53 protein-coding genes and 1 tRNA gene (2 of these 54 running past the window's edge) are annotated in these 57118 nt (G+C 62.0%); 25 read left to right on the plus strand and 29 right to left on the minus strand.

Features of this window, described 5'->3' with window-relative positions; all coding sequences use genetic code 11:
- The 4 genes in view from AAGS40_RS23685 to AAGS40_RS23700 are tightly spaced (at most 45 nt apart) and all read left to right on the plus strand, a layout consistent with a single transcriptional unit that may run on beyond the window.
- On the plus strand, positions 1 to 1234 hold the 3' portion of the coding sequence (locus tag AAGS40_RS23685; protein WP_345815387.1) for an FUSC family protein. It extends 869 nt beyond the left edge of the window; only the last 1234 of its 2103 coding nucleotides appear in the window; the start codon falls outside the window, past its left edge; its stop codon occupies positions 1232 to 1234.
- 45 nt (positions 1235 to 1279) lie between these two features.
- Positions 1280 to 1489, plus strand: coding sequence for a DUF1656 domain-containing protein (locus AAGS40_RS23690; RefSeq protein WP_007176114.1), 210 nt, complete (start codon positions 1280 to 1282; stop codon positions 1487 to 1489).
- Positions 1486 to 2532: an HlyD family secretion protein gene (locus AAGS40_RS23695; protein ID WP_345815392.1), complete on the plus strand. Its 1047-nt coding sequence runs from the start codon at positions 1486 to 1488 to the stop codon at positions 2530 to 2532. The genes AAGS40_RS23690 and AAGS40_RS23695 overlap by 4 nt, the downstream gene beginning before the upstream one ends.
- Complete coding sequence (locus AAGS40_RS23700) at positions 2529 to 4034, plus strand: efflux transporter outer membrane subunit (protein ID WP_345815394.1); 1506 nt, start codon at positions 2529 to 2531, stop codon at positions 4032 to 4034. Before AAGS40_RS23695 ends, AAGS40_RS23700 begins: the two co-directional genes overlap by 4 nt.
- A 99-nt stretch (positions 4035 to 4133) precedes the next feature.
- Here AAGS40_RS23700 and AAGS40_RS23705 read toward each other — a convergent pair whose 3' ends face one another.
- The 4 genes from AAGS40_RS23705 to xylA all read right to left on the minus strand — a co-directional run bounded on the left by AAGS40_RS23705 (position 4134) and on the right by xylA (position 9497).
- On the minus strand, positions 4134 to 5333 hold the full coding sequence (locus tag AAGS40_RS23705; protein WP_345815395.1) for a sugar ABC transporter permease: 1200 nt from the start codon (positions 5331 to 5333) through the stop codon (positions 4134 to 4136).
- Positions 5330 to 6889 carry a D-xylose ABC transporter ATP-binding protein gene (xylG, locus tag AAGS40_RS23710; protein WP_345815397.1) on the minus strand — a complete coding sequence of 520 codons (1560 nt, stop codon included), beginning with the start codon at positions 6887 to 6889 and terminating at the stop codon, positions 5330 to 5332. Before xylG ends, AAGS40_RS23705 begins: the two co-directional genes overlap by 4 nt.
- Positions 6890 to 6967: 78 nt before the next feature.
- Positions 6968 to 7996, minus strand: coding sequence for a D-xylose ABC transporter substrate-binding protein (gene xylF / locus AAGS40_RS23715; protein WP_345815399.1), 1029 nt, complete (start codon positions 7994 to 7996; stop codon positions 6968 to 6970).
- A 178-nt stretch (positions 7997 to 8174) separates the two neighbouring features.
- Complete coding sequence (gene xylA / locus AAGS40_RS23720) at positions 8175 to 9497, minus strand: xylose isomerase (RefSeq protein WP_345815400.1); 1323 nt, start codon at positions 9495 to 9497, stop codon at positions 8175 to 8177.
- Positions 9498 to 9733: 236 nt separating this feature from the next.
- Between xylA and AAGS40_RS23725 the strand changes: the two genes are divergently transcribed.
- The 3 genes from AAGS40_RS23725 (at position 9734) to AAGS40_RS23735 (ending at position 13185) form a co-directional block, all read left to right on the plus strand.
- Positions 9734 to 10951 carry a DNA-binding transcriptional regulator gene (locus tag AAGS40_RS23725; protein ID WP_345815401.1) on the plus strand — a complete coding sequence of 406 codons (1218 nt, stop codon included), beginning with the start codon at positions 9734 to 9736 and terminating at the stop codon, positions 10949 to 10951.
- A 31-nt stretch (positions 10952 to 10982) separates the two neighbouring features.
- Positions 10983 to 12053 (plus strand): aldose epimerase family protein, encoded by a 1071-nt coding sequence (locus tag AAGS40_RS23730; protein WP_345815402.1) that lies wholly within the window; start codon positions 10983 to 10985, stop codon positions 12051 to 12053.
- A 229-nt stretch (positions 12054 to 12282) separates the two neighbouring features.
- Positions 12283 to 13185, plus strand: coding sequence for an aspartyl/asparaginyl beta-hydroxylase domain-containing protein (locus AAGS40_RS23735; RefSeq protein ID WP_345815403.1), 903 nt, complete (start codon positions 12283 to 12285; stop codon positions 13183 to 13185).
- Positions 13186 to 13216: 31 nt separating this feature from the next.
- Here the strand turns inward: AAGS40_RS23735 and AAGS40_RS23740 are convergent, their stop codons facing one another.
- Complete coding sequence (locus tag AAGS40_RS23740) at positions 13217 to 14491, minus strand: oligosaccharide flippase family protein (protein ID WP_345815404.1); 1275 nt, start codon at positions 14489 to 14491, stop codon at positions 13217 to 13219.
- Between the two features lie 536 nt (positions 14492 to 15027).
- On the opposite strand from AAGS40_RS23740, the gene AAGS40_RS23745 reads away from it, so the two are divergent.
- The gene (locus AAGS40_RS23745; protein ID WP_345815405.1) at positions 15028 to 15657 is read left to right on the plus strand and encodes an XRE family transcriptional regulator; all 630 of its coding nucleotides are present in this window, start codon (positions 15028 to 15030) and stop codon (positions 15655 to 15657) included.
- A gap of 43 nt (positions 15658 to 15700) precedes the next feature.
- On the opposite strand, the gene AAGS40_RS23750 is transcribed toward AAGS40_RS23745, so the two are convergent.
- The gene (locus AAGS40_RS23750) at positions 15701 to 16834 is read right to left on the minus strand and encodes a VOC family protein (protein WP_345815406.1); all 1134 of its coding nucleotides are present in this window, start codon (positions 16832 to 16834) and stop codon (positions 15701 to 15703) included.
- Positions 16835 to 17008: 174 nt separating this feature from the next.
- Positions 17009 to 18034, minus strand: coding sequence for a pca operon transcription factor PcaQ (gene pcaQ, locus AAGS40_RS23755; protein ID WP_345815407.1), 1026 nt, complete (start codon positions 18032 to 18034; stop codon positions 17009 to 17011).
- 108 nt (positions 18035 to 18142) lie between these two features.
- On the opposite strand from pcaQ, the gene pcaH reads away from it, so the two are divergent.
- From pcaH to AAGS40_RS23775, 4 genes are all read left to right on the plus strand, one after another.
- Complete coding sequence (gene pcaH, locus AAGS40_RS23760) at positions 18143 to 18847, plus strand: protocatechuate 3,4-dioxygenase subunit beta (RefSeq protein WP_345815408.1); 705 nt, start codon at positions 18143 to 18145, stop codon at positions 18845 to 18847.
- A gap of 3 nt (positions 18848 to 18850) precedes the next feature.
- Complete coding sequence (gene pcaG, locus AAGS40_RS23765) at positions 18851 to 19438, plus strand: protocatechuate 3,4-dioxygenase subunit alpha (RefSeq protein ID WP_345815409.1); 588 nt, start codon at positions 18851 to 18853, stop codon at positions 19436 to 19438.
- A gap of 320 nt (positions 19439 to 19758) precedes the next feature.
- Positions 19759 to 19962, plus strand: coding sequence for a cold-shock protein (locus AAGS40_RS23770; RefSeq protein WP_007178877.1), 204 nt, complete (start codon positions 19759 to 19761; stop codon positions 19960 to 19962).
- Positions 19963 to 20264: 302 nt separating this feature from the next.
- On the plus strand, positions 20265 to 20492 hold the full coding sequence (locus tag AAGS40_RS23775) for a hypothetical protein (protein WP_345815422.1): 228 nt from the start codon (positions 20265 to 20267) through the stop codon (positions 20490 to 20492).
- 34 nt (positions 20493 to 20526) lie between these two features.
- Here the strand turns inward: AAGS40_RS23775 and AAGS40_RS23780 are convergent, their stop codons facing one another.
- From AAGS40_RS23780 to AAGS40_RS23830, 11 genes are all read right to left on the minus strand, one after another.
- On the minus strand, positions 20527 to 22158 hold the full coding sequence (locus tag AAGS40_RS23780; protein ID WP_345815423.1) for an acyl-CoA synthetase: 1632 nt from the start codon (positions 22156 to 22158) through the stop codon (positions 20527 to 20529).
- Between the two features lie 294 nt (positions 22159 to 22452).
- Positions 22453 to 23598 carry a porin gene (locus AAGS40_RS23785; protein WP_345815424.1) on the minus strand — a complete coding sequence of 382 codons (1146 nt, stop codon included), beginning with the start codon at positions 23596 to 23598 and terminating at the stop codon, positions 22453 to 22455.
- A gap of 278 nt (positions 23599 to 23876) precedes the next feature.
- A complete protein-coding gene (locus tag AAGS40_RS23790; RefSeq protein ID WP_345815425.1) occupies positions 23877 to 24359 on the minus strand; it encodes a hypothetical protein in 483 nt (160 codons plus the stop codon).
- Positions 24360 to 24462: 103 nt separating this feature from the next.
- Positions 24463 to 24636 (minus strand): hypothetical protein, encoded by a 174-nt coding sequence (locus tag AAGS40_RS23795; protein ID WP_345815426.1) that lies wholly within the window; start codon positions 24634 to 24636, stop codon positions 24463 to 24465.
- 246 nt (positions 24637 to 24882) lie between these two features.
- Positions 24883 to 25089 carry a hypothetical protein gene (locus AAGS40_RS23800; RefSeq protein WP_345815427.1) on the minus strand — a complete coding sequence of 69 codons (207 nt, stop codon included), beginning with the start codon at positions 25087 to 25089 and terminating at the stop codon, positions 24883 to 24885.
- A gap of 425 nt (positions 25090 to 25514) precedes the next feature.
- Positions 25515 to 25602, minus strand: a tRNA-Ile gene (locus AAGS40_RS23805).
- 158 nt (positions 25603 to 25760) lie between these two features.
- Positions 25761 to 28166 (minus strand): RNA polymerase sigma factor RpoD, encoded by a 2406-nt coding sequence (rpoD, locus tag AAGS40_RS23810; RefSeq protein ID WP_345815428.1) that lies wholly within the window; start codon positions 28164 to 28166, stop codon positions 25761 to 25763.
- A 92-nt stretch (positions 28167 to 28258) separates the two neighbouring features.
- Positions 28259 to 30130, minus strand: coding sequence for a DNA primase (gene dnaG / locus AAGS40_RS23815; protein ID WP_345815430.1), 1872 nt, complete (start codon positions 30128 to 30130; stop codon positions 28259 to 28261).
- 92 nt (positions 30131 to 30222) lie between these two features.
- On the minus strand, positions 30223 to 30669 hold the full coding sequence (locus AAGS40_RS23820; protein WP_345815431.1) for a GatB/YqeY domain-containing protein: 447 nt from the start codon (positions 30667 to 30669) through the stop codon (positions 30223 to 30225).
- Positions 30670 to 30902: 233 nt separating this feature from the next.
- Positions 30903 to 31115, minus strand: a complete 213-nt coding sequence (gene rpsU / locus AAGS40_RS23825; RefSeq protein ID WP_345815432.1) for a 30S ribosomal protein S21 — start codon at positions 31113 to 31115, stop codon at positions 30903 to 30905.
- A gap of 68 nt (positions 31116 to 31183) precedes the next feature.
- On the minus strand, positions 31184 to 32401 hold the full coding sequence (locus AAGS40_RS23830) for an NAD(P)/FAD-dependent oxidoreductase (RefSeq protein WP_345815433.1): 1218 nt from the start codon (positions 32399 to 32401) through the stop codon (positions 31184 to 31186).
- Positions 32402 to 32513: 112 nt separating this feature from the next.
- On the opposite strand from AAGS40_RS23830, the gene tsaD reads away from it, so the two are divergent.
- The gene (gene tsaD / locus AAGS40_RS23835) at positions 32514 to 33542 is read left to right on the plus strand and encodes a tRNA (adenosine(37)-N6)-threonylcarbamoyltransferase complex transferase subunit TsaD (protein WP_345815434.1); all 1029 of its coding nucleotides are present in this window, start codon (positions 32514 to 32516) and stop codon (positions 33540 to 33542) included.
- 105 nt (positions 33543 to 33647) lie between these two features.
- Here the strand turns inward: tsaD and folE2 are convergent, their stop codons facing one another.
- From folE2 to AAGS40_RS23855, 4 genes are all read right to left on the minus strand, one after another.
- Entirely contained in the window at positions 33648 to 34454 is an 807-nt protein-coding gene (gene folE2, locus AAGS40_RS23840; protein WP_345815435.1) for a GTP cyclohydrolase FolE2, read from the minus strand.
- Between the two features lie 279 nt (positions 34455 to 34733).
- A complete protein-coding gene (dxs, locus tag AAGS40_RS23845) occupies positions 34734 to 36638 on the minus strand; it encodes a 1-deoxy-D-xylulose-5-phosphate synthase (RefSeq protein ID WP_345815436.1) in 1905 nt (634 codons plus the stop codon).
- Between the two features lie 85 nt (positions 36639 to 36723).
- Complete coding sequence (locus AAGS40_RS23850) at positions 36724 to 37605, minus strand: polyprenyl synthetase family protein (RefSeq protein WP_345815437.1); 882 nt, start codon at positions 37603 to 37605, stop codon at positions 36724 to 36726.
- Positions 37602 to 37910 (minus strand): exodeoxyribonuclease VII small subunit, encoded by a 309-nt coding sequence (locus AAGS40_RS23855; RefSeq protein ID WP_345815438.1) that lies wholly within the window; start codon positions 37908 to 37910, stop codon positions 37602 to 37604. The genes AAGS40_RS23850 and AAGS40_RS23855 overlap by 4 nt, the downstream gene beginning before the upstream one ends.
- Before the next feature lie 284 nt (positions 37911 to 38194).
- Here AAGS40_RS23855 and AAGS40_RS23860 point away from each other — a divergent pair, with 284 nt between their 5' ends.
- Together AAGS40_RS23860 and AAGS40_RS23865 are read left to right on the plus strand one after the other, a co-directional pair.
- Positions 38195 to 39301: an aromatic ring-hydroxylating dioxygenase subunit alpha gene (locus AAGS40_RS23860; protein ID WP_345815440.1), complete on the plus strand. Its 1107-nt coding sequence runs from the start codon at positions 38195 to 38197 to the stop codon at positions 39299 to 39301.
- Positions 39302 to 39460: 159 nt separating this feature from the next.
- Positions 39461 to 40330: a sulfurtransferase gene (locus AAGS40_RS23865; protein WP_345815441.1), complete on the plus strand. Its 870-nt coding sequence runs from the start codon at positions 39461 to 39463 to the stop codon at positions 40328 to 40330.
- Between the two features lie 95 nt (positions 40331 to 40425).
- Here AAGS40_RS23865 and AAGS40_RS23870 read toward each other — a convergent pair whose 3' ends face one another.
- The 3 genes from AAGS40_RS23870 to polA form a co-directional block, all read right to left on the minus strand.
- The gene (locus AAGS40_RS23870; protein WP_345815442.1) at positions 40426 to 41298 is read right to left on the minus strand and encodes a dienelactone hydrolase family protein; all 873 of its coding nucleotides are present in this window, start codon (positions 41296 to 41298) and stop codon (positions 40426 to 40428) included.
- Between the two features lie 120 nt (positions 41299 to 41418).
- Complete coding sequence (locus AAGS40_RS23875) at positions 41419 to 42765, minus strand: NAD(P)/FAD-dependent oxidoreductase (RefSeq protein WP_345815444.1); 1347 nt, start codon at positions 42763 to 42765, stop codon at positions 41419 to 41421.
- A gap of 192 nt (positions 42766 to 42957) precedes the next feature.
- Positions 42958 to 45699 carry a DNA polymerase I gene (polA, locus tag AAGS40_RS23880; RefSeq protein WP_345815446.1) on the minus strand — a complete coding sequence of 914 codons (2742 nt, stop codon included), beginning with the start codon at positions 45697 to 45699 and terminating at the stop codon, positions 42958 to 42960.
- 1 nt (position 45700) lies between these two features.
- On the opposite strand from polA, the gene AAGS40_RS23885 reads away from it, so the two are divergent.
- Entirely contained in the window at positions 45701 to 46444 is a 744-nt protein-coding gene (locus AAGS40_RS23885) for a TIGR00730 family Rossman fold protein (protein ID WP_345815447.1), read from the plus strand.
- A gap of 11 nt (positions 46445 to 46455) precedes the next feature.
- On the opposite strand, the gene AAGS40_RS23890 is transcribed toward AAGS40_RS23885, so the two are convergent.
- Positions 46456 to 47388 (minus strand): transcriptional regulator GcvA, encoded by a 933-nt coding sequence (locus AAGS40_RS23890; protein ID WP_345815449.1) that lies wholly within the window; start codon positions 47386 to 47388, stop codon positions 46456 to 46458.
- Positions 47389 to 47484: 96 nt separating this feature from the next.
- Between AAGS40_RS23890 and AAGS40_RS23895 the strand changes: the two genes are divergently transcribed.
- On the plus strand, positions 47485 to 48054 hold the full coding sequence (locus AAGS40_RS23895) for a chromate transporter (RefSeq protein WP_345815451.1): 570 nt from the start codon (positions 47485 to 47487) through the stop codon (positions 48052 to 48054).
- Complete coding sequence (locus AAGS40_RS23900) at positions 48051 to 48581, plus strand: chromate transporter (RefSeq protein WP_345815452.1); 531 nt, start codon at positions 48051 to 48053, stop codon at positions 48579 to 48581. Before AAGS40_RS23895 ends, AAGS40_RS23900 begins: the two co-directional genes overlap by 4 nt.
- Positions 48582 to 48622: 41 nt before the next feature.
- On the opposite strand, the gene AAGS40_RS23905 is transcribed toward AAGS40_RS23900, so the two are convergent.
- Positions 48623 to 50149, minus strand: a complete 1527-nt coding sequence (locus AAGS40_RS23905) for an AMP nucleosidase (protein WP_345815453.1) — start codon at positions 50147 to 50149, stop codon at positions 48623 to 48625.
- Between the two features lie 210 nt (positions 50150 to 50359).
- Here AAGS40_RS23905 and AAGS40_RS23910 point away from each other — a divergent pair, with 210 nt between their 5' ends.
- The 7 genes from AAGS40_RS23910 to AAGS40_RS23940 all read left to right on the plus strand — a co-directional run bounded on the left by AAGS40_RS23910 (position 50360) and on the right by AAGS40_RS23940 (position 56206).
- Complete coding sequence (locus AAGS40_RS23910; RefSeq protein WP_345815455.1) at positions 50360 to 50755, plus strand: hypothetical protein; 396 nt, start codon at positions 50360 to 50362, stop codon at positions 50753 to 50755.
- Between the two features lie 189 nt (positions 50756 to 50944).
- Positions 50945 to 51940, plus strand: a complete 996-nt coding sequence (locus AAGS40_RS23915) for a homoserine kinase (RefSeq protein WP_345815457.1) — start codon at positions 50945 to 50947, stop codon at positions 51938 to 51940.
- A complete protein-coding gene (locus AAGS40_RS23920; protein ID WP_345815458.1) occupies positions 51931 to 52737 on the plus strand; it encodes a BPSS1780 family membrane protein in 807 nt (268 codons plus the stop codon). The genes AAGS40_RS23915 and AAGS40_RS23920 overlap by 10 nt, the downstream gene beginning before the upstream one ends.
- Positions 52738 to 52876: 139 nt before the next feature.
- Positions 52877 to 53329 carry a MarR family transcriptional regulator gene (locus AAGS40_RS23925; RefSeq protein ID WP_345815460.1) on the plus strand — a complete coding sequence of 151 codons (453 nt, stop codon included), beginning with the start codon at positions 52877 to 52879 and terminating at the stop codon, positions 53327 to 53329.
- A 170-nt stretch (positions 53330 to 53499) separates the two neighbouring features.
- Positions 53500 to 53919: an organic hydroperoxide resistance protein gene (locus tag AAGS40_RS23930; protein ID WP_345815462.1), complete on the plus strand. Its 420-nt coding sequence runs from the start codon at positions 53500 to 53502 to the stop codon at positions 53917 to 53919.
- Positions 53920 to 54199: 280 nt separating this feature from the next.
- Positions 54200 to 55699: a deoxyribodipyrimidine photo-lyase gene (locus AAGS40_RS23935; protein WP_345815463.1), complete on the plus strand. Its 1500-nt coding sequence runs from the start codon at positions 54200 to 54202 to the stop codon at positions 55697 to 55699.
- A 48-nt stretch (positions 55700 to 55747) separates the two neighbouring features.
- A complete protein-coding gene (locus AAGS40_RS23940) occupies positions 55748 to 56206 on the plus strand; it encodes a TspO/MBR family protein (protein WP_345815465.1) in 459 nt (152 codons plus the stop codon).
- A 137-nt stretch (positions 56207 to 56343) separates the two neighbouring features.
- Here AAGS40_RS23940 and AAGS40_RS23945 read toward each other — a convergent pair whose 3' ends face one another.
- Together AAGS40_RS23945 and AAGS40_RS23950 are read right to left on the minus strand one after the other, a co-directional pair.
- Entirely contained in the window at positions 56344 to 56520 is a 177-nt protein-coding gene (locus AAGS40_RS23945) for a DUF3563 family protein (RefSeq protein WP_345815467.1), read from the minus strand.
- A 107-nt stretch (positions 56521 to 56627) separates the two neighbouring features.
- Positions 56628 to 57118, minus strand: partial view of a PHB depolymerase family esterase gene (locus AAGS40_RS23950; RefSeq protein WP_345815469.1) — the end only. 703 nt of this gene lie beyond the right edge of the window; only the last 491 of its 1194 coding nucleotides appear in the window; its start codon lies beyond the right edge, outside the window; its stop codon occupies positions 56628 to 56630.

Genomic DNA, 57118 nt, shown 5'->3' on the forward strand with positions numbered 1-57118 from the left:
CGCCGACGCGCTGCGCGCACGCATCGCGGCGATGCAACCCGAGCCCGTCGCGCTGGCGAACTGGGATCACGCATTGCTTTCCAATGCGCTGTGGCGGCTGAAACAGGTCATCGACGTGTGGCAGGACTGCCGGTCGCTGCGCATCATCATCACGCGCGAACAAGGTTCGTGGCGGCCGCGCTTCCGGCATTGGCGGCTGGGCGGCACGGAGCGCTTTTTCGACCGGGGCATCATGCTGTTTTCGACGGTCTCGGCGGGCGCAGCCGTGGTTTTCGCGTGCTTTCTGTGGATCAGTTCCGGCTGGAACGATGGCGCGAGCGCGGTGACGCTGGCCGCCGTTGCGTGCTGTTTCTTCGCCGCGCTCGACGAGCCCGCGCCGTTTGTCTTCAAGTTCTTCCTTGCCACGGCGATCAGCGTCGTGGCCGCGGGCGTCTATCTGTTCGCCGTGCTGCCGCACGTGCACGACTTCCCCATGCTGGTCATCATGTTCGCTGCACCGTTCATTCTGGTCGGCACGCTGATTCCACGCCCGCAGTTCAACATGGTGACGGTGCTGGTCGCCGTGAACACCGCAACGTTCATCAGTATTCAGGACGCCTACGACGCCAACTTCCTGATCTTCATGAACAGCAATCTGGCGGGACTTGCCGGTCTGCTGTTCGCTTATCTGTGGACTCGTGTAACGCGGCCATTCGGCGCTGAACTCGCAGCGTCGCGGCTGTTGCGCTCGAGTTGGGCCGATGTCGCGCTCACGGCCTCCAGACGCCCAATCGAAGACCCGCGCAATCTCGCCGCACGCATGCTCGACCGGCTGATGCAACTGATACCGCGCCTGGCAGCGACGGACGACAAGCGCCATCCGTCGATCGAAAGTTTTCGCGACTTGCGCATTGCCTTCAACGCGCTCGACTTGCGCCGTCTCACGCGCAAGCTCGGCGGCGAGTCGCCCGCTGCAATCGACGTCGTGCTCGACGGCGTGCGCGAGTATTACGAAAGCTGTATTGCGGGGCGAAAGCGTGAGCCGGTGCCGCAAGCACTGATGACCTCGATCGATTCGGCCGTGGCGCGCGTCACCGCGCAAGGCCTCGCGAACGCGGCGCCCGGCGGCCAGGCTTCGCCGACTTCCGCGCGTCAGCTGCGCGAGGCGCTGCACGCGTTGGTCGGCTTGCGTCTTTCTCTATTTCCGGCCACGCTAAAGAGTCCCGCGCCGCCCGATGCGGAGGCCGCCGCCTGATGCGCCCGTTCCACTGCCCTTCACTTCCTTTTTCCACTTCCCGCGATGATCGGTGAAATCGATATTTTCGGCGTGTTCGTGCCGGCCGTGCTCGTGCTGATGTTGATCGCCTATCTGATCAACCTCGCCATTCGCACGGTGCTCGCGCGCGTCGGCTTCTACCGCTTCGTCTGGCATCGCTCCATCTTCGATCTCGGCATCTATGTGCTGGTGCTGGGCCTTGTCGTCGTCGTTTCGCACAGACTAATAACGTGAAAAAAACCTGGTTTTCCGTCGGTCAGATTCTGCTGACCCTGATCGTCGTCGTCGTTGCAGCTTTCGTGCTGTGGAAACTGGTCGGCTACTACATGTTCGCGCCGTGGACCCGCGACGGACACGTGCGCGCCGATGTCATTCAGGTCGCGCCGGATATCTCGGGCTTGATCTCATCAGTCGAGGTGATGGACAACCAGCAGGTCAGGCAAGGACAGGTGCTGTTCCAGATCGACCAGGCACGTTATACGCTTGCGCTGCGCCAGGCGCAGGCCACCGCACAACAGCGCCGCGCGACGCTCGACCAGGCACGTCGCGAAGATGTGCGTAACCGCAAGCTCGGCGACCTCGTCGCGGCGGAAGTCGCCGAAGAAAGCCGCTCGCGCGTCGAACAGGCGGAAGCCGCGCTCGCCGATGCGAACGTCGCCATCGACACAGCGAAACTGAATCTGCAACGCTCGACGATCAGAAGTCCCGTCGACGGTTATCTGAACGACCGCGCGCCGCGCGCGGGCGAGTACGTCGCGGCGGGCCGCGCGGTGCTCGCGGTGGTGGACATGCATTCGTTCCGCGTGGACGGCTACTTCGAGGAGACCAAGCTGCGTGGCATCGACATCGGCCAGCCGGTGGACATCAAGGTCATGGGTGAGCCGAACGTGCTGCGCGGTCACGTGCAAAGCATCGTCGCCGCTATCGAAGACCGTGACCGCACGCAAGGCATGAATCTGCTGCCGAACGTGAACCCGGCGTTTAGCTGGGTGCGGCTCGCGCAGCGCATTCCGGTGCGTGTGGCGCTCGACGAGATTCCCGCCGACTTCCGCATGATCGCCGGACGCACAGCCACGGTGTCGGTGCGCGATCTGTCGCCCACGGCGACGAAGCACCCGGCGGCGGCCGCGGTGGGTTCCGTGGACGATTCGGCGTCAGGCGCCGCGACGGCCTCGGCGGTGACGGGTGTGCCGCCGGCGTCGGCCGCTTCCGCCGGCCCGGCTGCGCAGACCGCCCCCGCCACGTCGGCTGTGGCTGCTTCGGGTGCGTCGCAATGAAGCTGTCGCGCACTTTGCCCCTGCTGCCGCTCGCGGTCGCGCTCAACGGCTGCATCAACGTCGGGCCCGATTACTCCGTGCCGAAGCAGGCGCTCGTCAACGCGCCGCTCGCCAATTCCACGCTCGAAGGCACGGACGCCACGCTCACGTCGAGCGCGAATGTGCCGCCGCTCTGGTGGAAACTGTACGACGATCCGGTGCTGAACAACCTTGTCGGCGAGGCCCTGCAATCCAATACCGACCTGCGCGTTGCCGCAGCGAATCTCGCGCGCTCGCGCGAGGCGCTCGGCGTCGCGCAGGCGCAAGGCGGCTTTTCCGGCAAGACCTCGGCGTTGATCGAGCGTGCGCAGGAATCCGGCGAGCAATACCTGCTGACGGAGAAACTGCCGGTCGCCAACGAAGGCGATATCGGCATCAGCATTTCGTATGAAATCGATCTGTTCGGCAAGCTGCGGCGCGGGGTGGAAGCGGCTCAGGCGGACACCGAGGCCGTTCTGGCAGCGGGCGATCTTGCGCGCGTCACCGTCGTGGCCGACGTGGTCCGCTCGTATGTCGAACAATGTTCCGCCGCTGAGGAGTTGAAGATTGCGCAGCAATCGCTCAGCCTGCAGAAACAGCGCGTGGACGTGTCGCGCCGACTGCGCGACGCGGGCCGCGGCAATCAGCCCGACGTGACGCGCGGCCAGACTCAGGTCGACACGCTGTCGGCGGATATTCCGCGCTACACGGCGCGCCGCAAGATCGCGCAGTACCGGCTCGCAGCGCTGCTCGCGCGCGCGCCGTCCGATCTGCCGCCTGCCGTGCTGGCTTGCGATACATTGCCGCAGATTCGCCAGCCGATCCCGGTCGGCGACGGCGCGGGGCTGCTCAGGCGTCGGCCGGACGTGCGCGAAGCCGAACGGCAACTGGCGGCGTCCACCGCACGAATCGGTGTGGCAACCGGCGCGTTGTATCCGACGGTGAGTATTGGTGCGTCAACCGGCTTTACCGGCATTCTCGAAGACATCGGCACGCAGCCCACGGCGCGCTGGGCCTTCGGTCCGCTGATCAGCTGGACGTTCCCGACCAACGGCGCGCGCGGACGTGTGCGTGAAGCGGAGGCGTCGAGCCAGGTTGCGCTCGCCAGATTCGACGGCGTGGTGCTCACCGCGCTGCGTGAAACCGAAACGAATCTCGCCACTTACCAGTCGGACTATGCCCGCGCCGACGCATTGCGTGGCGCGCTGAAGTCAGCGGCGCAGTCGGCCGACGAAACGCATCGGCTATACCTGGCCGGGCGCGAGTCGTTCATTTCGGATCTGGATGCCACGCGCACGCTGACGTCGACGAAATCGCAAGTGGCGGCTGCCGAGGGTCAGGTGGCGGTCGATCAGGTCAATCTCTTCATGTCGCTAGGCGGCGGATGGGAGATGAGCGCGGGTGCCGGGCCTGCGGGTTCCGTGCCCGCCACCGGCACGGCGAGTGTCAAAACCACGCCGACCGCGGCAGAGAAAGCGCCCTGAGCGCTCTGGGCAGCTTGAGCGCCCTCAGCGGCCGCCATCACACAGCCGCCGCGCATTGCTTGCAAACCGGGCGCGCCAAGGGTCGCGCCCGTTGCCTCGTCAGCGCCGGTTCGACCCTGACACGACATCGATCCACACGGCCAGCACCAGAATGCTGCCTTTGACGATCATCTGCCAGTATGCGTCGACGTCGAGCATCGACATGCCGTTATCGAGGCTCGCCATCACCAGTGCGCCGATCAGCGCGCCGTAGACAGTCCCGGAGCCGCCGCGCATCGACGTGCCGCCGATAAAGCACGCGGCGATCGCGTCCAGCTCGCCCATCGATCCCGCCGACGGCGATCCGGCCGCGAGTCGCGCCGTGTTGACGATGCCGCCAAATGCGCACATCAACCCCATCAACGCGAAGATCGCCAGCTTCACGCGATTGGTGTTCACGCCAGAGAGCCGCGTTGCTTCGAGATTCGATCCCACTGCGTAAATGCGTCGGCCGAAAACCGTCTGCGTGGCAATCCACGTGAAAATGCCGAGCAGCGCGAGCAGCAACAGGACAGGCACGGGTATCCCGCCGTACCGGTCGAGCGTCGCGACAAACGCCGCGAGAATCACGCCCGCGCCGACGACCTTCGTCACGTCCTGCCAGACCGGCACCACGGGCAACTGGTAGCGCTCGCGGTTGCGCCGCTGACGCAACGTCAGAAACGCGAGCACGACGAACAGCACCACTGCGAGAGAATCGCCCGCGAGTCGCGGCAAATAGCCCTGACCGACGAAGACGAAGCTGTCGGAAACCGGCGCGATGGTCGAGCCGCCCGTGACGCCGAGCAGGATCCCGCGATAGGCGAGCATGCCGCCGAGACCGACGATGAACGACGGCACGCGCCGGTAAGTCGACCACCAGCCGTTGAACATGCCGACCAGCACGCCGAGCACCATGACCACCGGCACCGTGACGCCGATCGGCCAATGCCGGTTCACGTCGAGTATGGCTGCCACGCCGCCGAGCAACCCGAGCAGCGATCCGACCGACAGGTCGATCTCGCCCGCGATGATCACGAACACCATGCCGCACGCGAGCATGCCGGTAATCGACATCTGCCGTAGCAGGTTGGACAGATTGCGCGGCGTGACGAACGCGCCGTGCGTGAGCAACGAAAAGAAGATCCAGATTGCCGCCACGGCAATCAGCAACGCAAGAATCTTGTAGCGCGCAAACAGTTGCTGGATGCGCTGCGGGCCGCCGAATGCGCGTCGCCGCATGGCGTTGTCGGCCGGTTGGGAAGTCACGTCGGGAGTCATGCGGCACTCGCTGCGGTTGGGTTTGAGGTTCGCTGCACAGGGCGGATCGCGGCGCTGAGAATGTCCTCTTGCGTGAGACCGTCGTTGATGAAGTCGCCACGCAATTCGCCTTCGCCGATCACCAGCACGCGGTCGCTGATACCGAGCACTTCGGGCAATTCGGACGACACCATCACGATCGACATGCCGCGCTGTGCAAGCTGAAAGATCAGTTTATAAATCTCGAATTTGGCGCCGACGTCGACACCGCGAGTGGGCTCGTCGAGTATCAGCACCTTGGGATCGGTGAGCAGCATGCGCGTGAGAACGGCCTTTTGCTGATTGCCGCCCGACAGGCTTGCGATCGACAGCATAGGATGCGCGGCGCGCACTGACAGGCGTTTCATTTCGGTGTGAATCGTGTCGAGTTCGGCGGCGGAGTCGATACGGCCGCCAGACGCGAATCGATGTAACACGGCGAGCGTGATGTTATGCCCGACGCTCAGGCCCGGCACGATGCCATGACGTTTGCGGTCTTCCGGGACCATGCCAATGCCCGCGCGAATGGCGTCGTTCGGCGCGCCGATCTTTAGCGGCTTGCCTTCCATCACGATCGTGGCTTCGCTCACGCCGGGATAAGCGCCGAACACCGCCTGCATCAATTCCGTGCGCCCGGCGCCGACGAGACCGGCCACACCGAGAATCTCGCCGCGCCGCAGCGCGAACGACACGTCGTTGACGCGCTTGCGGCGCGGATTCGTCACGTCGAAACAGGTTACGTTGCGCGCTTCGAAAATCACGTCGCCGATCGGATGCGGCTCGCGCGGAAACAGATTCCTGATTTCGCGACCCACCATCAACGAAATGATGCGGTCGGTGGTCAGTGCGTGCATGGGTTCGGTCGCTACGTGGCGGCCATCGCGAATCACACTGATCGTGTCGCATACGGCTTCCACTTCGTCGAGCTTGTGCGAGATATACACGCAAGCTACGCCACGCCGCTTCAGATCACGCACGATGTCGAGCAGAATACGTATCTCGGACGAAGTGAGCGACGACGAAGGCTCGTCGAGAATCAGCAGCTTGGCGCGCTTGTTCAGCGCCTTGGCGATCTCGATCAGCTGCTGGTGGCCGCCGCCGTAATTCATCACCGGCTGCGCGGCGTTGATGCCGTTAATGCCGAGTTCGCGCAGCAATTCATCGGCGCGCTGGTACATGGCGGCGTAATTCATGCGGCCGCCAGGAAGCGTGATCTCGTTGCCGAGAAAGATGTTTTCCGCCACCGACAATTCCGGCACCAGCATCAACTCCTGGTGGATGATGATAATGCCCGCGCGTTCAGTGTCGCGCACGCTGGCGGCTCTCAACGGCTCGCCTTCCCACGTGATTTCGCCTTCGTAGCTGCCGTACGGATAGACGCCGGACAACACCTTCATCAGCGTCGATTTGCCCGCGCCGTTCTCGCCGCACAAGCCGACGCACTCGCCTCGCGCGACCGTCAGGTCGATGCCGTCGAGCGCCTTCACGCCGGAAAACGCCTTGACGATGCCGCGCATCGTCAGCAATGGTTGCGTCATTCGCTATGCCTCGCTGCAAGGCGCGCGGCAACGCCGGTGCGCGTCATTCGCGCAGGCGTTGCCGCACACTTGTTACGCTCATTGGCTCGCGAGCTGGGACTGGGTGTAGAAGCCATCTTTCACGACGACGTCGACATTGTCTTTGGTCAGCAAGGTTGGCTGCAGGAGCACCGTGTCGACCTTCTTCTTGCCGTTGTCGTATTGCGCGTTATAGGCCGGCTTCTGGCCCTTCGCAAGCGCCACGGAAAGCTTCGCGGCTTCTCCGGCGATCAGCTTCAAGGGCTTGTAGACCGTCATGGTCTGCGTGCCGGCAATCAGGCGTTTGACCGCGGCGAGATCCGCGTCCTGGCCGGACACCGGCACCTTGCCCGCCATGTGCTGCGCAGCGAGCGCCTGAATGGCGCCGCCTGCCGTGCCGTCGTTCGATGCGACGATCGCGTCGATCTTGTTGTTGTTCGCCGTCAGCGCATCTTCGACGATACGCAGTGCCGTGGACGCGCTCCATTCCGGCACCCACTGCTGGCCGACCACCTTGATATCGCCCTTATCGATCGCGGGCTTCAACACTTTCATCTGGCCTTCGCGCAGCATCTTTGCGTTGTTGTCGGTCGGCGCGCCGCCCAAGAGGAAGTAATTGCCCTTCGGTTGCGCGTTGTAAACACCCTGCGCCTGCAATTCGCCGACTTTTTCGTTGTCGAACGAGATGTAGCCATCCACGTCCGCATCAAGGATCAGGCGGTCATACGAGACGACCTTGATACCCGCTTTCTTCGCTTCCGCCACCACGTTGCCGAGTGTCTTCGAATTGAATGGCACGATCACGATCACATCGACGCCGCGCGAGATCAGGTTCTCGATCTGCGAAATCTGCCGCTCTTCGCTCGCGTCGGCGGATTGCACCGACACTTTCGCGCCAAGCTTCTCCGCAGCGGCGACGAAATAGTCACGATCGCGCGACCAGCGCTCCACTCGCAAGTCGTCGATACAGAATCCGATTTCCGGATGGTCCTTGCTTGCGTGCGCGAGCGGCGCAACAAGCGACAGGCTGGCGAGCACCGCTCCACACACGAGCGAGCTTAGAACGGTACGACGTGCTGCGAATTTCATTTCTGTCTCCTTCTGATAGCCGGCATCCCGGATTGGACGGACTGCGCTGCGAGACGCAAGCCCGGACAAGCGACAAACCAACGCTTCTGTTTTTTCGCGCGGTCAACGTAGCCGCGCGATTGTTGATGTAATCATGCTCCGCACGATCGCGGTCTTTGCTGCAAAGCGTGCGTGTGGATCAACGCGGGCCGTGAATGGCCCGATTCACCACGTTTTCCAGATGTTCCTGGCGTCCGCTTGCGTGCTCCGGATTCAGCCCACGCGTGAGTGCATCGGAAGCCAGCGTCGACAGCGAAAAGTCGCCCGACAGAATCTTGCGGCCGAATTCCGATTCCCAACCCGCGTAGCGTTGACGTTTGAACTGTTCGAGCAGATCGTTTTCGAGCAGCGCAGCCGCACGTTCCACGGCGATCGCCAGATTGTCGATCGCGCCGATGTGGCCGTGAAACAGATCTTCCGGATCGACGCTCTGACGGCGCACCTTCGAATCGAAGTTCATGCCGCCCGTGGTGAAGCCGCCATGCTTGAGTATTTCGTAGAAGGCCAGTGTCAGTTCTTCGACGCTATTCGGAAACTGGTCGGTGTCCCAACCGTTTTGCGGATCGCCGCGATTTGCGTCGACGCTGCCGAAGATTCCGAGCGCATAGGCGGTGGCAATCTCATGATGAAACGAATGACCGGCGAGCGTCGCATGATTCGCTTCGATATTCACGCGAATCTCTTTTTCGAGCCCATGCTGCAGCAGAAAGCCGTGGACTGTCGCAACGTCGTAATCGTACTGATGCTTGGTCGGCTCCTGCGGTTTGGGTTCGATCAGCAGCGCACCCTTGAAACCGATCTTGTGCTTGTGCTCGACCACCATGTGCATGAAACGCGCGAGTTGGCTACGCTCACGGACGAGGTCTGTATTGAGCAACGTGTCGTAACCTTCGCGGCCGCCCCACAGCACATAGTTTTCTCCACCCAGTGTCTGCGTGGCGTCGAGTGCATGGCGCACCTGGGTCGCGGCAAACGCGAAGATCTCCGGATCGGGACTGGTCGCCGCACCGGCTGCATAGCGTGGATGCGAGAACAGATTGGCTGTTCCCCACAGGAGCCTGATACCGGTGTCCTGCTGCTTGCGTGCGAGATAGTCGGCGACTCTCGCGAAGTTCTCGCTGTACTCTTTCAGATTCGTGCCTTCCGGCGCAACGTCGGTATCGTGAAACGTGTAGTACGGCGTACCCAGTTTCGAGAAGAACTCGAACGCGGCGTCGGCCTTTTGCTGCGCGCGCTCCATTGCGTCGCCCGCCTGCTGCCAGGGACGCCGAAATGTTGCCTGCCCGAAAATATCCACGCCCGGCCAGACGAACGTGTGCCAGTAGCACACCGCTAGCCGAAGATGCTCTTCGAGCGACTTGCCGAGCACGCGTTTGTTTTTATCGTAGTAGCGGTACGCAAGGGGGTTGTCCGACTGCGGACCTTCATAGCGGATCTCGGGAATGTGTTCGAAGTAGGACATCGGCGTCTCCTGTTATGTTGCACTGCAACCCGTCTGACGTCTTCAAACGGGTCGACAAGGTGACGCCATGCTGCCGCTTGCCGGATTCAACGGCAATTGCGAAATTGCGCAGCGTGATTGATGTTTCTTACCGCCGACACGTTTGTTTCGCGTCGGCAGGACATTCGGGGCATAGAATAACTGGACGCTTAAAAACAAAGCTGGTTGTCAAAGCACCAGGAGACGCGCCTACCATCATGACCCGTCCGCCCACTCCGCAACCCACCCATCGAATCGCGCTGCTGTTCAACGCGAACAAGGTGTATGACCGCGAGATCATTACCGGCATCGGCAATTACCTGCTGTCCACGCGCGTGGCGTGGGACCTGTTTCTGGAAGAAGACTTTCGCTGCCGCCTGACGGGTATCGAACGTTTCGACGGCCACGGCATCATTGCCGATTTCGACGATCCCGCCGTGGGCGAAGCATTGCGCGATTGCCCGCTGCCGGTGGTCGCGGTGGGATCGTCGTTCGAAGATCCGGCGCACTATCCTCCGGACTTACCCTATATCGCGACCGACAACAACAAGCTCGTGTCGCTCGCCTACACACATCTGATCGGCGCGGGCCTCGAGAACTTCGCGTTGTACAGCCTGCCACAAGCGCAGGAGAACCGCTGGGCGCAACAACGCGAACTGGCGTTCGCTCACCTGCGCCGCGCCGACGGCCGTCAAGCCGGCGAGATTGGCAGCGAGATCTATCGCGGCCTCTCGACGAGCGCGCCGTCATGGAATCAGGCCACCGAACAGCTCACCGCCTGGCTGCGGGAATTGCCCAAGCCCGTGGGCATTATCGCCGTGACCGACGCGCGTGCGCGGCACCTGTTGCAGGCCTGCCTGATCGCCGGCATCGCGGTGCCGGAAGAAGTGGCGATTATCGGCATCGACAACGATCCGCTCACGCGCACGCTTACCCGCATTCCGCTTTCCTCGGTCATTCAGGGAACAGAGGAAATGGGCCGCACGGCTGCTCACCTGCTGCATCAGATGCTGCACGGCGCGCGCTTTCCCGGCCGGCGCATTCTCGTGCCGCCAGTGGGGATCAACGTGCTGGAATCGACGCGCCATCAGCCGGTTGCAAGTCCCTACGTGATGCGAGCGCGGCACTTCATCCGGCAGTACGCGTGCCAGGGCATCCGCACGGAACAGGTGGCCGATTATGTTGGCGTGTCGCGCTCGTCGCTCGAAGAGTACTTCCGGCGCGAACGGCAATGTACCGTGCATCAGGAAATTCTTCGTCATAAGCTCGACGTTGCAAAAGCCATGCTGGCGAAGCGCGACGCGTCGAGCGCGGAAGTCGCAATCCGTTGCGGCTTCACGTCGTTGCAATACATGTACGCCGTATTCCGGCGCGAGCTGGGTTGCACGCCGCGCGAATACCAGGAGCGTGTGAACTCGACGACCACCTCCGGCTGAGCATGCCTTCCACTCATTATTTATCAACGACATGATCAGCGTTGCACAACTTTCTTGCGAACCTTGGGGCGCGGTGCCCGGTGGAGATCCGGTACGGCTCTTCACGTTGCGCAATACGCATGGCATGAAAGTCGCCATTAGCGATCTGGGCGCGACGCTGGTGTCCTGGCATGCGCCCGACCGCGCCGGGCGTCTCGGCGACGTGCTGCTCGGCCACGACACGCCTGCTGAGTACCTGACGGCCACCACGTATATGGGCGGCTTGATCGGACGCTGGGCGAACCGTATCGCCAACGCGCGATTTACGCTCGACGGGATCGACTACACGCTCGATCGCAACGAAGGGGCGAATCTGCTGCACGGCGGCGCACAAGGTTTTCATCGCGCTGTGTGGGAGGCGAGCGAGGACAACGGTGCGCTCCTGATGCGGCTGGAGTCGCCCGAAGGCGACGCGGGTTTTCCGGGCAACGTCACGACGCAAGTACGCTACACACTCGACGACGACGGCAGGCTCACGATCGAATACGAAGCCATTACCGACGCGCCCACGCCGCTGAATCTGACGAGTCATCCGTATTTCAACCTGACCGGCAAAGCGGATGCCGACATTCGCGGCCACGTGCTCTCGATCGCCGCGGACCAGTTCTTCGAAGTGGATACCGCCATGATTCCCTGCCGTCTTGCGGACGTGGCCGGCAACGCATTCGACTTCCGGCAAAGCGCGCCCATCGGCGCGCGACTCGACTGGCCGCATACGCAGCTCGCGAGAGCGCGCGGCTTCGATCATTGCTACGTGCTGCGCGATGCCGAGCAAGGCGAGCAATCGATGCGCGACGTAGCCTGCGCGTATGACCCCGGAAGCGGACGTGAACTGACCGTGTCCACGGATCAGCGTGGCTTGCAGTTCTATACCGGCAACTGGCTCGACGGCGATATCGGGCGCGGCGGAATGGCATACGAGGCGCACGCTGGTCTATGCCTTGAAGCGGGCGGCTTTCCGAATCAGGTCAACATGCCTGGCGAAAGCAGTGCAGTCGTGCGCCCTGGCCGCCCGTATCGACAGGTCACGGCCTATCGGATTGGCGTGCGCAGCGGCATCTGATCACTACCTCCGGAAAGGGGACGCTCCGGGGGTTGCGAAATTGCTGTTCCAGCCAGACTGATTGAACTCCCGGCATGTTTGGGCGGTTTGATAGGCGTTCGCGCAACAAGCACGGCCCGGGAATCCGTTCGGCGAAATTCTTAGCGTCTGAGCGTGTCACGTGACAACCACGCGCATTTTTTAATCTTCGTATAATCGAAAGCATGTGAGATGACGAAAAATCGGTTCGATGCGCTGGGCGATCCTGATCCTTTTTTTTGTTTGCGCGATCTTCATGCATCGCCGGGGCAATGCGCGCCACGGCAGTTTCTTCAGACAAATTTCCGATCATTCCACTTTCACCGCACCGCTTAACTGCTTCGCGTATTTCTTCTCCGGCGTGCCTAATACGCCGTACATCTCGCCGTCGTACATCCCCGAACTGGCGCATCTGAAAGCGCAGTGGCAGACGTTCCGCGAAGAAGCATTGGCGCTCGCGGAAGCCAGCAGAATCCAGGCATCGGAAAAGTACAACGACATTGGCTTCAATTCATTTTTCCGCACCGGCTGGAAACGCTTTTATCTGAAGTGGTACGACACTCCGCATCCGTCCGCCGCTGCGCTATGCCCACGCACCATCGAGATCTTGCAGGGCATTCCCGCCGTCAAGGCCGCCATGTTCGCGATGCTGCCTGCAGGCGGCCAACTCAATCCGCACCGCGATCCGTTCGCGGGCTCGTTGCGCTATCACCTTGGACTGGTCACGCCGAATGACGACCGCTGCGCAATCGTCGTGGACGGCATCCCCTACTCGTGGCGCGACGGCGAAGACGTGGTTTTCGACGAGACGTATCTCCACCACGCGGCCAATGCCACCACGCAGGATCGCATCATTCTGTTCTGCGATATCGAGCGGCCCATGAAATACCGTTGGGCGCAAAAGCTGATGAACGCGGTCGGCGGATTCCTGATGCGTGCCGCCGCGTCGCCCAATGAAATCGGCGACCGCACTGGCGGACTGAATCGCGCATTCCGCTATATCTATGCCATCCGGCGGGCCGGCAAAGCACTCAAGGCGTGGAACCGTTCTGCCTATTACGTCGTCAAGTGGTGCCTGTTCGGCGCCATCGCGCTGGCGATCTTCTGGCATTGAGTACTTTGCGGCCAGCGGCGTGCCCGCGTTGTCACGGAGTCAGCGCGACGGGCGGCGCGTCGCGGCGCGTGAGGGTTCGATAGAGCATCCACGACGCGGCCGATCCCATTCCTACCGTCATCGACCATGCGACACCTGTCACGCCATAGTAGTGCGTCAGCGGCGGCACGATCACGATAAGAATCACCATCTGGATCAGCGACGCGTGCGTCGTCGCCTTCGCATCGCCCACTGCCCGAAGGTAAGCAACGAGCACCGCGATCAATGCGCCGATTGCCATATTGATCACGAAGATTCTGAACAGAGGCACTGCCGACATCCAGGCCGGACCGAGCACCGTCGCGAAAAGTGAATCGGCCGTCATCCTCAGTAGTACGACGAAGATGGCCAGACCACCGGCGACAACGAACAGATACAGCTTGACCATGCGCGCAGCCACACGCGCATCACGCCTGTGCTGGTCCGCGAACGTGGGGAACAGGTACTGTCCCATCGCAAAGGCCGCGTCGGTCAACAGCATCTGCGCAAGCTTCGACGACATCTGATACGCGCCCAGTTGCGCGGGCCCGAGCAGTTTGCCGACAATGATCTTGTCGAACTGGTTGAGCATCAGATTGATGACGCTCCCCGCCCAGATCCAGCGACTGAACCCAAGGTAATGGCCAATCCCGGACCAGACGAGACGAACCGGCGGCCGTGGCGTCATCGTCGCCCATGTGAGCGTGGTCTTTAACGTATCGCCGACAATCATCCCGAGCAGCAGCGAGTAAGCGCCGCCACCACCGAATGCAAATGCGAGTCCGACGAAGCAATCGGCAAACGCGGACATCATTTCGATCGTCGCGATCTGCTGGAAGCCGCGATTGCGTTGGACCACGAAGTAAGCCGGCGACGCCACGCCGCGAATCAGCGGCAGCACGGCTGCAAGTTGCAGCAGAACGAGCGCATGGCCAAGATGGAACTGACTGTTCATGACCGGCGCAAGCGCGACCAGCAGCAACGCAACCAGGAGACCACGTGTTGCGAGCGTCGTCCAGACTGCGGACAGTTCGCGACGGGAGGGTGATTCGTGGCCTTGCACGACAGCTTGCGGCAACCCGGTATCGGAAAGCGATTCAGCTATGGCCACGGCAAGCAGTGCAATGCTGACACTTCCAATTGCCGACGGGCCGAGAATGCGCCCGAGCGCGAGAAACTTCACCGCCACGAGGCCGCGCACGACAACCTGTTGCAACAGCACCCATGTGGGCGAACTCGGCCCCAGGCCGACCCGCATGGAGAGTGCCGCTCCCCTTAGTGATCTCACTTTTATCTTCCTCCAGGTCGCCTGCTTCCCTGGATGGCTGGTTCATTCGCGATCAGGGGCCGAAGCGGAATGGACCGAATGTGAATCTTTAACGAAAGGAGAACTGTGCGGAACTGAACGTCGCGTCGCGGATTTATTCGTCGGCTAGCCGGGAAGGGTTATTCTCACGCGCAACTATCGAGGGTCACCAGGGAAAAACAGGAGAGCCTTAAAGTATGACGGCGCGCGCTTTCATCATTGCCGGGCAATGATTGCCGGTATCGTCGTGCAAACACACCATCTGCGGCTGCGGGTGTCAAACCGAATTCACCGGCCTGTCCAGCCCAGCGACGGGCAGAGTCTGCACGGCTACCCTGTCCAGCGGCGCGACGATACAGTGCGCAACGCCGCGACACACCGTGGATTTCCGATGGGAAATAGTCAAGCGCACCGGTCGCGGTTCGTGGCATGGGCGCGCTGTCCGGCTGTCGTGACCGAATGTTATTATCGGAAACACATATCGCCGTTTGTCGCGCGGCCTCACGCTGTCGATTCCCATGGACCTTCACCTCACCAAACCCACCGATCCGTCCACCTCCGACCTTGGCCGCCGCGTGCGCGCCGCACGTCAGGCGCAGGATCTGACGCTGGAAACCGCGAGCCGCTTGTGCGGCGTGTCTCGCTCGACGCTATCGAAAGTGGAAAACGGCCTGATGTCCCCCACTTTCGACGTGCTACAGAAAATTGTTCTTGGGTTGAAGATCGAAATCGGCGAGTTGTTCGGCTCCACGCCGAAGGTCAGCGCGAGCGGCCGTCGCGCGCTGACACGCAAGAATGAAGGCCAGCGGCACGCCTACCGCGGCTACCAGATGGAGCTGCTCGCCACCGACCTCGCGCACAAGGCCATGCTGCCGTTCCGCATCCGCATCTCGGCGCACACGCTCGATGCTTTTGACGACTGGGGCCGCCACGAAGGCGAAGAGTTTCTGTATGTGATCAGCGGCAGCGTATGTCTGTATTCGGAGCTCTACGCGCCCACGCATCTGAATGCCGGCGACAGCCTGTACTTCGACAGCCGGACCGGCCATGCAGCGGTCTCCACGAGCGACGAAGACGCCGAAGTGCTGTGGATGGCCACGAGCGCCGACATCCCCCACCCGCCCGCGAGCGAACCGGCGAAGCGCTGAACGTGCGCCGCATTCCAACACAGAGACGAACAGGCTTGCTTCGTTAGGTAGCCGCCTGCTGGCGCGCGCGAGCCAGCGCGCTCAGGTTGCCTTCGCCGAAGCCATGATGCCCTTTACGCTGGACGATCTCGAAGAAAATCTCACCGGTATTGCGGCGCACGAATGTCTGGAAGAACAGCAGCGGCACACCGTCGTCGCCCACTTCACCGTCCACCAGAACGTGGGTGCGCTTCAGACGCTCGACGTCGAGCCCGTGGTTCGGCAAGCGTTCGTCCAGCTGCCCGTAATAGCCCGGCGGCGGCTCGACGAATTCCACTCCGTTTGCCAGCAGTTGCTCGACGCACGCGAAGATATCGTCCGTAGCGAGCGCAATGTGCTGAACGCCTTCGCCCGGGTGATCTGGCAGGTACTCGTGCATCAGGTTAGTCCGGCGCGTGCCTTCTTCGTACAGCGGAATGCGGATCGCGCCGCATGGCGACACCATCACGCGCGATTCCGCGGACACATGCCAGTTCGCGTGCAACTCGTGAATCTCGCGGAAGTTGAGCAGGTCGCGATAGAAATCGATCCATTCCTGCATGCGGCCCTCGCCGACCGTCTGCGTCAGATGGTCCACGGCAACGAGGCCGCTGCCCGTATGACTCAGGTCGGCTTGCGCAGTGTCCATCTCGATCGGGCGAAAGTCGATGTCGAAAATGGAGATATCGCCCAGTCCGCCGCGCTGGCCGCCCCGGCCGCGCCAGCGGTCGACGAAGTAGATATGCGAGTCGCCGATGCCCTGAATCGCCGGAATCAGCAGTTCTCCCGCGCCCAGGCGCTCGCCTTCGAACGCCCACGCACCGAGCTCGATCGCGCGGTCGAATGCGCGCTGCGCGTCCGCCACGCGAATGCCGATCGCGCAAATGCCGGCGCCGTACTCCTGCGCATAGCGCGCGGCAAACGAGTCGGGCTCGGCGTTCAGCAGAAAATGCATTTCGCCTTGCCGGTATAGCGTGACGTCCTTGCTGATATGGCGCGCAATCGCCTTGAAGCCGAGGCGCGTAAATGTGTCGTCCAGCCGCTTCGGCTCACGCGCGGCAAACTCGACGAATTCAAGACCCGCGGTGCCGAGCGGATTGTGCTCAGGCGCCGACACGGCGCGCAGCGCGGCGTCTGCAGTGGGCAAGTCGCGAGGCATGGCACTCTCCTTAATCAAAACTTTCGATGCTGACGCGCGTCATCCGACCATTCGCCGCAGCTTGCTGCGTCGCAGCGCGTCATGGTGGGCGTCGCGGCGCTCCCACGCTACAGCGTGCCCGGCGGCGCGTTGTCGCACCGTGTTTGTACACCCCCGGGCAGGCCGTTCGCAACTTCATTTTGTACCGGCTGGTTCATTTTTTGGCTTGCGGGCAGCGCGCTGGCCACGCTTGGCTGGCACGCTGCCTGCCGCTAATCCTGCGCGGGCGCCGGTCATACGGTGCCGCGCGACTTCACGTATTGCGTCGATCAGCGCCCGTCCGACCGCCGAAGGCTGCGAATCCGAGCGCCGGATCAGGCCGACCGGCTCATCGGTGCCGGCGAACGGCAAGGGCAACCGCACCAGCATGCCGTGCGCGAGTTCAAATTCGACCGCGCTCAGCGGCACGAACCAGACGCCGTCGTTTTCGAGCGCCAGCGCACGACCCGTGGACACCGACAACACTTCGACATAGCCCGACAGCGGCGGCACGCCCCATGCACTTAACAAACTTTCCGCCGACTGCCGGATCAACGTGCCGAATGGCGGGAGCACAACCAGAAAATCGTCCAGCGACGTGGCCGGCAAGCCAGAACCCAGCGCGAGCGGATGCCCGGCACGCACGACGGCGATCAGCGGTTCGCTGAACAGTTGCTCGAAGCTCAATCCCACCATTCGCTCCGGATCGGCGAGACGGCCAATCGCAAATTCGATCGCACCGGCTTTTAATCGTTCGAGCAGTTCCGGATTCGCGCCCGTGGCGAGGCGCACGATCACGTGCGGCCAGCGCGCCGCAAACCGCTTCATGGCCGGCGGAATCAGCGCGGCGGCGACGGTGGGCAACACGCCGACTTCCAGCGTGGCGGAAGCCGCGCCTTCCGCGCGTGCCAGCAGATCGACCCCTTGCCGTAGCGCGCTCACGCAGGCGCTTGCGTGCGGCATGAAAAGCTGCCCTTCGCGGGTCGGCACCGCGCCGTGGCGGCCACGCTCGAACAGCCGGACGCCCAGAATCGCCTCCAGTTCGGCGACCGTTTTGGATACCGCCGGCTGGGTAATCGACAGGCTGTCAGCCGCTCGCTGCACGCTGCCGAACTGCGCGACCGCCAGAAAACATTGGAGATGACGAAATTTGACGCGGCTGTCCGCGAGACTGCGTTGCATAACGAGTGGTTATACGTTCCGGCCTAAAACGTCATTTTGCATAACTTCTCAGGTTAGATAAAGTCGCTCCACAAGCTCGCATCTCACAATTCCCCGAAGGAGACACTGATGGACGATTCTTTTCTCACGACGCGCGACTTCGCGTCCCATCCCGCGTATATCTATCCCGGCTACGGGTCGTCGGTCAAACGCGGTCCGACGCGCCCGTTGATTCCGTTGAAGGAACGCCTGCGCGACCAGCGCGTGCCGGTGTACGGCGCGGAAGACCTCGGCGCGTTGGACAACGATCTGACGCGCAACGCCGTGCGTAACGGCGAACCGCTCGGCGAGCGCATCATCGTGACGGGCCGCGTGCTGGACGAAGGCGGTCGTCCGGTGCGCAATACGCTGGTCGAAATCTGGCAAGCCAACGCGGCGGGCCGTTATGTGCACAAGGCGGACCAGCACGATGCGCCGCTCGATCCCAACTTTCTCGGCGCGGGACGCTGCATCACCGACAGCGAAGGCCGCTACCGCTTCCTGACGATCAAGCCGGGCGCCTATCCGTGGGGCAACCACCCGAATGCGTGGCGTCCGAACCATATCCATTTTTCGCTATTTGGAGACCATTTTGGCTCGCGTCTCGTCACGCAGATGTATTTCCCCGGCGACCCGCTGCTGGCCTTCGACCCGATTTTCCAGGGCACGCCCGAGCATGCACGCGAACGGCTGATCGCCGAGTTTTCGCTCGACACCACGCAAGAGGCCTACGCGCTCGGTTTTAACTTCGACATCGTGCTGCGCGGCCGCCACGAAACTCCGATGGAGCGCTAAGCCATGACGACTTTGAAGCAAACCCCTTCGCAAACTGTCGGACCCTATTTCGCGTACGGCCTGTGTCCGCAGCAATACGATTTCGACTTTCGCAGCCTGTTCACGCCGGTGCTGGCCGACCGCGAAGCGGCGGGCGAACACATCACGATTGTCGGCCAGGTGTTCGACGGGGACGGTAACGTAGTCGGCGACGCGATGCTGGAAGTGTCGCAAGTCGACGCGAACGGCCGCTATCCGGACTCGCGCGAGGAGATCCTGAAGACCGGTTTTCGCGGATTTGCGCGCGTCGGCACGGGAACGGATCCGCACAAGCGTTTTGTCATCGAAACGGTGAAACCCGGTCGCGCCAACCCGGACGAGGCGCCGCATCTGAACATGATCGTGACGATGCGCGGCATGCTGCTGCACACCTTCACCCGCATCTATTTCGAAGACGAAGCCGACGCGAACGCGCAGGATGCCGTGCTGGCGGCTGTGCCCGAAGACCGGCGCAGTACGCTGATTGCACGCCGTGAACCGGACACCGCGAACGTTTACCGCTTCGACATCCACATGCAGGGCGAGAAGGAAACGGTCTTTTTCGACCTGTAAAACGGCACTCTCAAGTCTGGCGGCGGGATGGCGAAACGCCGAGTTGTCCATAGCCCACCTTGTGTGGGCTTTTTTTCGCTCGGCAGTGGAAGGCGGCCGCGCTCTGGCGAGCCTTGCCAGGCTTACCGCGCCGGACAGTTACAAGTTAAGTGTTGACGCTGATAGAGGCCAGCGGTTACTGTGGCAATCGAAGTTCAAGAAGTTCGATTGCTGTTCATCAATGTCTCGCTCCCTCAGCGGTATTCGTTGTCCTCTCCCTCCTTGACGCTTCAAGCGCTCTTCGTCAGAGCAATTCATTCATTTTTACTCAAGGATTCCTTATGGATACCGGTACCGTTAAGTGGTTCAACGACAGCAAAGGCTTTGGCTTCATCACGCCGGACAAGGGCGGCGACGACCTGTTCGCGCACTTCTCCGAAATCAGCGGCGACGGCTTCAAGACGCTGGCTGAAAATCAGAAAGTGAGCTTCGAAACGAAGCAAGGCCCGAAGGGTCTGCAAGCGGCTAACATCAAGCCGATGTAAGTTTGACGGGCTCGGTGTCCGGCAACGGACATCGGACTGCAGCGACATCCTCGCGGAGAGTTGTTCTCCCACAGTTGGCGCGACCGCTTTCTTGGCCGTGGTTCATTTCAGCGGCCCGCCTAAGCGCCAAACGCCTCGTTGCACCTCATTCTCCCTCCGGCCTCAACGCCCTTTCTACGCTTTCCGACTGCGTCTGTATCCGGCTCTTCAAAGCCACGGATCGACTCGTCCGCGTGACTGCTCAAGCGACTCGCCACTGCGACTCGCACGGCCGGCGCGCACTCGAACATCATTAAAATAAAATGCAAATCAAACAGAATACTCATCACTACAACGGCTACGCCGTCCAACCCTCGGCGCACCGTTTGCCCGACGGGAGCTTCTCCTCGAACCTGCTGCTCGAACGCGCCGATAGCGCGCGTGCCGAAGGGCGCTACCAGTTCTATTCGCTCGACTATTTCACGAGCGAAGAACAGGCATTGCAGCACTCGGCACGCTGGGCCCGTCACTGGGTCGATACGCGCGGTTAAGCGCGCCGCGCACGCACGCCATCCTGGCCGCGCGTCATTCGCCGGTCTCTGCCTTGACGCGTGCGCGTAGTTCGAACTTCTGAATTTTTCCCGTCGACGTCTTCGGCAATTCGCCAAACCGGACGGCCTTCGGCACCTTGTATCCTGCAAGATAAAGCCGGCAGTGCCCAATGATCTCTTCGGCGCTCACCTGAGCGCCCTCCCTGAGCTCGACGAACGCACACGGCACCTCACCCCATTTCGGGTCGGCCATCGCCACCACGGCCGCAACCGACACCGCCGGGTGACGGTACAGCGTGTCCTCCACCTCGATACTCGAGATGTTCTCGCCGCCTGAAATGATGATGTCCTTGCTGCGGTCGCGGATGCGAATGTAGCCGTCGGGCATCCGCACGCCCAGGTCGCCGGTATGGAACCAGCCGCCTCGGAAGGTCGCTTGCGTAGCGCGTTCGTTCTTCAGATAGCCCTTCATGCAGATGTTGCCGCGGAACATGATCTCACCGAGCGTTTCGCCGTCGCCCGGCACAGGCTCGAGCGTGTCGGGATCGAGCACCGTCACGGCGGCCTGAAGGTGATAGCGCACGCCCTGCCGCGCATTCAGTTCGGCGCGCGCGCCGTCGTCGAGCAGGTCCCATTCTTCCTGCTTCGCGCAGACCGCAGCCGGGCCGTAGGTTTCGGTCAGGCCATACACGTGCGTCAGGTCGAAGCCGATCTCCTTCATCTTGGCGATCACGGCGGGCGCGGGCGCAGCACCGGCCACCATCGTCGATACGCGATGCGTAATGCCGTCGCGCCATTGCGCCGGCGCGTTCGCCAGCGCGCTCTGCACGATCGGCGCTCCGCAGTAGTGCGTGACACGTTCCCGGCGGATCAGGTCGAGCACAGCTTGGGCGTCGAATTTCCGCAGGCAGACGTTGACGCCAGCACGCGCAGCGACCGTCCACGGAAAGCACCAGCCGTTGCAGTGGAACATCGGCAGCGTCCACAGATATACCGCGTGCTTCGGCATATCCCATTCGAGGATGTTGCTCAGCGCGTTCAGGTAGGCGCCGCGATGGTGGTAGACCACGCCTTTCGGGTCGCCCGTCGTGCCGGACGTGTAGTTCAGCGCGATGGCGTCCCATTCGTCGGCCGGCATGGTCCACGCGAAGTCGGGGTCGCCGCTTTCCAGAAACGCCTCATAGTCGGTCGCGCGGATGAACCTGTCGGCGTCCGCGGGCATGACGTCGGCCACGCTGATCACGCGCAGGTCGGGAAACTCCAGCGCCGCACGATGCGCAAACTCGCTGTAGTCGGTATCGACGATCAGCGCCTTTGCCTCGCCGTGACGCAGCATGAAAAGCAGCGACGAGACATCGAGCCGCGTGTTCAGTGTGTTGAGCACGGCACCGGCCATTGGCACGCCGAAGTGCGCCTCTATCATCGTAGGAATATTCGGAAGCAACGCGGCAACCGTATCGCCGCGTTCTACACCGGCCTGCCGCAACGCACTGGCTAGCCGCCGTGCGCGCTGATAGGTGTCGCGCCAGGTCCGGCGAATGTCACCGTGGACCACCGCGAGCCGCTCTCCATAGACTTCCGCTGCGCGTACGATGAAATCGAGCGGCGTCAGCGGAACATAATTGGCTTCGCGGCGCTCAAGACCCTCTTCGAACATGTGCTTCATCGCATCGTCTCCATCGGCGCGTGCCGCGCCGTCGATTATTCTGATTGACGAACAAGGCTATCAGCAACATGTTGAACTGTCTGTCATTCAAATGACAGCGCGACATGCTCCGGTGTCGCACCGGTTGACGCGCATAAGTTTGAACTCGACACCCCCGCCCGCACCACGCACCGTCTCATGGACGCGGTCGCCGCCCACCTTCGGGGTGGCGGCCGGGCGTCTGTTTTGCGCGCCCATAAAAAAAGGTGCCGCAAGCGGCACCTTTTCTCACATCGACAGGCTTCTTGTGAAAGCTTAGAAGCGGTGACGCAGACCGATCGTAGCAGCCGTCTGGTTCTTCGACGACGACGGCAGTTGCGAATTATCGCCGCTGTAGATCGAAGCGACACCGCCGTCGCCCATTGCGTGCTGATACACGGCTTCAGCGTACACATCCGTGCGACGCGACAGCGAGTAGTCAGCCTGGAGGCCGATCTGGTGGTAACGGGTCTTCATGTCGTTGCCATCAGCATTCACGCCGTAGCCACGTGCGTCCGTGAACGTGTAAGCCACGCCGAGGCCAAGAGCCGGCGTCAGGTTGTACTTGCCATTGACTTCGTAGTTGTTCGAACGGCCTTGGCGTTGGCCAGGGGTCGTCGCGCCAACCAGGTTGTCCACGCGCGATTGCGTGAATGCAGCACCGACGGTAGCCGGGCCGAACGAGTACGAAGCCGCTGCGCCGAATTCGCGCTGACGGAAGTTGCCGGTCATGATGCCCGACGTGTTAGCCAGCACGCCGTCGGACGAGCCCGTAGCGTTGGCAGCCGGGTTGTTCTGCTGTGCGTAAGCAGCGCCCAGGTGCAGGCCTTGCCATTGGTACGCAGCGCCCACGCTGTATTCGCGGTTGTTCGCGAATGCGCCAGCCTGGTTCGAGAAGCCGTACGTGCCGCCGAACGTGAAGCCAGCGTAGTTAGCGCTCGAGTACTTGATCGAGTTGTTCGCTGCGTAGCCGCCGTTCGTGTTCAGGTTGTCGTTGTTGAACGGGTGCGCGAAGTACGTACCGCCCCAGCTGCCCGTTGCGGTCAGCGGTGCCAGGTAGTCTTGAGCGGCGTCGTATTGACGGCCCAGCGTAACCGTACCGAATTGCGCGCTCGACAGGCCGACGAATGCCTGACGGTTGAACATGCCGTTGTTGTTAGCGAACCGGCCGTTGTTGATGTTGAAGCCGCTTTCCAACGTGAAGACTGCCTTCAGACCGCCGCCCAGATCTTCCGAACCGCGCAGACCGAACATGCTCTGGTTGATGCCGCCGCTGCCGGCTGCCCACTTCGAGTTGTGCGCAACGTTGCTGGTGTACGTGACACCAGCGTCCAGCAGACCGTACAGCGTGACGCTGCTTTGTGCGTGAGCGACGGAAGCGAACGATGCGGCAACCGCAACGACGATGAGACTCTTTTTCATGCTCGGAACTCCTGTTCGATAAATTTACGCGGGGAGCGGGTCTTGCCTCGACAGCACATGCATCGCAACCGCTGCCGCCCTGTTCGCTGAATCGGCTTTTCGACCAGCCGGGCACCCTTGAAACGAAGCGTGAGTGTATGGGGCGCCCCTGGTACAAACCCTAGCGATTTACACAACAGGATTTTTCGAAATCCGCAACAATGTCAACGAAGAAGCGATTAAGTTATTGTTTTAACGGGATTTATCGGTCAATTTCGCACGAATGGCGAGTGCTCATTTCATAAGAATTTTGCAAGTCGACAATATTCGAAGTTGTGCGAATGCAACAGCGTTTTAATAATGCCGAAGTAATCGCGTGACGTAGCGCGGCGGGAGACAGAAAGCAGCGTGCTTGAAAATAAGGCACTCAAACGGCTCGTCGCCTCGTTATGAATTTTATTTTTAGTCGCCGGGAACTTATTTTCAAAATTGATATGCGTGAACTGTTTGACGCAAAATGCGTCTATCTGACCTACGCGCGTCAGGTATTCCTTATTGCGTAAGGCGAGCCAAAATCCCTCTTGGTAACGTTCCTTCAAATACCGCTGCTGAGGCGCGTTCCCGAGCTTCTGGTGGCGCACGCTGCAATAACGCGCAAAAATAAAAAGCCGCCTGACGGCGGCCATTGAGTAGTGAAAGCTTTCAGCACGGGGACTGTCCGGAGGTGAACTGCGGCGCCGCCCGCCGCGTGACAGAGGCCCGGTGCTGAAAGCGGACGGCATACATTGAACAGCCTTCCGTCTCCATTAACGGCCATGCCGCTCCATTTTTTTACACGGAGTTTCCCTACTTTACGAGCCGCTCGCATGCACGATGTCTTCGAGATCAGGACCAGTGGGCCGCTTTCCGATCCTCCGGCGTGGCGCCTGGCGCTAGCGGATCTGTATCGGGCGGGGTGCCGGGCAATGGCCGCGGCTGATCGCCCGGGTCGTCGAGCGGCTGGTTGGCAGGATCTGCAACGGGGTCGGCAATCGGATCAACGGTGGGAACGGTTTGCACTCTGAATCTCCTGTAGACGGGACAATTGCCCCTCTACAGCGCGCGCAACCGGTATTCCCGGATCCCATTCTGCAAATGCGGCAGGCAAGCTTACGGGTTGCGAAAAACGGCCGGTGCTGAGCAAAAACTCACTCCGGCATTCTTTCCGTACAGCTTGTAGAAAATTCTCGGGCAGGAAACGGTGTCTTTCAGACAACTCTTGAGACGCCATCTCGTCATCGCGCCCCGCAATCCTCTGACGACCATTCAATGCCGGTCGAGGCGCGGAATTGGCGAATCTTCGGCGCCATTGGACAGGAACGGCTCCAGCCCGAAAAGCCACGCAAAACAGAAGGTCACACGTGTCAGCGCACCGGCGCGTGGGCGCGGGACGGTACCAACGACGCCGTCTAGAGGCGTGACGAGCAGAGGTTGAGCTTGCGCAAACTCGGTAGCGGTGTGGTCTGGTTGCATAATCATGCTCATTATTGATACAGGCTGGAACCGACCATGCGCAAGCGACGTGCCATCGGCAACGTTGCAAAGCAGTAGAAGGTGCAAGGGGGATGGCAGACCAAATGAAACTATTGCTGAACGGGGCGTGGGTAGCGGTCAGTGACTACCGTGAGCTGAATGGAGGCGGATTGATAATGCGGAAATCGACGCTATTGAAGTTATGCCACAATTTCTCGTCCAACATTGCTTTCACCGAAGTGAAAAGCCGATAAGAAACGACGCCGTCTCTATTCAAATGTGCACACACCGCAAACTCGGGAGAAACGGGAAGACGATTAATTCGCCGGCACAAGTGACATGCGGTCGCACCCATACCGACAGTTGAGTTTGCGTTTCGCGCAATTAAAAAAGGGTTCCGAAATTCGGAACCCTTCATAGATCCTTGGTGGGCCGGGTCGGAGTCGAACCGACGATGGGATTTCTCCGGCGGATTATGAGTCCGCTGCCTGCAACCAGCACGGCGTCCGGCCCAAGAAAAAAGACCCGGACTATGAGACAGGCCGGGCCTATTCGCTAACTGGCCGACATACTACACGAAAAAGAGGCCTTCGCAACCGCCTCGCCTGAGCGAAACAACCGGAAGGCCCCTCTGAGTACGCCATTGAGCACAATGAATCTTCCGCTATCGATCAGTTTCCTTCGAGAAACGACTTCAGCTTGTCCGACCGGCTCGGGTGACGCAGCTTGCGCAGCGCCTTCGCCTCGATCTGACGGATCCGCTCACGCGTGACGTCGAACTGCTTGCCCACTTCTTCGAGCGTGTGATCCGTGCTCATCTCGATACCGAAACGCATACGCAACACCTTCGCTTCGCGCGGCGTCAGCGAATCGAGCACGTCTTTCACGACATCGCGCATGCTGGCATGCAGCGCAGCGTCGGCCGGCGCGACCGTATTCGTGTCTTCGATGAAATCGCCCAGATGCGAATCGTCGTCGTCACCGATCGGCGTTTCCATGGAGATCGGCTCTTTCGCGATCTTCATGATCTTGCGGATCTTGTCTTCCGGCATTTCCATCTTCTCGGCCAGCGTTGCCGGATCCGGTTCGAGACCGGTTTCCTGCAGAATCTGACGCGAAATACGGTTCATCTTGTTGATCGTTTCGATCATGTGAACCGGAATCCGGATCGTGCGCGCCTGGTCGGCGATCGAACGCGTAATGGCCTGACGGATCCACCACGTTGCATACGTGGAGAACTTGTAGCCACGACGGTATTCGAACTTGTCCACCGCCTTCATCAGGCCGATATTGCCTTCCTGAATCAGATCGAGGAACTGCAGACCTCGGTTCGTGTACTTCTTCGCGATCGAAATCACAAGACGCAGGTTCGCCTCGGTCATCTCGCGCTTGGCCTGACGCGCCTTCAGTTCACCAGCCGCCATTTGACGGTTGGTTTCCTTCAGGTCCTTCAGCGGCAGCACGACACGCGCCTGCAAATCCAGCAGACGCTGCTGCTGCTCGCGAATCGCCGGAATGTTACGCGTGAGGATCGCGCTATAAGCATGACCTTCGTTGACGATCTTGTCCGCCCACGTCAGGTCCGTCTCGCTGCCCGGGAAACGCGCGATGAACTCGGCACGCGGCATGCCGCACTTGTCGACCACCGTATGCAGAATCTGACGCTCGACCTGGCGCACTTCGTCCACTTGCGCGCGCAACGTGTCGCACAGACGCTCGACAGTGCGCGCGGTAAAGCGGATCGTCATGAGTTCATTCTGGATCGTTTCCTGCGCCTTCAGGTACGACTTGGACTTGTAGCCTTCCTTCTCGAACGCGCGACGCATCTTGTCGAACCATTCGCTGATCATCGCAAACTTTTCCAGCGACGCGCGCTTGAGCGCTTCCATCTGCGCCGCGTTCGCGGTGGCCTGCGCGGTACCGTCGTCTTCTTCCTCGTCCTCTTCGTCCTCGGCCTCTTCTTCCTCGTCTTCGCTCTCGATTGCCTCGGCTTCCTGCACGGAGAAACCGTCGGCGTCTTCCGCGTCGGCGTCGATCAGACCGTCGACGAGTTCGTCGATGCGGATCTCTTCGTTCGCGACGCGCTCGGCCATCGCGAGAATGTCGGCGATCGTAGTCGGGCACGCGGAAATAGCCATGACCATGTGCTTCAGGCCATCTTCGATCCGCTTCGCAATTTCGATCTCGCCTTCGCGCGTGAGCAGTTCGACCGTGCCCATTTCGCGCATGTACATGCGAACGGGATCGGTCGTGCGGCCGAATTCGGAATCGACGGTGGACAGCGCAACTTCCGCTTCCTCTTCCACTTCGTCATCCGACGAAGCGGCGGGCGCGTTGTCGTTCAGCAGCAGCGTTTCGGCATCGGGCGCCTGTTCGTACACCGCCACGCCCATGTCGTTAAACGTACTGATGATGCCTTCGATCGCCTCGGTCTCGGTGAAGTTGTCCGGGAGGTGGTCGTTGATTTCCGCGTAGGTGAGGAAGCCGCGTTCCTTGCCGAGCTTGATCAGCGCGCGCAGTTTCGAACGGCGCTCCTCGATTTCCTCGACGGTGCCCGGCTGTGACGACGCGAAAGCGTCTTTCAGCAGCGCTTTTTCCTTCGCGCGACGGTCGCGGGCCCTGGCCTTTTCCACTTTACCTGGAACGGCCGCAGGAGTTTCTTCGCTCTGGGTTGCCTCGTCATCGACGGGTACTTCGTTCAGCTTTTTCGTCATGGAGTTCGCCGTACCGGCTGTAGTCTCGACTCGCGGCTGGTGGACAACAGCCGGTTGAACCGTGGATACTGGAGTCTCGCGCACTACCGCATCGTCCAGCGCGGCAGCCGCTTCCCTTGCGCTTCTGACATCCGGCCCCTTCGTGGCCGCCGGCGGCACAGCTTTCGCTGCCCTGACCGGCTCCGTTCGCGCTGCCGAAGTGGTCGAGGATTTCTTCCCTGCAGCCGGTGGCGCAACGCTCACGGCAGACGCCTTTCTGGCTGAAGAAACTAGCTTGGCCTCGGTGACCTTTCTGGTCCGCTCCGTTGAGCGTGCGCCTGCTGAATTATTTCCGCCTGTAGTTCCGTCTGAAGTCTTTGCCATCGCATCGCCTTTTCGCCTTTGCTAGGAAAACCCTTTGAAAAACAAACCGCTGGAAACCTTTAATTATAGCACCGAGGCCTTTTCCAACCCGCTTACAAGCCAAGCTGGCGCTTCATGTCAGCCCGCTTGCGATTAAGCTCCGAAAGCTCGGCGAACTCCTCCGGCGTGTGCCGGGATTGCCGCGAGAGTTGCTCCAGGCGATCGCAATAAGCGTCGTACCGCATCTTCAAAATCGCCGCTTTCAACTCCTCGCCGACGATCCGCTCCTGCTCGCGGCGCTCCTCGGCGACGGTCGCATCTTCCGGATCCTTCAGCAGCAAATCCCGGACGTTTTCATCATAGTCCAGAATTTTGCGAAAGATTTCCTCGAAAGTTGGGGCATTGGCGCCATTTCGCAATAGGTCCGACAGCAACTGAAACTCCGCCGAATCGCCTAGCGCACGTGCATGCGTCGTCACTTCCTCGAACAATTCACCGTGTCGCGTGACCGTGAGGAGAGCCTGTTCGGCCTCCTCGTCGAGCACGCCGACCGTGCGCGGATACATCACCAGATTGCGCAGCGTTTTTTCCTCGATCCCGGTCACGCTGCGCCGGTCCTTGCGTGCGGGCGCGGAGCGCGCCGCCGCCGCAATCCGGGCGTCGACCTCGCACAGCGCCGCCACTTCCTCGAACGGCACGTCCAGCCGGTCGGCCAGCATGTGCATGATCTGCGCGCGCAGGGCGTTCGCCGGCAGCGCCTGGAGCAGCGGCTTGGCGTCGAACAGCGCGCGCGCACGGCCTTCCGGCTGGTCGAGCTCCTTGCCGGTCAACACCTCGTTCAGCATGAACTGCGATAGAGGCATGGCGCGCTTGACCTGCTCCGCGAACGCCTCGGTGCCGAATTCCCGCACGTAGCTGTCCGGATCGTGCTCGGACGGCAGAAACAGGAAACGGATGGTCCGATTGTCCGCGGCGTGCGGCAAACAGGCGTCGAGTGCGCGGCGCGCAGCGCGCCGCCCCGCCGAATCGCCATCGAAACTGAAGATCACCGTGTCGGTCTGACGCATCAGTTTGTGCACATGAACCGGCGTGCAGGCCGTGCCGAGCGTGGCCACCGCGTTCTGAAAGCCCAGTTGCGCCAACGCAACCACGTCCATGTAGCCTTCGACCACCAGCACGTACTGCTGTTCACGAATGGCCAGCCGCGCCTCGAATAACCCATAAAGCTCGCTGCCCTTGTTAAATAGCGGCGTTTCCGGGGAATTCAAATATTTCGGCTCACCGCCGTCCAGTACACGGCCACCGAAGCCGATCACCTGCCCTTTCACATTGCGGATGGGGAACATGATCCGCTCGCGAAAGCGGTCATAGCGACGGCTTTGCCCCTGCGCGTCCGCCTTCTCGCTGACAATGACCAGACCCGACTCGACCAGCGAGTCGTTTCGATAATCAGGGAACGCGGCTTCGAGGTTTTGCCAGCCGTCCGGTGCGTACCCGAGCCCGAAACGAGCGGCAATCTCGCCCGTCAGACCGCGCTTTTTCAGATACTGGATCGCCGTCGGCGCGCCACGCAGTTGCTTGCGATAGAAATCGCAAGCGGTTTGCATGACGTCGGACAGCGCGGTGGTGACCGCTTTCGACGCCGCCGGCGAGTTGCTGCCCGCGCCGGAACCGCCGCCGTAGCCCGGCGACGGCTCGTTCGGCACGGTCAGGCCGACCGACTGCGCCAGTTCGTTGACCGCCTCCGGGAAAGACGCGCCCACGTGCTCCATCAGGAACCCAATGGCCGTGCCATGCGCACCGCAGCCGAAGCAGTGATAGAACTGTTTAGTCGGACTAACCGTAAACGAAGGGCTTTTCTCGTTGTGAAACGGGCATAGGCCCATGAAGTTCGCGCCGCCCTTCTTCAACTGCACATACCGGCCGACCACGTCGACGATATCGACGCGGTTGAGCAGATCCTGCAGGAATGACGGTGGAATCACGTTAGACGACGCTGCGTTGAATACTCAGGATTAAAGCCCGGCGCCGCGTACGCCATCAGCGCGACAGCGAACGCAGGCCTCCAATACGAAGATTACTTGGCGAGCGCGGCTTTCACGCGGGCCGACACGGCGGTCATATCGGCGCGACCGGCCAGTTTCGGCTTGAGCACGCCCATGACCTTGCCCATATCCTGCGGACCGGCCGCGCCGGTTTGCGCGACCGCCGCCTCGACTTCCGCGGTGATCTCGGCGTCGGACAGCTGCGCCGGCATATAGGCGGTCAGAATGGCCAATTCGGCCTTTTCCTTGTCGGCGAGATCCGTGCGGCCCGCGGCCTCGAACTGGCTGATCGAGTCCTTGCGCTGCTTGATCATCTTGTCGACGACCGCCGTAATTGCCGTGTCGTCCAGCGTGATGCGCTCGTCCACTTCGCGCTGCTTGATCGCGGCGAGCAGCAGGCGGATCGTGCCGAGACGCTCCGTTTCACGGGCGCGCATGGCGGCTTTCATATCGTCGTTGATCTGGTCCCTGAGGCTCATCACTCACCTGAATGCGTTGAAATTGGCAAAAGCGGCCGGGCGCGGCGCCCACGTGCGGCATCAACACGAATAACCCGCTTGGGACTGCTTCCTCAAGCGGGTTGGCGCAATGTACGTAGTGGATGCGACCCTGCCGGCTGGCCCGAAGGGCCGTGTTTTCCGTGATGGCACCTGAAGTGCCGTCACCGGTTGGTTGTCGCCGCTCCGTTTGGGGAACCGCGGCAACGCCAGAATCAGTAGAACTTTTTTGGCAGCATCTGGCCACGCAGACGCTTGAAATGACGCTTCACCGCGGCGGCCTTCTTGCGCTTGCGCTCGGCCGTAGGCTTTTCGTAAAACTCGCGAGCGCGAAGTTCCGTCAGCAAACCGCTTTTCTCCATCGTGCGCTTGAACCGGCGCATGGCGACTTCGAACGGCTCGTTGTCTTTTACGCGGATGGTCGTCATTTTTCAATAACGGAACTTTGTAAAGGTTCAGGAGTATAGCAGAGCTTTTACACAAAGCGAGGGAGCCGTCAAGCCCCTCTGGCGTACTCCGCGGCCGCCTGGCCGGCCGCCACGCCGGACGCCCACGCCCATTGAAAGTTGTAGCCGCCGAGCCAGCCGGTGACATCCACCGCCTCGCCGACGAAATACAACCCCGCCGCCCGCGCGCTCATCATCGTGGACGATGAGAGTTCGCGCGTATCGACGCCGCCGCGGGTCACCTCGGCTTTGCGGTAGCCTTCGGTGCCGTTCGGCGTGAGCGTCCAGCGCGACAATGCCTCGCCGACGCGCCGCAACGCTTTGTCAGGCAGGTCGGCTACGCGCGCTTCAGCGGGAATCTGGTGAGTTTCCAGCCAGACGTGCGCGAGCCGTTGCGGCACCCATTCCGACAGGAGATTGGCAATCTGGCGCCTGGTATTGGTTTTAGCTTCGAGCAGCGCCGTGCTCGCGTCCTGTCCGGGCAGCAGGTTGATGTGAATCGGCTCGCCCGGTTGCCAATAGCTCGAAATCTGCAGCACGCCCGGACCAGACAGGCCGCGGTGGGTCAGCAACAGGTCCTCGTCGAACGACGCGCCGGTTTTTTTGCTGCCCGTGGCCAGTTGCACTTCGAGCGACACGCCCGAGAGCGCCGAAAACGGCTCCCAGTCGGCGGCGGCAAACGTCAGCGGGACGAGCGCGGGGCGTGTGTCGATCAGTTTGTGGCCGAACTGCCTCGCGAGCCGGTAAGCAAAATCCGTCGCGCCGATCTTGGGGATCGACAAACCGCCGGTGGCCACCACCAGCGCGCGCGCGTGAACGGGGCCCGAGGGCGTGTCCAGCACGTAGCGCCCTTCGGCGTCACGGCGCACGTGCTTGACCACGAGCGGCGTACGCCACGCAACCCGGCCAGCGTCGCATTCGCTTTTCAGCACGTTGATGACCGCGTCGCTCGACTGGTCGCAAAACAGCTGGCCCTTGTGCTTCTCATGCCATGTCAGATGATGCCGCTTGAGCAATGTCATGAAATCGCGCGGTGTGTAACGGGCCAGCGCCGAGCGGCAGAAATGCGGATTGGCCGACAGATAGTTGCCCGGCCCCGCATACAGATTCGTGAAATTGCACCGGCCGCCACCGGAGATACGGATTTTTTCCGCGAGACGCTGCGAGTGGTCGATCAACACCACACGGCGGCCCAGTTGCCCGGCCACGGCCGCGCACATCATGCCGGCCGCGCCCGCGCCGATCACTGCGATTTCGAAAGATTCCATGGGGTCGCATTGTAACCGGGCGTCTGCGGCACACGGGCCGCACTGCTATACTTTCCGGCTTACATTTTTCCCTTTTCGGCCGCGTCAACGCGTCCGATCCCGCCCATCCGTCATGCTCGTTCTCGGCATTGAAAGCTCCTGCGACGAAACCGGCCTCGCGCTCTACGATACGGAGCGCGGCCTGCTGGCGCACGCGTTGCATTCGCAGATTGCGATGCACCGGGAATATGGCGGCGTAGTGCCGGAGCTGGCGTCGCGTGACCATATCCGGCGCGCGTTGCCGCTGCTCGAAGAAGTGATGGAGCGTGCGGGCGCCGTGCGCAGCGACATCGACGCCATTGCGTACACGCAGGGTCCGGGGCTCGCGGGCGCACTGCTGGTGGGCGCGAGCGTCGCCAATTCGCTGGCCATGGCGTGGGACAAGCCCACCATCGGCATTCACCATCTCGAGGGGCACTTGCTGTCGCCGCTGCTCGTCGACGAGCCGCCGCCGTTTCCGTTCGTCGCGCTGCTGGTGTCGGGCGGCCATACGCAACTCATGCGTGTGACCGATGTGGGCGTTTACGAAACGCTTGGCGAAACGCTGGACGACGCCGCCGGCGAAGCATTCGATAAAACCGCCAAACTGCTCGGCCTCGGCTACCCTGGCGGCCCCGAAGTCTCCCGGCTGGCCGACTCGGGCACGCCGGGCGCTGTGTTGCTGCCGCGTCCCATGCTGCATTCCGGCGATCTCGATTTCAGCTTCAGCGGCCTCAAAACCGCGGTCCTCACGCATGCAAAAAAGCTCGGCGGCGCGGATATCTCCGAGCAGGCCAAAGCCGATCTGGCGCGCGGTTTCGTCGATGCCGCCGTGGACGTGCTTGCCGCGAAATCGCTCGCCGCGCTCAAGCGGACCAGGCTGAACCGGCTGGTGGTCGCGGGCGGCGTGGGCGCGAACCGGCAGTTGCGCGAAGCACTCTCGGCGGCGGCGAAGAAACGGAACTTCTTCGTGCACTATCCGGATTTGTCGCTGTGTACGGACAACGGCGCGATGATCGCCTTGGCTGGCGCGTTGAGGTTGCAGCGTTGGCCGGATCAATCGGCAAAAGATTATGCGTTCACGGTGAAGCCGCGTTGGGATCTGACCTCGCTTGCACGATGAATCCGAGCCGACAGTCATGATGTGAAAAAGCCGCTTCAGGAAAGCGGCTTTTTCTTTTCAGGCGTTTAAAAGAGCGCGCTTAAGCCGCCCGTTCATGCGCTTGGCCTATGCCACCCGCTTGTCCCGCTCGATCAATGCATACGCGCTGTGGTTGTGAATCGACTCGAAATTTTCGGCTTCGAGCACATAGGCGACCACACGCTCGTCCGCATTCAGACGCTGCGCGACGTCGCGCACCAGATCCTCGACGAACTTCGGATTTTCGTACGCGCGCTCGGTGACGAACTTCTCGTCCGGACGCTTGAGCATTCCCCACAATTCGCACGACGCTTCTTCTTCGGCGATACGAATCAACTCTTCCACCGCGACGTCGTCGGACAGTTCGGCATTGATCGTGACGTGCGAACGCTGGTTGTGCGCGCCATATTGCGAGATCTGCTTCGAGCAGGGGCACAGGCTCGTGACCGGCACCAGCACCTTCAGGAACAGTCGCGTGTCGCCGTTGCGCGTCTCGCCCGACAACGTCACTTCATAGTCGAGCAGGCTTTGCACGCCCGATACCGGCGCGGTCTTGTTCACGAAATACGGGAACGACACTTCGATCCGGCCCGCCTGCGCCTCCAGTTTGTCCAGCATTGCCGTGAGCATCGTGCGGAACGCGGCGGCGTCGAGCGGCGCCTTGTTCTCTTCGAGCAACGCCACGAAACGCGACATGTGCGTGCCTTTCTGATCGGCCGGCAGATGCACGTCGAGGTTCCACGTGCCGACTGTCGGTTGCACGTCACCGGCCTGGGTGCGCACGGTCAGCGGATGGCGGACGGCTTTTACGCCGACGCGCTGGATCGGAATCTGACGCGTATCAGGCGTGCTTTGCACGTCGGGCATCACGAAAGCGGGATTCATCTGGTTCATTATCGTGTCCTTTCAGGAAAACGCCGGGTCGCCCGAATCGCGTGCGCCCTCCAGGGATTCTTGCACTGCGACACATTGGGGGCGCTCAGCGGCCGTGCGGATCTACGCGCGCAACAGCGAGCACCGGCCTTGCCGGCGCTGGATGATGGACCCGAAGACCCACCGTTTCAAGTTCGAGATTGATATGGCCGCCATAGCGACGCAGCGGCCCGGTGGCAGGCTGCATGCTTTCACAGCCCACACTTGCCACGCTGACACATGGCAGCCGGCGACACGCGCTCAGGCGACGCGCTTCACCGACTGCGCGCCGGACGCGCCGCTCGCGAGGAAGCGTTCGCGGATCGACTGGGCGATGCCCGCAGCGTCGAGGCCACATGCGGACAGCAGCTTGGCCGGATCGCCGTGATCGATGAAGCGGTCGGGGAGACCCAGCTGCAGCACGGGCCGCATCACGCCGCTTTCGAGCAGCGCTTCGACGCATGCGGAACCCGCGCCGCCCATTACGCAGCCCTCTTCGACCGTGACGATGGCGTCGTGCGTTTCGGCAAGCTGGCGCACCAGATCGGCGTCCAGCGGCTTCACGAAGCGCATGTTCGCGACGGTGGCGTCGAGTTGCTCGGCAGCGGCCAGCGACGGCGCGACCATCGTGCCGAATGCCAGAATGGCGATACGCTTGCCCGCGGGCTGCGACGTTTCGCGACGGATTTCGCCCTTGCCGACCGGCAGCGCCGTCATCTGCTTGACGGTGGCCACACCTGTGCCGGCACCGCGCGGATAGCGCACGGCCGTTGGGTTCGGCTGCTGCAACGCCGTGTACAGCATCTGGCGGCATTCGTTTTCGTCCGACGCCGCCATGACCGTCATGTTCGGAATGCAGCGCAGGAATGCCAGATCGTAAGCACCGGCGTGCGTGGCGCCGTCCGCGCCGACCAGACCCGCGCGGTCGATCGCGAACACGACCGGCAGATTCTGCAGCGCGACGTCGTGAATCAGCTGGTCATAGGCACGTTGAAGGAAAGTCGAGTAGATGGCGACCACCGGCTTCATGCCGTCAGCGGCGAGGCCGCCCGCGAACGTCACCGCGTGCTGCTCGGCAATGCCGACGTCGAAATAACGCTCCGGAAAACGCTTCTCGAACTCCACCATGCCCGAGCCTTCCCGCATGGCCGGCGTAATGCCGACGACGCGCGCATCCAGCTCGGCCGCGTCGCACAGCCACTCGCCGAACACCTGCGTGTAAGTTTTCTTGGACGTCGTGGTGGCCGGTTTGATGCCTTCGGCCGGGTTGAACTTGCCGGGGCCGTGGTACAGCACCGGATCGGCTTCGGCCAGCTTGTAACCCTGGCCCTTCTTGGTGACCACGTGCAGGAATTGCGGACCGCGCAGTTCCTTGATGTTCTGCAGGGTCGGGATTAGCGAGTCGAGATCATGACCGTCGATCGGGCCGATGTAATTGAAGCCGAACTCTTCGAACAGCGTGGCCGGCACGATCATGCCCTTCGCATGCTCCTCGAACTTGCGCGCGAGGTCGAGCATGGGCGGGGCGACGCGCAGCACGCGTTCGACGCCGGCACGCGCGGCGGCATAAAAGCGCCCCGACATCAGCCGCGCCAGGTGGCGATTCAGCGCGCCGACCGGCGGCGAGATCGACATGTCGTTGTCGTTCAGGATCACCAGCAGCGGCACGTCGTCTTCCACGCCCGCATTGTTCATTGCCTCGAAGGCCATGCCAGCCGTCATCGCGCCGTCGCCGATCACGGCGATACCCATGCGGTTCTCACCCTGCAGCTTGCTCGCGATCGCCATGCCGAGCGCGGCCGAAATCGACGTGCTGGAATGCGCGGTGCCGAACGTGTCGTATTCCGATTCGTCGCGCTTCGGGAAGCCAGAGATGCCGCCGAGCTGACGCAGCGAATGCATCTGGTCGCGCCGGCCAGTGAGAATCTTGTGAGGATAGGTCTGATGACCGACGTCCCAGACGATCCGGTCATGCGGCGTGTCGAACACGTAATGCAGCGCAATGGTCAACTCGACCGTGCCGAGGTTGGACGAAAGATGGCCGCCCGTTTGCGACACGCTGTCGAGCACGAAGGCGCGCAACTCGTCGGCAAGGGGTTGCAGTTGGCGGCGATCGAGGCGGCGCAGTGCGGCCGGGTCGTCGATGGTTTTCAGCAAGTCGTACATCGTCGTTCCATTGTAGGAAAACTTACGCGCCCGCACTTCATACATGCACCCTTTCACGAAGGTGCGCGGCGGCGGGCTTTCGCGTTCAGCTGACCCGGTTCACCACCAGGTCGGCCAATTCGGCAAGACGCTGCGCGCGGGCACCGAACGGCGCCAGCGCGGCGTGGGCGTCGCTGCGCAATTGCGCGGCGAGCGCGCGCGACGCGTCGAGCCCAATAATCGACACGTAGGTCGGCTTGCCGTCCTTCGCGTCTTTACCCGCCGTTTTGCCAAGCGTCGCGGAATCGGTCGTGACATCGAGAATATCGTCGACGACCTGAAACGCGAGTCCAACGGCCGCCGAGTAAGCGTCGAGCGAGCGCATGGCGTCCGCATCCGGCGCCTCGCCGGCCAGCGCGCCCATGCGCACCGACGCACGCAGCAGCGCGCCGGTTTTCATCCGGTGCATGGTTTCGAGCTGCTCGCGCGTCAGCGTGTGGCCGACGCTGGCGAGGTCGATCGCCTGCCCGCCGCACATGCCGATCGAACCGGCGGCCAGTGCCAGCTCACGGACGAGCGACGCCTGCTGCGGCGCCGCCAATACGTCCGACGTCAACGCGACGAACGCCTGCGATTGCAGCGCGTCGCCAACCAGCAACGCCGTGGCTTCGTCATATTTGACGTGGACCGTGGGCTTGCCGCGGCGCAACGCGTCGTCGTCCATGCAGGGCATGTCGTCGTGCACGAGCGAGTACACATGGACCATTTCCAGCGCCGCCGCTGCAGCATCCACGCACTCGGGGCGCGCGCCGGTCAGTTCGCCGGCCGCGTGACACAGCAGCGGGCGGACCCGTTTGCCGCCGCCCAGCACCGCGTAGCGCATGGCTTCATGCAGCCTCGCGGGTTCGGTTGCCTCCGTGGGGAGGTAATGCTCCAGTGCGTTCTCGACGCGCTCGAGCACGGCGCGCGTCCATTCTTCGAATGTCATAGGTCGTCCCCGCTTTCAGAAGCGGCTGTGCCTGCGCTATTCACGGGCAGCGGCTTGAGCGTTTCGCCATCCAGCACGCGCACCTGCTGCTCGACCTTTTCGAGTTGCTGCTGACAGAACGCCACGAGCGCCGCACCCCGCCGGTACGCCGTGAGCGATTCCTCGAGACTCAGGCTGCCGCCTTCCATGCGTGCCACCAGTTGCTCCAGCTCCGCCTGCGCCGCCTCGTAATTCTCGGGCAGCGGCATGGCATCGACGCCTTCGGTTGGCGCGGCAGCAGTATCTTTCGACGCGGTCTTCGCCATGAATAGTCGCAAAATTAAAACAAGTCGGACATTCTACGGCAAAAGCGACAATTCCGATCCGCTCGCCGCCTCTGCCTTGCCGCTACGCGTCGCGCCGCATGGGCAGTCTCGCAGAAAAAAACGATCGGTCTGCGACGACTTTGCCGAACTTTCCCGACAAAATAGACCCAAATCAGGGACTTAAGCGCCCCAGACATGGGTAAACAGGTATAATCGCGGGCTCCCTAAATCGAATATTCGATGGTTGGGTTGTTCACTGCTTTCACGTCTTTACGGGAGTGGGAATGTCCAATCTGAGCAATGCATTGCAGTTGCGGTCTGTCCACAGCCAGCTGCCAGTCACGGCTTACTTTGACGAAGCGCTTCTTACGCGCGAAATCGAAACCCTTTTCAAGAAAGGTCCTCGCTATATCGGCCACGATCTGATGGTGCCCGAGGCGGGGAGTTATTTTGCCTTGCCCAGCGAAAGCGAGGGGCGCGTGCTCGTCCGGAACCAGCAATCGCAGGTCGAACTGCTGTCGAACGTGTGCCGTCACCGTCAGGCCATCATGCTCAACGGTCGCGGGCAGACGGAAAACATCGTCTGCCCGCTGCATCGCTGGACGTATGACCTGAAAGGCGAACTGCTCGGCGCCCCGCATTTCGCGGACAACCCGTGCCTGAACCTCGGCGCCACGCCGTTGCAGAACTGGCAGGGGCTGCTGTTCGAGGCGCAAGGCCGCAACGTCGCGCACGACCTCGCCCGCCTTGGCACGAAACGCCACTTCGATTTTTCGGGCTTCATGTTCGACCACGTCGAGGTGCACGAGTGCAATTACAACTGGAAGACCTTCATCGAGGTCTATCTGGAGGATTATCACGTCGCGCCGTTCCATCCGGGCCTCGGCAGCTTCGTCAATTGCGACGATCTGACGTGGGAATTCGGCGAGTGGTATAGCGTGCAGACGGTGGGCGTCCATCGCGATCTGGAGCATCCGGGCAGCCCGACCTACCGCAAATGGCACGACGAAGTGCTGCGTTTCCGCGAAGGCAATCCGCCCCAGTTCGGCGCGATCTGGATGGTGTACTACCCTGGCATCATGATCGAGTGGTATCCGCATGTGCTGGTGGTTTCGTGGCTGATTCCGCGCGGCCCGCAGCAAACCACGAACGTGGTCGAGTTCTACTACCCTGAGGAAATCGTGCTGTTCGAACGCGAATTCGTGGAAGCCGAGCGCGCCGCCTATATGGAAACCGCGCGCGAAGACGACGAAATCGCCGAGCGTATGGACGCCGGCCGCCGCGCGCTGATGAATCGCGGCGAGTCGCAGGTCGGCCCTTACCAGAGCCCGATGGAAGACGGCATGCAACACTTCCACGAGTTTCTGCGGCGCGAACTCGGCACCATCTGATCTTCTGCGCTGCTCATGCCGCAGTACACGGAAAGACGGGCTCGGCCCGTCTTTTTTTGTTTAGACTACCTGCTACCTGGGCAGCACGGCCGTCCGTGCGCAACGCCATCCGACGCAAGCGCCGGAGCACGGCACCATCGCCCGTATCGAGGAGACGTCATGGCCCACACTCACTACACCACCCTCATTTCCGCGGCGAACCTCGCCGACCGCCTGAGCGCCGCGCCCGGCAGCGTTTTTCTGATCGACTGCCGGTTTGATCTGGCCGACACGGAAGCGGGTGAAAAGGCTTATTTGGCGGGGCATCTGCCCGGCGCGCACTATCTGAATCTCGATCGCGATCTGTCGGGCCCGAAGAGCGGCACGAACGGACGCCACCCGCTGCCGGATCGCGCGCGTCTGGTCGAAACGCTGGAGTCGCGCGGGTTGAAGCAGGGTCAGCAGGTGATTGCATATGACTCGCAGGGCGGCATGTACGCGGCGCGCGCCTGGTGGCTACTGCGCTGGCTCGGTCACGACGCGGTGGCGGTGCTCGACGGCGGCCTGCAAGCCTGGCAGGCCGCGGGACTGCCGCTCACGCAGGACGTGCCCGCGCAGAACACCGGCGACTTCAAGGCCGGCGCGCCGCTCGCCGTTACTGTCGACGCGCAGACGGTCGAGCGAAATATCGGCTCGAAGGAACGCGTGGTCGTGGATGCGCGCGCAAACGATCGCTACCGCGGCGAGAACGAGACGCTGGACCGCGTCGGCGGTCATATCCCGGGCGCGCTGAACCGCTTTTTCAAAGACAATTTTACTTCCGACGGGCGTTTCAAGCCGGCTCACACGCTACGCGAGGAATTTCATGCGCTACTGGGCGACACGCCGCCGGAGCACGTAGTGCTGCAGTGCGGGTCGGGCGTCACCGCCTGCGTGAACGCGCTGGCGATGGAAGTGGCCGGCCTGCACGGCCCCGCGCTGTATGCGGGATCGTGGAGTGAATGGAGCGCCGATCCGAAGCGGCCGATCGCCACCGGCGCCAATCCCTGACCAGCATCTCCAACGCGACCGGACTGCAAAAAGCCGTTGCCGCTATGAAGCGGCAACGGCTTTCCTCATCCGGCGAACACGAACGCGCGGCTGTCTCACGCCACGCCGTGCTGCCTGAACCACACGAGTGCGCGGCGCCAGCCGTCCTCGGCATCCTGTTTCTTGTAGCTCGGCCGGTAATCGGCGAAGAACGCGTGCCCTGCGTCGTTATATACGACGAATTGCGAACCACGCCCCGCTTGCGGACCTTGCGCGATGGCCGCTTTCATCTGCTCCAGCGTGTCCTGCGGAATGCTTTGGTCCTGCAGCCCGTATAAGCCCAGCACCGGTGCATGCAGATCCGCCACCTGATCGAGCGGATTGGACGGCGTCATCGCGTTCTTCGCGCCCGTCACGCGACCATACCAGGCCACCGCGGCCTTCACGTGCGGATTGTGTTCCGCGTAGAGCCACGCAATCCGGCCTCCCCAGCAGAAGCCATTCACGCCCAGTCGTTTCACATCGCCGCCATGCTCGCCGGCCCATGCAACCGCGGCGTCCAGGTCCTGCATCACCTGCTCGTCCGGCACCTTGCTCACCAGCTGTTCGTTCAACTGCTGCATGCTCGTATAGACGGTCGGATCGCCCTGCCGCTCGTACAGATTCGGCGCGATCGCGAGATAACCCTGTTTGGCGAAGCGCCGGCAGACGTCGGCGATATGCTCGTGCACGCCAAAAATTTCATGGATGACGATGATCACCGGCAAATGAGTCTTGCCTTCCGGCTGCGCACGATAGGCCGGTACCAGCGTGTCGCCGGAACGAAAGGCCACTTCGCCGGCTTCGAGTCCGTTGCTGTCGGTATGAATGGTTTGTGCCGACACCGGCAGAACGGCCGCGGCGAACCCGGTGCCGAGCGCGGCCTTCATGAACGTGCGGCGATTAAACGGAACGTGCGGGACGAGACTGTCGATCTCAGGTTTCAGCATGCGGCGCTCCACGGTTGAACGGCTCGGTGACATGTGAGGCAACAGCATACGCTAGCCGCGCATCCTGTTGCAGATGCAACGTTCCGCGCCACAGCAGCGCCACACCAGCGCCGCAGCGTCTCAGTGCAGCTTCACGCGCGGCAGCGTGGTGCGCCGCAGCCAGTGCGCAAACGTGTCGAGCACCATGCGCGCGTAGCCATGCAGCGCGGCGATATGCAGCCGGTACAAGGACATATACATGAAACGCGCGAACAGTCCCTCGATCAGCATGTTGCCGCCAATCACGCCGCCCATCAAATTGCCGACGGCGCTGAAATGCCCGAGCGACACCAGCGAGCCGAAATCGTGATAGGTAAATTCCGGCAGCGGCTTTCCGTCGAGCCTCGCGGCAAACGCCTTGACGAGAAAGCTGGCCTGCTGGTGAGCCGCCTGCGCGCGCGGCGGCACGTTTCGCTCGTTGCCCGGCCACGGACAGGCTGCGCAATCGCCAAGTGCAAAAACGTTGTCGTCGACGGTGGTTTGCAGCGTGCGGCGCACTTCGAGCTGACCGAGCCGGTTGACCGGCAGGCCGTCGAGCTGACTCAGGACGGCAGGCGCCCTGATGCCCGCCGCCCACACGGTCAGATCGGCGCGCACCGTCGTGCCGCTCGCGGTACGAATCACGCCAGGCGCAACTTCGGCCACCGTCTCGCCGGTCATCAGCTTCACGCCGAGTTTGGTCAGCAGTTCGGCGGTCGCGGTGGACACGCGCTCCTGTAGCGCCGGCAGAATGCGCGGCCCGGCTTCGATCAGCACGATGCCGACGTCGTGCCGCGGATCGAGCTTATGCAGGCCGTAAGCGGACAGCACCTGCGCCGTGTTGCGCAGTTCCGCCGACAGTTCGACGCCCGTCGCACCACCGCCGACAATCGCCACCTGAATGCGCGGCTCGGTGGAGGTCGTGCCGCGCATCGCTTCTACCGGCTCGTGCACCTGATGCTCCGCGCGAATGCACGCCGCGATCAAACGCTTGCGAAAGCGCTCCGCCTGACCGACCGTGTCGAGCGCGAGGGAGAATTCCGGCGCACCCTTCACGCCAAAAAACGCTGTCGTGCTGCCGATCGCGATAACCAGCGTGTCGTACTCCAGTTCGCGTTCGGGAAGCAGCTCGGCGCCGTCGTCGTCGAGCACGGTGCTGATCGTGATGCGCCTGTTCGCGCGGTCGAGCCCGCTCAGGTCACCCTGCTGGAATTCGAAACCGTGCCAGCGCGCCTGCGCCGCATATTCGAGTTCCTGTGTGAACGGGTCCATGCTGCCGGCCGCCACTTCATGCAGCAGCGGCTTCCAGATGTGCGTTGGGTTACGGTCGACCAGCGTGACTTGCGCGCGAGCGCCGCCTTTGTTCTTGTGAGGTGCGTAGCGATCGCCCAAACGCGTGGCCAATTCGAGTCCCCCCGCGCCTCCACCAACGACGATAAAACGATGCATTGAACTCTCCGTGTTTGCCGATGGTTGTGCGTCGTGACGGCGCGTTCAGATGCTACCGGAATGCAACCCGGATGCGCCGTCTGTTCGACGATTGTCAGTGAGCAGTACAGGTTGTCACAAGCCATCATCGAGCATAGGTGGCATGCGAACGACGATATCGCCCGTGCGCCCGCCGCCAGCAAGCGCGTGTCTTTAGTGCGCCTCTTCCCAGTTGTGCCCCGCGCCCACCTCGGCAACCAGCGGCACCTTCAGGTCGGCGACGCCGCACATCAATTCGGGCAGCCGTTTGCGCACGTCGGACAGCTCTTCGTCAGGCACTTCAAGAATCAGTTCATCGTGCACCTGCATGATCATGCGCGTACCGATCTTCGACTCTTCGATCCACTTCTGCACGGCGATCATCGAGAGTTTGATCAGGTCGGCCGCGGTGCCCTGCATTGGCGCGTTGATCGCGGCGCGCTCGGCGGCCTGACGGCGCGGACCATTACCGCCGTTGATTTCCGGCAGCCACAGCCGGCGGCCGAACACGGTTTCCACGTAGCCTTTGGCCTTGGCGCTGACACGCGTCACGTCCATGTATTGCGCAACGCCCGGATAACGCGCGAAATAGCGGTCGATGTAGAGCTTGGCCGCGTCGCGCGTAATGCCGAGATTCGCGGCAAGGCCGAACGAACTCATCCCGTATATCAGGCCGAAGTTGATGACCTTCGCCACACGCCGTTGATCGCTCGACACTTCGAGCGGCGTCACGCTAAAGATTTCGGCGGCCGTCGCGCGGTGAATGTCTTCGCCTTGCGAAAACGCACGCAGCAGCGATTCGTCGCCGGAAATGTGAGCCATGATCCGCAATTCGATCTGCGAATAGTCCGCGGACACGAGCTTATGGCCCGGCGGCGCAATGAACGCTTCACGAATGCGCCGGCCTTCGCCGGTTCGCACGGGAATGTTCTGCAGGTTCGGATCGTTCGATGCGAGACGCCCCGTGACCGCGACGGCCTGCGCATAATTCGTATGCACGCGGCCCGTGCTGGCGTTCACCATGCGCGGCAGCTTGTCCGTGTAGGTGGACTTCAGCTTCGACAAACCACGATGTTCGAGCAGGATCTTGGGTAGCGGATAGTCTTCGGCGAGCTTTTGCAGCACTTCTTCGTCGGTGGACGGCGCGCCGCTCGGCGTCTTTTTCACCACCGGCAATTCGAGCTTTTCAAAGAAGATCTGGCCGATCTGCTTCGGCGAGCCGAGATTGAATTCGCCCCCTGCGAGTACATACGCTTCGCTTTCCAGTTCGATCAGACGCGCGGCGATTTCACTGCTTTGCGCGCGCAGCTTTTCCGTGTCGATCAGCACGCCCGTGCGTTCCATCTTGCGCAGCACGCGCGAGGTCGGCACTTCGATATCGCGATACACGTGCTCCAGCGCTTTCTCCGCAACCACTTGCGGATATAGCACCTGGTGCAGACGCAACGTGATGTCGGCGTCTTCCGCAGCGTATTCGGCGGCTTTGTCGAGCGGCACTTCGTCAAAACCGATTTGCGATGCGCCCTTGCCCGCGACCTCTTCGTACTTGATTGTCTTCGCGCCGAGATGGCGCAGCGCGAGGCTGTCCATATCATGGGGACGATGCGACTCGAGCACGTACGACTGCAACAGCGTGTCGTGCTCGATACCGCGCATTTCGATCCCGTAGTTCGCCAGCACCTGCTCGTCGTATTTGAGATGCTGGCCGACCTTCTTGTGCGCGGCGCTTTCGAGCCAGGGCTTGAGTCTGGCGAGGACTTCGTCGCGCGGCAGTTGTTCCGGCGCGTCGGGACCGCGATGCGCAACCGGCACGTACGCCGCGCGCCCGGCCTCGACCGACAGCGACACCCCCACGATCTGCGCGGTCATGGGATCGAGCGACGTGGTCTCCGTATCGAACGACGTGATCTCTGCCGCGTTGATTTTTTCCAGCCACGCGTCGAACTGCTCCCACGTCTGCACGGTTTCGTAGTGGCGTTCCTGATCGACGTTGAGCGCGGGCGGCACGTCGTTTTCGGGGCCTTCCACCGCGTCGGCAATCTCCACTTCGCGCAGCCAGGTTTTGAAACCGTGACGCGTGAACACGTCGCGCAGTTCTTCACGCGACTCCGGCCGGCTTTGCAGACTCTCTTCGATCGACACGAGATGGCCAGTCAGATTGCAATGGCGCTCGACCGTGACCAGTTTCTTCGCCATGGGCAGGAAATCGAGCGCACGGCGCAGATTGTCTCCTACCGCACCTTTGATTTCACCGGCATGTGCGACGATGCCGTCGAGCGAGTCATATTGGGTGAGCCACTTCTGTGCGGTTTTCGGCCCACACTTTTCGACGCCCGGCACGTTGTCGACGGTATCGCCGATCAACGAAAGGTAGTCGATGATCCGCTCAGGCGGCACGCCGAATTTGGCAATGACGCCTTCGCGGTCGAGTTTTTCGTTCGTCATCGTATTGATGAGGGTGACATGATCCGACACAAGCTGCGCCAGATCCTTGTCACCGGTCGACACGATCACGTTCATGCCGCGCCTTTCCGCCTCGGTGGAGAGCGTGCCGATCACGTCGTCCGCTTCCACGCCTTCGATCATCAGCAACGGCCAGCCGAGCGCGCGCACCGCGACGTGAATGGGCTCGATCTGCCGCGAGAGATCGTCGGGCATAGCGGGGCGGTTCGCCTTATAGTCGGGATACCAGTCGTCGCGAAACGTTTTGCCCTTGGCGTCGAACACGCACGCGCTATACTCTGCTGTGACTTCCTTGCGCATGCGCCGAAGCATGTTGATCATTCCATACAGCGCACCCGTTGGTCCGCCTTCGGGTCCGCGCAGATCAGGCATCGCATGGTAGGCCCGGTACAGATAACTCGAACCGTCGACCAATAGCAGGGTCTTACCTTCAAGGCTTCGTTCTTCAGGCATTATGACTAAGAGAAAAGTGATTCCGAGTCTGCGATCACTCGCAGATCAAGAGCGCGCAACGGCCAAAAAGGCCCGCGCTTCGTGGCAGATGTTTACGATTATGGCAGAGTTTATCGAGGCGACCGAGTACCTCTCGGAGATTCGCCCGGCTGTCAGCATCTATGGTTCGGCGCGCCTGAAACCGGCCTCGCCTTACTACAAACTCGCCACGCAGATCGCTCGCAAGCTGTCGGACGCAGGCTTTGCGGTCATCTCCGGCGGCGGCCCCGGCATCATGGAAGCGGCCAATAAAGGTGCTCATGCAGGCAAGGCGCCCTCGGTCGGCCTGAACATCGAACTGCCGCACGAGCAATCGGGCAATCAGTGGCAGGACATCTCGCTGCGCTTTCGTCACTTCTTCACGCGCAAGGTCACGTTCGTCAAGAACTCGGACGCGGTGATCGTGATGCCGGGCGGCTTCGGGACGCTGGACGAACTGGCCGAAGTGCTCACGCTGATTCAGACCAAAAAGTCGCGCCACGTGCCGATCATTCTCGTGGGCGCCGAATTCTGGGAAGGTCTGCTCGCGTGGTTCAAGAACTCGCTCACGCCCATGGGCCTCATCAATCCGACCGACATGGATCTGATGCAGGTAATCGACGACCCGGATCAGGTGCTCGAAGCGGTGCTCAAGTTCTACGAAGATCGTGAAGAGGCGGAGCCGCAGCCAACCAAGTCGGACGAAGACCGGATGTTCTACCTGTAACGTTCGAGCAGTTAGCGCGTGATCTGGCGGGCGGCTTCTTCGAGACCGCCCGTTCCTGTTTCATCGGTCTGGTCGCCCTGCTGTTGCAGCCATTCGCAAAACTGTGCGACGAGCGGCGCCTGCGCGACCTCGCGCCTTGCCACCCACCAGTAGCCGCGTGCATCGATGCGTGGGCCCATTAGCGGCAAGACGAGCCGTTTCGACGCGAGTTCATCCGCGAGCAGCGGCAACGGCCCAAGGGCCACGCCGAGCCCGTCCACCGCTGCCTGCAACGCCAGATAGAAATGGTCGAACGACTGTTTCTTCCGGCACTTCGCCGTCACGCCCGCTGCCTGCAGCCAGTTGCGCCAGGCGTCGGGCCGCGTGTCGGAATGCAGCAGCACGTGCTTCGCGATGTCGTCGGGCGCCAAAATCGGCGAGCGTTGCAAAAGCGCCGGACTGCACACCGGGATCTCGCTCTCGCCGAGGAAATGACCGCTCACGCAGTTCGGCCAATGCGCCGGACCGCGCCGTACGGCCACGTCGAAACTGTCCAGCGATTCGACCGGCGCGTTCGACGTCGACAAACGCAATTCGACATTGGGCACTTTGCGCTGGAATTGATGCAGGCGCGGCAGCAGCCATTTCATCGCGAAGGTGGGCAACGCGTTCACGCGCAGCACATGAACTACCCCGGTATCGCGCAACTGGTCGGTGGCAAGCGCGATGCTGTCGAACGCCGCCTGCACGGTGGACAGATAGCGGCGGCCGTCGTCGGTCAGACGCACACGCTTGCCACGACGCTGGAATACCCGCACGCCAAGCCATATTTCGAACGCAGCGACTTGCCGGCTGATTGCACCGTGCGTCACATGCAATTCAGCCGCCGCCGCAGTGAAACTTTCATGCCTTGCAGCGGCCTCGAATGCGCGCAGCGCCGGAAAAGGAGGAAGAGTACGGGCCATGCTTGTGATTCTAGATCACAAGCGCAGGCTCAAAAATCGTTTTGTCCAGCAGCGGATCGGCGCTAACCTCCTCCTCTTGACCTGACGCTGAACACTATGGACCACGATCTCACCTCTGCCGAGCCTGCGTTGGCGCCGACACCCACCGTGCGGCAAATCTTCAGCGGCTTCCTTGGCCTCGGACTGATTTCATTTGGCGGCGCGCTGCCCCTCGCGCGGCGCGCGCTGGTCGAGCGGCGCCGCTGGCTAAGCGCCGAGGAATTCACGGATCTGCTCGGGCTGTGCCAATTCCTGCCAGGCGGCAATGTGATCAATCTGTCGGTGGCAATGGGCATGCGGTTTCGCGGCGTGCGTGGTGCATTGGCGGGTTTGCTCGGGCTGATTGCCGGCCCTTCGCTAGTGGTGATCGGGCTCGGCGTGCTGTATGAAAACACGCAGAACGACCCGCATGTGCGTCATCTTTTTGCGGGACTGGCGGCCGCGGCTGCCGGGCTGCTGATCTCGATGGCCGTCAAAATCGTGCTGCCGTTGCGCAACAGGCCGTTGGGCGCGCTCATCGCGGTGCTCGGGTTCGTCGCGATCGCTGTCATGCGTTGGCCGTTGCTGCCCACCATGCTCGTGCTCACGCCGGTCAGTATCTACATTGCGTCGAGGAGCGCACGATGAACGACACGCTCGTTTCCCTCGCCGTCATTTTCAGTCAGTTGTCGCTGCTTGCCTTCGGCGGCGGAAACACGATTCTCCCGGAGATGCAGCGGCAGGTCGTGGATGTGCATCACTGGATGCCCGCGAGCGAGTTCAGCGCGCTGTTCGCGCTTGCACAAGCGGCGCCTGGACCGAATCTGATGATCGTCACATTGATCGGCTGGCACGTGGCCGGCTGGTCCGGCATGCTGGTGACGTCGGTGGCCAAGTTCGGGCCATCGTCGATCGTGACGGTGCTCGCGCTGCACGCGTGGGATCGCTTCAAGGACCGCCCCTGGCGGGCTTATGCGCAACGGGGTCTCGTGCCCGTGACGGCCGGCATTGTCGCGGCCAGCGCGGCGCTCATCGCGAGGGCGTCCGATCCGACTGCCATTGCGTGGGCGATCACCGCGTTCACCGCTGTGCTGGCGCTAAAAACGAAGATCCACCCGCTCTGGCTGTTGGCGGCGGGAAGCCTGATCGGGCTGACAGGGTTCGGGCAGATGTGAGCGCAAGGCGCAGCTCGCGCCTTGCGCTCGACCGGCAACACTCACTGAAACGCCACTTCGGCGAAGCTGCGCAGTTTGCGGCTATGCAGACGATGCAGGCCGTTCATCCTGAGTAACTCCATTGCCTTCACGCCGATCTGCAGGTGCTGGTCGACCTGTGCGCGATAAAACTGGTCCGCCATGCCGGGCAGCTTCAGTTCGCCGTGCAGCGGCTTGTCCGACACGCACAGCAACGTGCCGTAGGGCACGCGGAAGCGGAAACCATTCGCGGCAATCGTCGCGCTTTCCATATCGAGCGCAATAGCGCGGCTTTGCGACAAACGCTGCACCGGCTCGCGATGATCGCGCAATTCCCAGTTGCGGTTATCCACGCTCGCCACCGTGCCGGTGCGCATCACGCGCTTCAATTCGACGCCGTCGAGCTGCGTGACCTGTGCAACCGCACGCTCCAGCGCCACCTGCACCTCTGCGAGTGCCGGAATCGGTACCCACAGCGGCAAATCGGCGTCGAGCACATGGTCTTCGCGCACGTAGCCGTGCGCGAGCACGTAGTCGCCGAGACGCTGCGTATTGCGCAGCCCCGCGCAATGGCCGAGCATAATCCACGCATGCGGCCGCAATACGGCGATGTGATCGGTAATCGTCTTCGCGTTCGACGGGCCGACGCCGATGTTGATCATCGTGATGCCGCTGCCGTCCGCGCGTTTCAGGTGATACGCGGGCATTTGCGGCAGACGCGGCGGCGCAGTGCCTTCCTGCTCCTGATCGCCCAGGTTTTCGTTGTACGTGATCACGTCGCCCGGTTCGACGAACGACGTGTACTCGCTGCGATACTCGCGCAGTGCTTCGTCGTCGGTATGGGACATCATCGTACGGCCGAGTTTCACGAATTCGTCGATGTAGAACTGGTAGTTCGTGTAGAGCACGTAGTTCTGGAAATGCGTGGGCGACGTAGCCGTGTAGTGCTTGAGCCGATGCAGCGAAAAATCCACCCGTGCCGCCGTGAACAGCGCGAGCGGGAACGGCTCGCCGGGCTGCGGTTCGTAGGTGCCGTTAACAATGCGGTCGTCGAGCAGCGCGAGATCCGGTGTGTCGAACACGTCGCGCATCAGGAACAGGCGCTCGCGATCCAGATCGCCTTCCAGGTGAATGCCTTCGGCGAACGCAAAGTGAATGGGAATCGGCTGGTTCGACACGCCCACTTCAATTTTCACGTGATGATTTTTAGCCAGCAAGCGCAATTGCTCACGATAGTAATTGCCGAACAGATCCGGCCGCGTGACAGTGGTTTCGAAGACGCCCGGCCCTGCGACGAAACCGTACGACCGGCGCGAGTCGATATGCGTGTTGACCTCGGTGCAGACGCGCACGAACGGATAACACGCGCGCACGCGGCTCGCGAACTGCTCGTTGCGACGATAGCGCGCGAACGCGTCGCGCAGGAACGAGGTGTTCGCTTCGTAGATCGCGGAGAGGCAGGTGACGGCCTCGGCCGCGTCGTCGAACGATTCGGTCGGGAAGCTCTTCGTGGGCATTTGCACCACGCGTTGGTTGGTATCGTTGTTCATCTTCATTTGCCCCTATTCATGAGGCGACATTACCACGGAACCCGCGAACGCCAAATGACCGCTCCCTGTTTGTTCCACCCGTTGCAACAGCACGTCGAAGTTTGCCGACGCGTCGTGCGAAAGCGGCGCAAAATAAGGCTGTCGCACCCGATCGTGTCTGTGAGCCAGGCTGGATTTGCTAGAATCGGGGCACCATTTTGGAGAATCACCATGAAGCCGCTCCTTCCCGTCGCCGTTGCACTGGCCCTCGCCTTTGGCAACGCCGCGATGGCTGCCCAGCCTGTCGATGACACTCCGCCCGCTGGCGCGCCGCAGTCCGCCAATGAACGGGCCGGTCTGCCAGACTTGGAGAAAATCAATCGGCCGGCCGCCGAGGTCAGCTCGAAGGTCGACATTAACGTTCCGCGCACGCCGAGCTTCTACGAGCGCAGCACGAACGGCACGGAAATCACCGAATACCGCGACAAGGGCAAGCCCGTTGAAATCAACGTGCATTCGAACCTCGGCACGCGTTACCAGATGAGTGCGCCGCTCGACACGTCGCCTCAGGTTCGCGACAACGGCCGCGCCAGCACGCGCCTGCCGTCGGTGAATCTCGCTTACTGATGTACGCTGGCGCGGCAGCGGCGTTCCATCGCCGCGCCGTCCGCCCCCGCGTGCCGCCGCGCGCCGCCGCGCAATGTGTTGCGCTTTCCGTTGCGCTTTCCGTTGTGCTTTCTCCTGCGCACATTGCATTTGCCCTACGTACTGGCCGCCCGAGCGCCAGCCCGACCAACCTGATCCGACGCTTCCCGCATGGCTGTCTTCACCGCTGTCACCGAACCCCAACTAGCAGAATGGATGCGCCACTATGATCTCGGCGAGGTGATCGAGTTTCGCGGCATTTCCTCCGGTATTGAGAACAGCAACTTTTTTCTAACGACGACGCGCGGCGAATACGTCCTCACGATTTTCGAAAAGCTGACGGCTGAGCAACTGCCGTTCTATCTCGACCTCATGCGGCATCTCGCGGCGCACCGCGTGCCGGTGCCCGATCCCATGCCGCGCGCAAATGGCGCGCTATTCGGCACATTACAGGGCAAGCCTGCGGCCATCGTCACGAAGCTCGAAGGCGCGCCGGAACTGGCGCCGCGCGTCGAGCACTGCATCGAGGTCGGGCAGATGCTCGCGCGCATGCACCTGGCCGGGCGCGATTATTCGGCCTACCAGCCGAATCTGCGCAGCCTGCCGTGGTGGAAGGAAACGGTGCCGACCCTCCTACCGTTTCTGGAAGGCGAGCAGCGTGACCTGCTCGTGTCGGAACTGGCGTATCAGCAGGCATTTTTTGCATCGGCCGACTACGCCGCCTTGCCTGAAGGGCCATGCCACGCTGATCTGTTCCGCGACAACGCGATGTTCGCGCACGCCGCGCCGGACACAGGCCACGAAGTGCGGCTTGGCGGCTTCTTCGACTTCTATTTCGCCGGCTGTGACAAATGGCTGTTCGATGTGGCGGTGACGGTGAACGACTGGTGTATCGATCTCGACACCGGCAAGCTCAACCGTGAGCGCACCGAGGCGCTGCTGCGCGCTTACCAAACCGTGCGCCCATTCACGGCGGAAGAAAACTGCCACTGGGGCGACATGCTGCGTGCGGCGGCATACCGTTTCTGGGTCTCGCGCCTGTATGATTTTCACCTGCCGCGCGCGGCCGAACTGCTCAAGCCGCACGACCCCGGCCATTTCGAACGCATTCTGCGCGAACGCCTCGCTGGCGTCGCACTTCCAGGCATCCATCACTCATGCAACTGATCGAAGTCCCCGCGAAAACCGGCTATGTCTGGTTCCGGCAGGGTATCTGGCTGTTCCGCAAAAACCCGCTCGCGTTTCTGACGCTCTTCTTCACCTATCTGTTGATCATGACGCTGATCTCGCAGATTCCGGTGATCGGCGGCGTGCTGCCGCTCATGTTCATTCCGGGTGTGGCGGTCGGCTTCATGGCGGCGTGCCGCAATACGATTGCGGGCAAACCGGTGTTCCCGACAATTCTGGCCGACGGTTTCCACACCTATGGGCCGGTGGTCGCGCGACGTTTGGTGTTGCTTGGCGCGCTCTACGTCGTATCAATGGCGCTGGTGCTCGCCGGCTCGGCGCTCGCGGACGGCGGGATGCTGCTCAAGGTGATGCTCGGCGGCGCGAATCTGGATGCCGACGCAATTGCCAACAGCAACATTCCGCTCGCGGTCGTGACAGCGTTCGCGTTCTACATTCCAGTGGCCATGCTGTTCTGGTTCTCGCCCATTCTCGTTGCATGGCATGACGTGCCACCGGTCAAAGCGATGTTTTTCAGCGTCGTCAGTTGCTGGCGCAACCGTAACGCGTTCATCGTGTTCGGCGCGCTGTGGTTCGCGGTGGCGACCACGGTGTCGATCGGCCTGTCTGCGGTAATGCAGGCGCTCGGCGTCGGCGACTTCGCGTTCGCGATCCTGATGCCGGCCACGATGATCGTCACCACCATGCTCTACTGCTCGTTCTACGCGACGTATCGCGGCTGCTTCGGCGTGCAAACGCCTCAGGCACCGGACCTGCCGACCACCCCGGCGGGCTGACGGCTCCCTCTGTTGTTCCGCTGTCGCGGGAGCTGCTGCGTGAGCGCCGTTCCCGCACTCACCTCGTCATCTCGTGCCGATTTGCGGCACAATGGTTTGCGTGCAATCCATTTGCGCGCTCTTCAGGACGAGATGCATCATGACCCAGCGCCCCGCTTTGCCCTACACGCTCGACGAGCAACTCTGCTTCGCGCTCTATTCGACATCGCTTGCGATGACCAAAGCGTATAAGCCGCTACTCGACAAACTCGGTTTGACCTACCCGCAATATCTGACGATGCTGGTCTTGTGGGAAGGCGATAACGTCACGGTCAAAGATATGTCTGCGCGCCTGAACCTCGATCCGGCAACGGTCACGCCGCTGCTCAAGCGGCTCGAAACGCAGGGATTGCTGGAACGTGTACGCGGCGTCGAGGACGAGCGGCTCGTCTTTATACGCCTGACGAAGGCGGGTGCCGCGCTCAGACGCCAGGCGCGCGAAATCCCCGCGGAGATTTTCTGCGCGACGCAACAGACGCCTGAATTCCTGCTGCGTCTGCGCGACGATCTGACGCGTTTGCGCACCACGCTAAACGACTACATGGACCACTGACCTGCGGGTCGGCCAAGCCGCCTATCGAATCCATTTCAAATTTCATTTGCACACAAATGATTTGTGTACTATCTTAATGGACATGCCGCTCCAATGCGCGACGCCCACGAGGCAAGCGGGCAGCGGCAAGCATGCACATCCTGACAACCCAGATATAAGGAACGAGCATCATGAACATTCTCTACAAGGCAAGCGCAACCAGTACCGGTGGCCGTGATGGCCGCGCAGTATCGTCGGACAATGCGTTGGACGTGAAACTGGCAGCGCCGCGTGAACTGGGCGGCAACGGCGCGCAAGGCACGAATCCGGAACAACTGTTCGCGGCCGGCTACTCGGCGTGTTTCCTGAGCGCCATGAAGTTCATTGCCGGGCAGCGCAAGCAGACGTTGCCCGCTGACACGCAAGTGACGGCTGAAGTTGGCATCGGTCCGAACGACAACGGCGGTTTCGCACTGGATATCGATCTGCGCGTGTCCCTGCCGGGTCTCGCTCCTGAAGCAGCGAAGGAACTTGTCGATGCAGCGCACGTGGTGTGCCCGTACTCGAACGCCACGCGCAACAACGTCGACGTGCGTCTACAAGTCGCCTAAGTTGCGATCGGATTGAAGCGTTGATGTCGCGGCTGAGCACCCCGCCGCACGCAAAATCCGCGTCATGATGAACCGCGCCCGCGCCCTGCCCTGCAGGGGCGGGCGTTGTGCTTTGCAGACTCTACGCAATCCATAACAAAACCACCAAGGCACGCAACGTGCGACCGCGGTGTCGAGAAGCGTGACGACTCGGCGTCATGTACCGGACCGCTTGCACTTTGAGTACTATCTTGGCCTGACGTTACAACGCATCACCACTCTTCACGATCAACGGTTTCCGATGACAAGCCCCCGCCGCCTGGACGACAACTTCGACACCGGTCTCGTCTGGTTTCGCCGCGACCTGCGAAGTACGGACAACGCCGCGCTCTACTACGCACTGAAGCACTGCGAGCGCGTGTGGTGCGTGTTCGTGTTCGACACGACGATCCTCGCGCCGCTGATCGAAACCTGGCAGAGCCGGCATCCGGACACGACACCGCAGGATCGTCGTGTCGAAATCATCCTCGGCGCGCTCGAAGAGCTGGACAAGGCGTTACGCGCAAGCGGCGGCGGTCTGATCGTGTTGCACGGCAACCCCGTGGACCTGATTCCCAAACTCGCTGCCGACCTCGGCGTGGACGCGGTCTTTACCAATCACGATTACGAGCCGGTCGCGATCGAGCGGGACGAGGCCGTGCGCGCGCATCTCACTGACGCGCGACGCCAGTTGCTGAGCTTCAAGGATCAGGTAATTTTCGAGCGTGATGAAGTGCTGACCGGTCAAAAAAAGCCCTTCACCGTGTTCACACCGTATAAGAACGCGTGGCTCAAGCAATTGTCGGCGTTCGACCTGAAGCCGTATCCCGTCGAGAAGTATGTGAAAAGCCTGGCCGCGCTGCCGCGCCGGATAAAGCGCCATCTGCCGACACTCGAACAACTCGGCTTCGCGCCGAGCAATCTGGCCGATCTGAAATTACCCACGGGCATGAGCGGCGCGCAGCATCTGCTCGACGACTTCATGACGCGCATCGACAGCTACGCCGATCGTCGCGACTTCCCTGCGGCCAAGGGGCCGAGCTATCTGTCGATGCATCTGCGCTTCGGCACGGTTTCAATCCGCACGCTCGCGCGGCTCGCGCATGAGATGTCGTTGCAGCCGGACGGCAAGGGCTCGGCAACATGGCTCTCCGAGTTGATCTGGAGAGACTTCTACTTCATGGTGCTGTCGCATCATCCGAAGCTGGCGGCCGGCGCGTCGTTCAGGGAAGAATATGATCGGCTGCGTTGGGAACAAGGCAAGGAAGCCGACGAAGCCTTCGCCGCGTGGCGCGAAGGCCGCACCGGTTACCCGCTGGTCGACGCTGCGATGATCCAGTTGAATACCACCGGCTATATGCACAACCGGCTGCGCATGGTGACCGCGAGTTTTCTGGCGAAGGATCTGGGCGTCGACTGGCGGCTCGGCGAGCGCTACTTCGCGGAGTTGCTCAACGACTTCGATTTTTCAGCGAACAATGGCGGCTGGCAATGGGCGGCATCCACCGGCTGCGACGCGCAACCCTATTTCCGGATCTTCAACCCGGTCACGCAATCCGAAAAATTCGATTCAGAAGGACGCTTCATTAAGCGCTACTTGCCGCAACTCGACAAAGTGCCGGCGAAATGGATTCATGCGCCGTGGCTGGCGGGCGCGGAGCGTCTGAAGGAATTTGGCGTGGTGCTGGGTAAGGACTATCCGGCACCCATTGTCGATCATGCGATGGCGCGCGCGCGTACGTTGGCGCGTTTTGGAAAGTGAGCGCCGGCTTACATAGTTTCGACTGAACCATTCGAGGGAGACGCAACGATGCGCCGTTGGCCGTCACTACTTGCATTTCTGCTTTTAACGCTGGCTGCTGCGGGAACAGCCAGCCAGTTTTTGCCGGATGCGTGGTATGCGGCGCTGAACAAGCCCGCGTTCAATCCACCGAACTGGCTCTTCCCGCCTGCGTGGACCGCACTTTATGTGCTGATGGCGATCGCCGCATGGCGCGTATGGAAAAGCGGCGGCCTTAGCGTACCGATCGCAGTGTGGGTCGTTCAACTGTTCTTCAACGCAGCCTGGATGTGGCTCTTCTTCGGTCTGCACAGACCGGCGGCGGCATTGGTCGACATTGTGGTGTTGCTGGTGCTGATCGTCGGGTTGACGTTCGCTTTCTGGCGACGGGACCGGTGGGCCGGCGCGATGCTAGTGCCTTATGTCGGCTGGGTGGCGTTCGCCGCGGTGTTGAACCACGCGCTCTGGCAATTGAATCCGGCTGCCTAGCTGAGACTCGCGGTGCGCAATGGCGGACGTAGCGCAGACCACGGAATGCATAAGCGACGACTCGGCGCCTCACCCGAACACCGGCGTTTCACAACCCGCCGATGTTTGAATGCTGACCTCAATAACTCACCAAGAGATTAATGCTGGCTCATCCACGACGGCTTGCGGATGTTTGCTTCACGATCCAGCTTGCGCATACGGAATTCCAGGTCGTACAGATCGGTGGCTTCCGCGAGGAACGCGTCAGCGCGTTCTTTCGCGAGTTGATCGGGGGACTTGGTCAGGAACAGGAACAGACGGCTGAGCAGATACATGGTCGACCTCGCAATAGAGTTAGGCGTTAACGCCTAAGGGATAACCCGTATTATAGGGAAAACCCTAGATCGATGCCAGTGATCAATATTCGAGCGTTGTTCCTGCGTCAACGCGCGGCCGCGGCGCCCTCTGTGGCGACGCTCTCGGCGACCCGGCCCGCTCCCGTGCGGCGCTGGTGCCGGAAGAACTCCCATATCAGCGCGCTTGCGTCCGGGCCTTTGGCGGAATGAAACGGGACGGCGTCGTCGCCGCCGCTCCACGCATGGCCGACGCCCTGCACTCGGCACAGCCGCACCACGCGCCGTCCGCCGCGCACGAAATCACGCGTTACCACACCGTTTTTACGCTCTTCCCGCACCTCGCCGGCTCTGCGCACGCCATTTGCGTCGACGATGCGGTTCAGTCGCTGGAATTGCACCGCCAGTTGATCCGCATTGACCGGCGCGACGACATGATCGGCGTCGCCATGGAAAATGATGGCGGGCATGCCCGGATATTGAGCGACGTCCACCGCCTCGTCGACCAGTTCGGCCGGTTCGCGCCGCGCGCCGCGCCGCATGACGTCCATCGCCGCGATACCGCTGCGGGCCTCGCCGA

Origin of the sequence: Paraburkholderia sp. PREW-6R (assembly GCF_039621805.1) — a bacterium.
Taxonomy (GTDB): domain Bacteria; phylum Pseudomonadota; class Gammaproteobacteria; order Burkholderiales; family Burkholderiaceae; genus Paraburkholderia.

Coding starts and splice junctions, on each gene's coding strand:
- xylG (WP_345815397.1), bottom strand. CDS start 6,889: ATGACGCAACCATTGCTGACGATGCGCGGCATCGTCAAGGCGTTTTCC.
- dxs (WP_345815436.1), bottom strand. CDS start 36,638: ATGTACGACTTGCTGAAAACCATCGACGACCCGGCCGCACTGCGCCGC.
- AAGS40_RS23690 (WP_007176114.1), top strand. CDS start 1,280: ATGATCGGTGAAATCGATATTTTCGGCGTGTTCGTGCCGGCCGTGCTC.
- AAGS40_RS23735 (WP_345815403.1), top strand. CDS start 12,283: ATGCGCTGGGCGATCCTGATCCTTTTTTTTGTTTGCGCGATCTTCATG.
- rpoD (WP_345815428.1), bottom strand. CDS start 28,166: ATGGCAAAGACTTCAGACGGAACTACAGGCGGAAATAATTCAGCAGGC.
- AAGS40_RS23890 (WP_345815449.1), bottom strand. CDS start 47,388: ATGGCCCGTACTCTTCCTCCTTTTCCGGCGCTGCGCGCATTCGAGGCC.
- AAGS40_RS23775 (WP_345815422.1), top strand. CDS start 20,265: ATGCAAATCAAACAGAATACTCATCACTACAACGGCTACGCCGTCCAA.
- AAGS40_RS23940 (WP_345815465.1), top strand. CDS start 55,748: ATGCGCCGTTGGCCGTCACTACTTGCATTTCTGCTTTTAACGCTGGCT.
- AAGS40_RS23865 (WP_345815441.1), top strand. CDS start 39,461: ATGGCCCACACTCACTACACCACCCTCATTTCCGCGGCGAACCTCGCC.
- pcaG (WP_345815409.1), top strand. CDS start 18,851: ATGACGACTTTGAAGCAAACCCCTTCGCAAACTGTCGGACCCTATTTC.
- AAGS40_RS23790 (WP_345815425.1), bottom strand. CDS start 24,359: ATGCCGTCCGCTTTCAGCACCGGGCCTCTGTCACGCGGCGGGCGGCGC.
- AAGS40_RS23900 (WP_345815452.1), top strand. CDS start 48,051: ATGAACGACACGCTCGTTTCCCTCGCCGTCATTTTCAGTCAGTTGTCG.
- AAGS40_RS23800 (WP_345815427.1), bottom strand. CDS start 25,089: ATGCAACCAGACCACACCGCTACCGAGTTTGCGCAAGCTCAACCTCTG.
- AAGS40_RS23770 (WP_007178877.1), top strand. CDS start 19,759: ATGGATACCGGTACCGTTAAGTGGTTCAACGACAGCAAAGGCTTTGGC.
- pcaH (WP_345815408.1), top strand. CDS start 18,143: ATGGACGATTCTTTTCTCACGACGCGCGACTTCGCGTCCCATCCCGCG.
- tsaD (WP_345815434.1), top strand. CDS start 32,514: ATGCTCGTTCTCGGCATTGAAAGCTCCTGCGACGAAACCGGCCTCGCG.
- AAGS40_RS23920 (WP_345815458.1), top strand. CDS start 51,931: ATGCAACTGATCGAAGTCCCCGCGAAAACCGGCTATGTCTGGTTCCGG.
- AAGS40_RS23850 (WP_345815437.1), bottom strand. CDS start 37,605: ATGACATTCGAAGAATGGACGCGCGCCGTGCTCGAGCGCGTCGAGAAC.
- rpsU (WP_345815432.1), bottom strand. CDS start 31,115: ATGACGACCATCCGCGTAAAAGACAACGAGCCGTTCGAAGTCGCCATG.
- AAGS40_RS23935 (WP_345815463.1), top strand. CDS start 54,200: ATGACAAGCCCCCGCCGCCTGGACGACAACTTCGACACCGGTCTCGTC.
- AAGS40_RS23945 (WP_345815467.1), bottom strand. CDS start 56,520: ATGTATCTGCTCAGCCGTCTGTTCCTGTTCCTGACCAAGTCCCCCGAT.
- AAGS40_RS23895 (WP_345815451.1), top strand. CDS start 47,485: ATGGACCACGATCTCACCTCTGCCGAGCCTGCGTTGGCGCCGACACCC.
- AAGS40_RS23885 (WP_345815447.1), top strand. CDS start 45,701: ATGACTAAGAGAAAAGTGATTCCGAGTCTGCGATCACTCGCAGATCAA.
- pcaQ (WP_345815407.1), bottom strand. CDS start 18,034: ATGCAACGCAGTCTCGCGGACAGCCGCGTCAAATTTCGTCATCTCCAA.
- xylF (WP_345815399.1), bottom strand. CDS start 7,996: ATGAAATTCGCAGCACGTCGTACCGTTCTAAGCTCGCTCGTGTGTGGA.
- AAGS40_RS23905 (WP_345815453.1), bottom strand. CDS start 50,149: ATGAACAACGATACCAACCAACGCGTGGTGCAAATGCCCACGAAGAGC.
- AAGS40_RS23820 (WP_345815431.1), bottom strand. CDS start 30,669: ATGAGCCTCAGGGACCAGATCAACGACGATATGAAAGCCGCCATGCGC.
- AAGS40_RS23780 (WP_345815423.1), bottom strand. CDS start 22,158: ATGAAGCACATGTTCGAAGAGGGTCTTGAGCGCCGCGAAGCCAATTAT.
- AAGS40_RS23705 (WP_345815395.1), bottom strand. CDS start 5,333: ATGACTCCCGACGTGACTTCCCAACCGGCCGACAACGCCATGCGGCGA.
- AAGS40_RS23875 (WP_345815444.1), bottom strand. CDS start 42,765: ATGCATCGTTTTATCGTCGTTGGTGGAGGCGCGGGGGGACTCGAATTG.
- AAGS40_RS23730 (WP_345815402.1), top strand. CDS start 10,983: ATGATCAGCGTTGCACAACTTTCTTGCGAACCTTGGGGCGCGGTGCCC.
- AAGS40_RS23860 (WP_345815440.1), top strand. CDS start 38,195: ATGTCCAATCTGAGCAATGCATTGCAGTTGCGGTCTGTCCACAGCCAG.
- AAGS40_RS23750 (WP_345815406.1), bottom strand. CDS start 16,834: ATGCCTCGCGACTTGCCCACTGCAGACGCCGCGCTGCGCGCCGTGTCG.
- folE2 (WP_345815435.1), bottom strand. CDS start 34,454: ATGAACCAGATGAATCCCGCTTTCGTGATGCCCGACGTGCAAAGCACG.
- AAGS40_RS23925 (WP_345815460.1), top strand. CDS start 52,877: ATGACCCAGCGCCCCGCTTTGCCCTACACGCTCGACGAGCAACTCTGC.
- AAGS40_RS23725 (WP_345815401.1), top strand. CDS start 9,734: ATGACCCGTCCGCCCACTCCGCAACCCACCCATCGAATCGCGCTGCTG.
- xylA (WP_345815400.1), bottom strand. CDS start 9,497: ATGTCCTACTTCGAACACATTCCCGAGATCCGCTATGAAGGTCCGCAG.
- polA (WP_345815446.1), bottom strand. CDS start 45,699: ATGCCTGAAGAACGAAGCCTTGAAGGTAAGACCCTGCTATTGGTCGAC.
- AAGS40_RS23700 (WP_345815394.1), top strand. CDS start 2,529: ATGAAGCTGTCGCGCACTTTGCCCCTGCTGCCGCTCGCGGTCGCGCTC.
- AAGS40_RS23870 (WP_345815442.1), bottom strand. CDS start 41,298: ATGCTGAAACCTGAGATCGACAGTCTCGTCCCGCACGTTCCGTTTAAT.
- AAGS40_RS23915 (WP_345815457.1), top strand. CDS start 50,945: ATGGCTGTCTTCACCGCTGTCACCGAACCCCAACTAGCAGAATGGATG.
- AAGS40_RS23910 (WP_345815455.1), top strand. CDS start 50,360: ATGAAGCCGCTCCTTCCCGTCGCCGTTGCACTGGCCCTCGCCTTTGGC.
- AAGS40_RS23930 (WP_345815462.1), top strand. CDS start 53,500: ATGAACATTCTCTACAAGGCAAGCGCAACCAGTACCGGTGGCCGTGAT.
- AAGS40_RS23830 (WP_345815433.1), bottom strand. CDS start 32,401: ATGGAATCTTTCGAAATCGCAGTGATCGGCGCGGGCGCGGCCGGCATG.
- AAGS40_RS23785 (WP_345815424.1), bottom strand. CDS start 23,598: ATGAAAAAGAGTCTCATCGTCGTTGCGGTTGCCGCATCGTTCGCTTCC.
- AAGS40_RS23745 (WP_345815405.1), top strand. CDS start 15,028: ATGGACCTTCACCTCACCAAACCCACCGATCCGTCCACCTCCGACCTT.
- AAGS40_RS23855 (WP_345815438.1), bottom strand. CDS start 37,910: ATGGCGAAGACCGCGTCGAAAGATACTGCTGCCGCGCCAACCGAAGGC.